The sequence below is a fragment of the Thalassotalea atypica genome, assembly GCF_030295975.1.
GTDB classification, from domain to species: Bacteria; Pseudomonadota; Gammaproteobacteria; order Enterobacterales; family Alteromonadaceae; genus Thalassotalea_F; species Thalassotalea_F atypica.
This window is the reverse complement of record NZ_AP027364.1, coordinates 3,979,329-4,036,999: the sequence shown is the minus strand read 5'-3', so window position 1 is coordinate 4,036,999 and position 57,671 is coordinate 3,979,329. Positions and strand designations below refer to the sequence as shown.

Annotated in this window: 52 protein-coding genes and 1 pseudogene (2 of these 53 cut by a window edge); 26 read left to right on the top strand and 27 right to left on the bottom strand. The window is 39.1% G+C overall.

The genetic code is table 11. The annotated features are described in order from the left end of the window. From QUE03_RS18145 to QUE03_RS18120, 6 genes are all read left to right on the top strand, one after another. Nucleotides 1–477, top strand: partial view of a pilus assembly protein PilP gene (locus tag QUE03_RS18145; RefSeq protein ID WP_286263380.1) — the 3' portion only. The gene continues 45 nt to the left of window position 1, outside the view; only the last 477 of its 522 coding nucleotides appear in the window; its start codon lies beyond the left edge, outside the window; it ends in the stop codon at nt 475–477. Between the two features lie 16 nt (nt 478–493). Further along, nucleotides 494–2,551 (top strand): type IV pilus secretin PilQ, encoded by a 2,058-nt coding sequence (locus QUE03_RS18140; RefSeq protein WP_286263378.1) that lies wholly within the window; start codon nt 494–496, stop codon nt 2,549–2,551. Between the two features lie 153 nt (nt 2,552–2,704). Next, complete coding sequence (gene aroK, locus QUE03_RS18135) at nt 2,705–3,223, top strand: shikimate kinase AroK (RefSeq protein WP_286263377.1); 519 nt, start codon at nt 2,705–2,707, stop codon at nt 3,221–3,223. Next, a complete protein-coding gene (gene aroB / locus QUE03_RS18130; protein ID WP_286263376.1) occupies nt 3,223–4,287 on the top strand; it encodes a 3-dehydroquinate synthase in 1,065 nt (354 codons plus the stop codon). The genes aroK and aroB overlap by 1 nt, the downstream gene beginning before the upstream one ends. 20 nt (nt 4,288–4,307) lie before the next feature. Next, nucleotides 4,308–5,681 carry a hypothetical protein gene (locus QUE03_RS18125; protein ID WP_286263375.1) on the top strand — a complete coding sequence of 458 codons (1,374 nt, stop codon included), beginning with the start codon at nt 4,308–4,310 and terminating at the stop codon, nt 5,679–5,681. 59 nt (nt 5,682–5,740) lie between these two features. Then, nucleotides 5,741–6,562, top strand: coding sequence for a Dam family site-specific DNA-(adenine-N6)-methyltransferase (locus QUE03_RS18120; RefSeq protein WP_286263374.1), 822 nt, complete (start codon nt 5,741–5,743; stop codon nt 6,560–6,562). A gap of 35 nt (nt 6,563–6,597) precedes the next feature. On the opposite strand, the gene QUE03_RS18115 is transcribed toward QUE03_RS18120, so the two are convergent. From QUE03_RS18115 to QUE03_RS18105, 3 genes are all read right to left on the bottom strand, one after another. Beyond that, nucleotides 6,598–6,789 (bottom strand): DUF2970 domain-containing protein, encoded by a 192-nt coding sequence (locus QUE03_RS18115; RefSeq protein WP_286263373.1) that lies wholly within the window; start codon nt 6,787–6,789, stop codon nt 6,598–6,600. A gap of 121 nt (nt 6,790–6,910) precedes the next feature. Further along, nucleotides 6,911–7,603, bottom strand: a complete 693-nt coding sequence (locus QUE03_RS18110) for a TorF family putative porin (RefSeq protein WP_286263372.1) — start codon at nt 7,601–7,603, stop codon at nt 6,911–6,913. Nucleotides 7,604–7,786: 183 nt separating this feature from the next. Next, nucleotides 7,787–9,769, bottom strand: a complete 1,983-nt coding sequence (locus QUE03_RS18105) for a methyl-accepting chemotaxis protein (protein WP_286263371.1) — start codon at nt 9,767–9,769, stop codon at nt 7,787–7,789. Nucleotides 9,770–10,034: 265 nt separating this feature from the next. Between QUE03_RS18105 and rpe the strand changes: the two genes are divergently transcribed. Further along, entirely contained in the window at nt 10,035–10,706 is a 672-nt protein-coding gene (gene rpe / locus QUE03_RS18100) for a ribulose-phosphate 3-epimerase (RefSeq protein ID WP_286263370.1), read from the top strand. Nucleotides 10,707–10,727: 21 nt separating this feature from the next. Continuing rightward, nucleotides 10,728–11,732: a tryptophan--tRNA ligase gene (gene trpS, locus QUE03_RS18095; protein ID WP_286263369.1), complete on the top strand. Its 1,005-nt coding sequence runs from the start codon at nt 10,728–10,730 to the stop codon at nt 11,730–11,732. An 85-nt stretch (nt 11,733–11,817) separates the two neighbouring features. Here the strand turns inward: trpS and QUE03_RS18090 are convergent, their stop codons facing one another. Together QUE03_RS18090 and QUE03_RS18085 are read right to left on the bottom strand one after the other, a co-directional pair. After that, nucleotides 11,818–12,792, bottom strand: a complete 975-nt coding sequence (locus QUE03_RS18090) for an FHA domain-containing protein (protein ID WP_286263368.1) — start codon at nt 12,790–12,792, stop codon at nt 11,818–11,820. Further along, nucleotides 12,783–14,036 (bottom strand): S1C family serine protease, encoded by a 1,254-nt coding sequence (locus tag QUE03_RS18085; protein ID WP_286263367.1) that lies wholly within the window; start codon nt 14,034–14,036, stop codon nt 12,783–12,785. The genes QUE03_RS18090 and QUE03_RS18085 overlap by 10 nt, the downstream gene beginning before the upstream one ends. Before the next feature lie 417 nt (nt 14,037–14,453). On the opposite strand from QUE03_RS18085, the gene hemE reads away from it, so the two are divergent. Further along, complete coding sequence (gene hemE / locus QUE03_RS18080; RefSeq protein WP_286263366.1) at nt 14,454–15,524, top strand: uroporphyrinogen decarboxylase; 1,071 nt, start codon at nt 14,454–14,456, stop codon at nt 15,522–15,524. 108 nt (nt 15,525–15,632) lie between these two features. Here hemE and pyrE read toward each other — a convergent pair whose 3' ends face one another. Together pyrE and rph are read right to left on the bottom strand one after the other, a co-directional pair. Then, complete coding sequence (gene pyrE, locus QUE03_RS18075; RefSeq protein WP_286263365.1) at nt 15,633–16,274, bottom strand: orotate phosphoribosyltransferase; 642 nt, start codon at nt 16,272–16,274, stop codon at nt 15,633–15,635. A 20-nt stretch (nt 16,275–16,294) separates the two neighbouring features. Next, nucleotides 16,295–17,011, bottom strand: coding sequence for a ribonuclease PH (gene rph / locus QUE03_RS18070; protein ID WP_286263364.1), 717 nt, complete (start codon nt 17,009–17,011; stop codon nt 16,295–16,297). Between the two features lie 150 nt (nt 17,012–17,161). On the opposite strand from rph, the gene QUE03_RS18065 reads away from it, so the two are divergent. The 6 genes from QUE03_RS18065 (at nt 17,162) to QUE03_RS18040 (ending at nt 22,821) form a co-directional block, all read left to right on the top strand. After that, a complete protein-coding gene (locus tag QUE03_RS18065; protein WP_286263363.1) occupies nt 17,162–17,692 on the top strand; it encodes a thioredoxin family protein in 531 nt (176 codons plus the stop codon). Between the two features lie 20 nt (nt 17,693–17,712). Beyond that, nucleotides 17,713–18,357, top strand: coding sequence for a gluconate 2-dehydrogenase subunit 3 family protein (locus QUE03_RS18060; protein ID WP_286263362.1), 645 nt, complete (start codon nt 17,713–17,715; stop codon nt 18,355–18,357). Then, nucleotides 18,354–20,057 carry a GMC family oxidoreductase gene (locus QUE03_RS18055; RefSeq protein ID WP_286263361.1) on the top strand — a complete coding sequence of 568 codons (1,704 nt, stop codon included), beginning with the start codon at nt 18,354–18,356 and terminating at the stop codon, nt 20,055–20,057. Before QUE03_RS18060 ends, QUE03_RS18055 begins: the two co-directional genes overlap by 4 nt. An 89-nt stretch (nt 20,058–20,146) precedes the next feature. Further along, nucleotides 20,147–21,076 carry a DM13 domain-containing protein gene (locus tag QUE03_RS18050; protein WP_286263360.1) on the top strand — a complete coding sequence of 310 codons (930 nt, stop codon included), beginning with the start codon at nt 20,147–20,149 and terminating at the stop codon, nt 21,074–21,076. Nucleotides 21,077–21,155: 79 nt separating this feature from the next. Then, nucleotides 21,156–22,019: a YicC/YloC family endoribonuclease gene (locus QUE03_RS18045; protein WP_286263359.1), complete on the top strand. Its 864-nt coding sequence runs from the start codon at nt 21,156–21,158 to the stop codon at nt 22,017–22,019. Nucleotides 22,020–22,155: 136 nt separating this feature from the next. Continuing rightward, nucleotides 22,156–22,821, top strand: coding sequence for a YceH family protein (locus tag QUE03_RS18040; protein ID WP_286263358.1), 666 nt, complete (start codon nt 22,156–22,158; stop codon nt 22,819–22,821). Between the two features lie 101 nt (nt 22,822–22,922). On the opposite strand, the gene QUE03_RS18035 is transcribed toward QUE03_RS18040, so the two are convergent. Next, nucleotides 22,923–24,179 carry a serine protease gene (locus tag QUE03_RS18035; RefSeq protein WP_286263357.1) on the bottom strand — a complete coding sequence of 419 codons (1,257 nt, stop codon included), beginning with the start codon at nt 24,177–24,179 and terminating at the stop codon, nt 22,923–22,925. A gap of 335 nt (nt 24,180–24,514) precedes the next feature. Here QUE03_RS18035 and QUE03_RS18030 point away from each other — a divergent pair, with 335 nt between their 5' ends. The 5 genes from QUE03_RS18030 to QUE03_RS18010 all read left to right on the top strand — a co-directional run bounded on the left by QUE03_RS18030 (nt 24,515) and on the right by QUE03_RS18010 (nt 29,196). Continuing rightward, a complete protein-coding gene (locus tag QUE03_RS18030; RefSeq protein ID WP_286263356.1) occupies nt 24,515–26,113 on the top strand; it encodes an ATP-binding protein in 1,599 nt (532 codons plus the stop codon). Beyond that, entirely contained in the window at nt 26,110–26,712 is a 603-nt protein-coding gene (locus QUE03_RS18025) for a hypothetical protein (protein WP_286263354.1), read from the top strand. The genes QUE03_RS18030 and QUE03_RS18025 overlap by 4 nt, the downstream gene beginning before the upstream one ends. Then, on the top strand, nt 26,705–28,036 hold the full coding sequence (locus QUE03_RS18020) for an outer membrane beta-barrel protein (protein WP_286263353.1): 1,332 nt from the start codon (nt 26,705–26,707) through the stop codon (nt 28,034–28,036). The genes QUE03_RS18025 and QUE03_RS18020 overlap by 8 nt, the downstream gene beginning before the upstream one ends. A 116-nt stretch (nt 28,037–28,152) precedes the next feature. Then, nucleotides 28,153–28,455: a hypothetical protein gene (locus QUE03_RS18015; protein WP_286263352.1), complete on the top strand. Its 303-nt coding sequence runs from the start codon at nt 28,153–28,155 to the stop codon at nt 28,453–28,455. 45 nt (nt 28,456–28,500) lie between these two features. Beyond that, the gene (locus QUE03_RS18010; RefSeq protein ID WP_286263351.1) at nt 28,501–29,196 is read left to right on the top strand and encodes a response regulator; all 696 of its coding nucleotides are present in this window, start codon (nt 28,501–28,503) and stop codon (nt 29,194–29,196) included. Between the two features lie 78 nt (nt 29,197–29,274). Here the strand turns inward: QUE03_RS18010 and QUE03_RS18005 are convergent, their stop codons facing one another. The 6 genes from QUE03_RS18005 to QUE03_RS17980 all read right to left on the bottom strand — a co-directional run bounded on the left by QUE03_RS18005 (nt 29,275) and on the right by QUE03_RS17980 (nt 37,101). After that, nucleotides 29,275–31,194: an alpha/beta hydrolase family protein gene (locus tag QUE03_RS18005; protein ID WP_286263350.1), complete on the bottom strand. Its 1,920-nt coding sequence runs from the start codon at nt 31,192–31,194 to the stop codon at nt 29,275–29,277. Between the two features lie 272 nt (nt 31,195–31,466). Then, complete coding sequence (locus tag QUE03_RS18000; protein ID WP_286263349.1) at nt 31,467–32,207, bottom strand: VpsP family polysaccharide biosynthesis protein; 741 nt, start codon at nt 32,205–32,207, stop codon at nt 31,467–31,469. Between the two features lie 33 nt (nt 32,208–32,240). Next, nucleotides 32,241–32,966 carry a tyrosine-protein phosphatase gene (locus QUE03_RS17995; protein ID WP_286263348.1) on the bottom strand — a complete coding sequence of 242 codons (726 nt, stop codon included), beginning with the start codon at nt 32,964–32,966 and terminating at the stop codon, nt 32,241–32,243. Nucleotides 32,967–32,968: 2 nt separating this feature from the next. After that, a complete protein-coding gene (locus QUE03_RS17990) occupies nt 32,969–35,209 on the bottom strand; it encodes a GumC family protein (protein ID WP_286263347.1) in 2,241 nt (746 codons plus the stop codon). Between the two features lie 11 nt (nt 35,210–35,220). Continuing rightward, entirely contained in the window at nt 35,221–35,763 is a 543-nt protein-coding gene (locus tag QUE03_RS17985; protein WP_286263346.1) for a polysaccharide biosynthesis/export family protein, read from the bottom strand. Nucleotides 35,764–35,814: 51 nt separating this feature from the next. Further along, nucleotides 35,815–37,101 carry an outer membrane beta-barrel protein gene (locus tag QUE03_RS17980; RefSeq protein WP_286263345.1) on the bottom strand — a complete coding sequence of 429 codons (1,287 nt, stop codon included), beginning with the start codon at nt 37,099–37,101 and terminating at the stop codon, nt 35,815–35,817. Between the two features lie 375 nt (nt 37,102–37,476). Between QUE03_RS17980 and QUE03_RS17975 the strand changes: the two genes are divergently transcribed. Continuing rightward, nucleotides 37,477–38,880 carry an undecaprenyl-phosphate glucose phosphotransferase gene (locus QUE03_RS17975; RefSeq protein ID WP_286263344.1) on the top strand — a complete coding sequence of 468 codons (1,404 nt, stop codon included), beginning with the start codon at nt 37,477–37,479 and terminating at the stop codon, nt 38,878–38,880. Nucleotides 38,881–38,932: 52 nt separating this feature from the next. Here the strand turns inward: QUE03_RS17975 and fcl are convergent, their stop codons facing one another. From fcl to QUE03_RS17915, 12 genes and pseudogenes are all read right to left on the bottom strand, one after another. Next, nucleotides 38,933–39,895, bottom strand: coding sequence for a GDP-L-fucose synthase (fcl, locus tag QUE03_RS17970; RefSeq protein ID WP_286263343.1), 963 nt, complete (start codon nt 39,893–39,895; stop codon nt 38,933–38,935). A 1-nt stretch (nt 39,896) separates the two neighbouring features. Next, nucleotides 39,897–41,021: a GDP-mannose 4,6-dehydratase gene (gene gmd / locus QUE03_RS17965; protein ID WP_286263342.1), complete on the bottom strand. Its 1,125-nt coding sequence runs from the start codon at nt 41,019–41,021 to the stop codon at nt 39,897–39,899. A 315-nt stretch (nt 41,022–41,336) separates the two neighbouring features. Further along, nucleotides 41,337–42,092 (bottom strand): PEP-CTERM sorting domain-containing protein, encoded by a 756-nt coding sequence (locus tag QUE03_RS17960; RefSeq protein WP_286263341.1) that lies wholly within the window; start codon nt 42,090–42,092, stop codon nt 41,337–41,339. A 197-nt stretch (nt 42,093–42,289) separates the two neighbouring features. Then, nucleotides 42,290–43,501 (bottom strand): WcaI family glycosyltransferase, encoded by a 1,212-nt coding sequence (locus QUE03_RS17955; protein WP_286263340.1) that lies wholly within the window; start codon nt 43,499–43,501, stop codon nt 42,290–42,292. Beyond that, nucleotides 43,498–44,418, bottom strand: a complete 921-nt coding sequence (locus QUE03_RS17950; protein WP_286263339.1) for a glycosyltransferase family 2 protein — start codon at nt 44,416–44,418, stop codon at nt 43,498–43,500. Before QUE03_RS17950 ends, QUE03_RS17955 begins: the two co-directional genes overlap by 4 nt. A 51-nt stretch (nt 44,419–44,469) precedes the next feature. Further along, a complete protein-coding gene (locus tag QUE03_RS17945; RefSeq protein ID WP_286267911.1) occupies nt 44,470–45,018 on the bottom strand; it encodes an LbetaH domain-containing protein in 549 nt (182 codons plus the stop codon). Between the two features lie 36 nt (nt 45,019–45,054). Continuing rightward, a pseudogene (locus QUE03_RS19675) lies at nt 45,055–45,306 on the bottom strand (DapH/DapD/GlmU-related protein); the annotation flags it as partial. A gap of 277 nt (nt 45,307–45,583) precedes the next feature. Then, nucleotides 45,584–46,723 (bottom strand): glycosyltransferase, encoded by a 1,140-nt coding sequence (locus QUE03_RS17935; protein WP_286263337.1) that lies wholly within the window; start codon nt 46,721–46,723, stop codon nt 45,584–45,586. A 1-nt stretch (nt 46,724) separates the two neighbouring features. Then, nucleotides 46,725–47,939 (bottom strand): hypothetical protein, encoded by a 1,215-nt coding sequence (locus tag QUE03_RS17930; protein ID WP_286263336.1) that lies wholly within the window; start codon nt 47,937–47,939, stop codon nt 46,725–46,727. Continuing rightward, nucleotides 47,929–49,083: a glycosyltransferase family 4 protein gene (locus tag QUE03_RS17925; RefSeq protein WP_286263335.1), complete on the bottom strand. Its 1,155-nt coding sequence runs from the start codon at nt 49,081–49,083 to the stop codon at nt 47,929–47,931. Before QUE03_RS17925 ends, QUE03_RS17930 begins: the two co-directional genes overlap by 11 nt. A 29-nt stretch (nt 49,084–49,112) precedes the next feature. Next, the gene (locus QUE03_RS17920; RefSeq protein WP_286263334.1) at nt 49,113–49,892 is read right to left on the bottom strand and encodes a hypothetical protein; all 780 of its coding nucleotides are present in this window, start codon (nt 49,890–49,892) and stop codon (nt 49,113–49,115) included. After that, a complete protein-coding gene (locus tag QUE03_RS17915) occupies nt 49,882–51,183 on the bottom strand; it encodes an MATE family efflux transporter (RefSeq protein ID WP_286263333.1) in 1,302 nt (433 codons plus the stop codon). The genes QUE03_RS17920 and QUE03_RS17915 overlap by 11 nt, the downstream gene beginning before the upstream one ends. A gap of 344 nt (nt 51,184–51,527) precedes the next feature. Between QUE03_RS17915 and QUE03_RS17910 the strand changes: the two genes are divergently transcribed. From QUE03_RS17910 to QUE03_RS17890, 5 genes are all read left to right on the top strand, one after another. Beyond that, nucleotides 51,528–52,133 carry a transglutaminase-like cysteine peptidase gene (locus QUE03_RS17910; protein WP_286263332.1) on the top strand — a complete coding sequence of 202 codons (606 nt, stop codon included), beginning with the start codon at nt 51,528–51,530 and terminating at the stop codon, nt 52,131–52,133. Nucleotides 52,134–52,159: 26 nt separating this feature from the next. Then, nucleotides 52,160–54,121 (top strand): bifunctional diguanylate cyclase/phosphodiesterase, encoded by a 1,962-nt coding sequence (locus QUE03_RS17905; RefSeq protein ID WP_286263331.1) that lies wholly within the window; start codon nt 52,160–52,162, stop codon nt 54,119–54,121. A gap of 129 nt (nt 54,122–54,250) precedes the next feature. Further along, on the top strand, nt 54,251–54,730 hold the full coding sequence (locus QUE03_RS17900; protein ID WP_286263330.1) for a hypothetical protein: 480 nt from the start codon (nt 54,251–54,253) through the stop codon (nt 54,728–54,730). 119 nt (nt 54,731–54,849) lie between these two features. Then, on the top strand, nt 54,850–56,238 hold the full coding sequence (locus QUE03_RS17895) for an O-antigen ligase family protein (protein WP_286263329.1): 1,389 nt from the start codon (nt 54,850–54,852) through the stop codon (nt 56,236–56,238). A 159-nt stretch (nt 56,239–56,397) separates the two neighbouring features. Further along, nucleotides 56,398–57,468 carry an OmpA family protein gene (locus QUE03_RS17890; RefSeq protein WP_286263328.1) on the top strand — a complete coding sequence of 357 codons (1,071 nt, stop codon included), beginning with the start codon at nt 56,398–56,400 and terminating at the stop codon, nt 57,466–57,468. Between the two features lie 193 nt (nt 57,469–57,661). Here QUE03_RS17890 and QUE03_RS17885 read toward each other — a convergent pair whose 3' ends face one another. Then, on the bottom strand, nt 57,662–57,671 hold the 3' portion of the coding sequence (locus tag QUE03_RS17885) for an acyl-CoA thioesterase (RefSeq protein ID WP_286263326.1). Its footprint extends 470 nt past the window's final position; the window shows 10 of its 480 coding nt (coding positions 471–480); its start codon lies off the right edge, out of view; its stop codon occupies nt 57,662–57,664.

Below are 57,671 nucleotides of genomic sequence, written 5' to 3'. Positions count from 1 at the left end.
TGTTTTGATGACACCAGTGAAATAAAGGCACATATAGCAAAAGTTAAAGCCAATACGAAAAGCTATATTGAACCTATGCCAGAGGTTCCTAATTTTAATCATTTTGATTATTCTGCGTTCGAACTTAGGAGCCCATTTGTGGCGCCAAGACCAGAAGCAATACAAGAAAAATTACAACAAATGTCTGGATGTTTGAGTCCAGATCCTAGACGTCGTAAGCAGCCATTAGAAAAATTTGCGCTTGGTGACCTAATTATGCGTGGCACCTTAGGTGAAGGCGGCGTAACTTGGGCATTGATTGAAGCATCCGATAGTACGCTTCATCGTGTATCCATCGGTAATTATGTTGGTTTATATAACGGAAAAATTACAGAAGTGGGTAATGATAACGTGAAAATAGTTGAATTAACTCCAGACGGTGCAGGCTGTTGGGTAGAACGCGAAACTGTCGTAGAACTAGTTCAATTGAATGGTTAAGGTAAGGGAAGTAACGATGCTATTTAATAAATTTGAGAAAAATAAAATCTTTACCTTTGTGAAGAAGGTACAAGTGTTAGTGGCGATTTGCTTTTCAATGCTAATGTTCAACGTTCATGCGTCTGATTTAACAGGTATTGCATATAACACCATTCATAATGATCAAATTGAAGTTGTATTTTCAATGTCTTCAGATATAACTGGACAGCCAGCAGTGAAGACATCAATTGAGCCAGCAATGATAGAAGTTACGTTTAATAACGTTGCTTTTGATGATGAATATGCGTCAACTGTTGTTGAACATGCAGGTGTTAAAAATGTGCAGTTAAATAACAGCAATGGGGCCATGGTTGCGACTATCTTACTAGACAAGTTGACAGTATTTGATGTTTCCATTGAAGGTGATCAATACGCAATTACGTTGAGTTATGGCGATGCTGCTGAGGTTGTCGAAAATGTGGCACCGGCAGGTGAAGAGTTTATTAATTCACTAAATGCCATCGACTTTAGACGTGGTGAAGCTGAGCAAGAAGGGCAAGTGCTGATTTATCTTGATGACAGTGTTGTTGCGGCTGATGTCAATGATCAATTAGGGAAAGTTGTTGTTGAGTTCTACAACACAGAAATTCCTGAAAACATGCTTTACAAATTAGACGTAAAAGATTTTGCAACTGTTGTTAATGGCATTGAAACGTTCAGAGAAGGTAGAAATTCTAAGCTTGTCATCGATGTTGATGGGCCATTTAGCTTTGAACATAACCAACAAGATAATTTATTTATTATCAATATTGACAGGCGTATTGAAGAAGTGGGTTATTTAGGGACTGCTGACGATTTCAGCGGCCGTACAATATCTTTGAATTTCCAAGACATTTCCGTACGAACAGTATTGCAAATTATTGCTGACTATAACGAGTTTAACTTAATCACCAGTGATACGGTGTCGGGTAATATTACTTTAAGGTTAGACGGTGTTCCATGGGACCAAGCGTTAGATATTATCTTAAAAGTGAAAGGCTTAGATAAGCGCATGGAAGGTAATATTTTGATGGTGGCACCAAGTGATGAACTCGCTGCCCGTGAAGCAAAAAATCTACAAGCACAACAACAAGTTGAAGAGCTTGCGCCGCTTTACTCAGAATATGTTCAGATTAATTATGCCAAGGCGACAGAGTTTGCTAATCTTATCAAAAATGAAGATACCAGTATCCTGTCTCCTCGAGGTAGCGTTTCAGTAGACGAACGCACAAACACTTTACTAATCCGTGATACGGCGAAAAGTATTGAAGACATAAAACGCATGGTTGGTGTGCTAGATATTCCTATTCGCCAAGTGGTTATTGAAGCGCGAATGGTAACCGTTAAAGATAACATAAATGAAGAAATGGGCATTCGTTGGGGAGTTACAGATACTGACGGTGAAACTTCAACATCGGGATCGCTTGATGGCGCTGATTCTGCTGGTGGTGGTGTTGCTCCTTCAATTTCAGATCGGTTAAACGTTAATCTGCCTGTAGTAAACCCCGCAGGAAGTATCGCGTTTCAAGTTGCTCGCTTAGCTGATGGTACGATTTTGGATCTTGAATTAAGCGCACTTGAGAAAGAAAATAAAGGTGAAATCATCGCCAGTCCGCGTATTACTACGTCAAACCAAAAGGAAGCCTTTATAGAGCAAGGTGTGGAAATTCCATATCAAGAAGCAGCCTCAAGTGGTGCAACTACAACGCAGTTTAAAAAGGCAGTATTGAGCTTAACGGTTACGCCACATATCACTCCGGATAATAAAATTATTCTTGACCTAACAGTAACACAAGACACGGTTTCAGAAGTTACCAGTGGCTCTGCACCGGCAGTAGACACACAAAGAATAGGTACACAAGTGTTGGTTAATAATGGAGAAACCATTGTTTTAGGTGGTATTTATCAACAACAAATAATAAATAGTGTTTCTAAAGTGCCGGTTCTTGGCGATATTCCTTACATGGGATGGATGTTTAGAAGTACAAATAACTTCAGTGAAAAGAAAGAGTTACTTATATTTGTAACACCTAGAATAGTCACCGAACATTTCTAAGGCTCTTGTCAGATAAGCAAGTAAGTGTGTTAATTTTGCCTCACTTACTTGCAATCTATACATAAGAATTGCGATAATTACGCCCTTGAAAATTATAAGGGGGTTTCCTCTTACCTGTTTTAACAAATTTATTACGAGTATTAAGTAAGTCTAATGGCAGAAAAACGTAACATTTTCCTTGTTGGTCCTATGGGCGCGGGCAAAAGCACGATTGGTAGAGAATTAGCAGATAAGCTTCACCTAGAATTCTTCGATTCAGATCAGGAAATAGAACGTCGTACAGGTGCAGACATTTCGTGGGTATTCGACTTAGAAGGCGAAGAAGGCTTTCGCGTAAGAGAAGAAGGTGTCATCGATGATTTGACTGAAAAACAAGGCATTGTCTTGGCTACAGGCGGCGGCTCTGTAATTAGTGATCTGGTTAGAAATCGCTTATCAGCGCGCGGTATTGTTGTTTATCTCGAAACTACAATCGACAAACAAGTCGCTCGTACACAACGTGACCGTCGTCGTCCACTTCTACAAACGTCAGAAGAGCCTCGCACAGTCCTAGAAAACTTAGCAGTCGAACGTAATCCTCTTTACGAAGAAATTGCTGACATTATTGTTCAAACTGATGATCAAAGTGCAAAAGTAGTTGCGCATAAAATTGTTGATCGTTTAGATTTTTAATGTCTGAACTGAAAGTCGATCTTGGTGATCGAAGTTATCCAATCTATATCAACAAAGGGCTATTAAATTCTAATAGCCCTTTAGTTTCCCATATAAAATCCAAACGTGTTTGCATTGTATCTAACGATATTGTGTATCCTTTATATGGCGAAAAATTAGTAAATATACTCGCTGAATTTGATATTGATAGCATTATCCTACCTGACGGTGAAGCTGAAAAGTCATTAACAAATTTTGATCGTATCATGTCTCACTTATTAACCAATCATCACGGTCGTGACACGACATTGATTGCATTGGGTGGTGGTGTCATTGGTGATATCTGTGGCTTTGCTGCGGCGTGTTATCAACGAGGCGTCGATTTTATTCAAGTGCCAACGACCTTGCTATCGCAAGTTGACTCTTCAGTTGGTGGCAAGACGGCAATCAATCATCCGCTAGGCAAAAACATGGTGGGTGCTTTTTATCAGCCTAATGCTGTGTTAATTGATATTGATTCTCTTTCTTCTCTACCAGAACGCGAGTTTGCTGCGGGTATGGCTGAAGTTATTAAGTATGGTATCTTGGGTGACGGTGAGTTCTTTTCTTGGTTAGAAAATCATCGAGACGCTATTTTAGCTAAAGAAAGTCATATCTTAAGTGAAATGATTCGCACTTGTTGCCAATGTAAGGCTGATATTGTTGCACAAGACGAGAAAGAAGCAGGACTTAGAGCGCTGCTTAATCTTGGGCATACCTTTGGACATGCTATTGAAGCAGAGCAAGGTTATGGCGTATGGCTTCACGGAGAAGCTGTTGCTACTGGCATGGTGCTTGCTTCTAAACTAGCAGTGAACAAAGAACTGCTTAAAGCGTCAGATCTTCGTCGCATTGAATCACTTATCTCTGCTTTTTCGTTACCAACCGAAGCGCCAGCCGATATGGGCTTTGATAGCTTTGTTAAGCATATGAAAAGAGATAAGAAGAATATCGGTGGCTGTTTAAGGTTTATTGTACCGACAGCGATTGGTCAAAGTGAAATGCGTGATGATGTAACTGAAGAGGAACTAAAGCAGATTCTGTAAAACAGAAATATAGGTCGATTATGCCTGCTTTAGCGAACAAGCCAGAACAACAAACAAACGAATCAGTTACTTCTATCAATGCCAATGCGCGTATTGACTATATTCTCCGTTTTTCAAAGCAAGTCGTTTTAGTCATCGACGACTCTGATGAAGGTTATAGCGCGGTCGCGAGCCAATTTCTTACAGTACTTCCTGAAAACCATAATGCAGCTTATTTAGCACTCTCTCCCAAACTAAATGATATTCAAGTACGGTGTCGCATAACTGAGCAATTATTTACAAACACACCATTTGATCCCGAGCAGCCTCTCGCCACAAGTCTTATTAATTTAACTGCTGGCAATAAAGCTCCCATCAGTATTGTGATTGAGCATTGCCATCACCTGTCATTGCAGATTCTCCATGAATTATGTCAGTTGGCGGACATTGCTAAAAAAACAGAACGTGAAATTAATGTCGTGTTAACAGGACAAGTTGCCTCCGGAAAACTAATCGCTTCCAATCCAATTTTGTTCAATCAGAAGATCTCCATGGTGTCTGCTCAGTCAGGCCAGTTAATTTCCATCCGTGCGAATTTGTTTAAAGAGCCTAAACCTTTCTTTTCATTTGCTGGATATAAAAAATTCATTATATTCTTCAGTTTATTAATTTTGTTGAGTAGTGCAGTTATCTATGGCTTATACCAACGAGAAAATTTGTCTTTTAGTGGTCTAAATTCTAATACGGCACAAGTGATAGACGAAAACATTACTCAGGGCTTTGTAACAGCTTTGAGTGACGGTATAGTCGCCACTGATACTAAGATAAATGATACTAAGATAAATGATACTGAGCATGATGCTTCATCCTCTAGAGGTAGTGACCACGTTAATGTGCCAGCTAATAATGTTGATATTTTAAGCGCTATTGTTGATAAAACCGAACCTTTGGTGTTAAAAGAAGAATTAGCAACAACTACCGACATTATTGAAGCATTGGCCACTCTAGTGAGCGATGATGTTTTAGCATTAGAAGTTAATAATGAACCGTTAAATGACTTCGAATTTATTGAACAAGAGATAGATTACTCGTCGAATGAGGCTTATTATAAGGAATTGGACTTTGGTTATGTCATTCAATATATCACTATTGGATATCAGAGTGAGCAAGACATAAGTAAACTAGTTGAAGCATTTGCTGCACCCTATGAGAACTTTCGCTTTAAATCTTATCAACGTCTAATTAATGATAAAAAAATACTCGTGATTACCTCAGAGTTTTTTACCGAAAGAGAGCTAGCAACGGCAGAGTTAAAAACTTTACCTAGGCCATTGGCACAACACGGTCCGTGGATCAAAAGTGTTGACCAAGTTAAAACTGAAATAGCTGCGTTTAACGCTCCCAATAACGACTAAATCAGGCTACAATCCTCAGTCGATAAATTCAGTCGTTTAATGTAGGTTAATTTGGTGGCATGACCAATAAAAACAGAGCTTTTCTAAAATGGGCCGGTGGAAAATATACCCTGTGCGATGTTATTAATAAAATGCTTCCCCAAGGTGATTGTTTGATCGAACCTTTTGTTGGTGCTGGCTCTGTATTCTTAAATACTAATTACAAACGTTATATCCTGAACGACATCAACAAAGACTTAATTGAGCTCTATAAAATACTGCAGCACAAACCTGAGCAATTTATTCGTGATGCTAGGGCGATATTTAACGAACAGAATAATGTTGCTGAAGCTTATTATGAATATAGAAAAGCCTTCAATGAAACTGTTGACGTTTACCAGCGCTCACTATTGTTTTTATATATGAACCGTCATGGCTATAATGGTTTATGTCGATATAACAAATCTGGCGGCTATAACGTTCCTTTTGGCAAATACAAGCGCCCATATTTCCCTGAAAAAGAACTGAATTTCTTCGCTGAAAAAGCACAACGTGCGACCTTTGTCTGTGAAAACTATCGTGATACCTTTATGAGGGCAACTTCTGGTGATGTCATATATTGTGATCCTCCCTATGTGCCATTAAGTAAAACCGCTAGCTTCACCAGCTATGCGGGCAATGGTTTTGGCCTTGATGAGCAAGCAGACTTGGCAAATGCCGCCGAAGAAACCGTTGAAAATATAGAAAAAACCTCTGTCTTGATCAGCAATCATGACACCATTTGGACCCGTAAAATTTACGAGCATGCAAAGCGAATTAAAAAACTACAAGTGGCGCGAACTATCAGTCAGAAAGGGAATGGTCGTAAAAAAGTGGGTGAATTACTAGCGATGTACAAATAGCAGTTAAGCCGCTATTTCAGCTGAGTAAAACAGTGTTAACTCGGCATCACCGCTGAAACAATCAATATCAGTGTTAGTACAAAAATCACAACACCAATAATCCCACCAATAATAAAGTGGCTGCTCTTACCTTCACTAAAATCATGCGCTCTATTTTTATCGCTTTGAACACCAAGCGCTGCTGCGCCGATACTTTTTATGGTATTTACTATTGTGTATTTAGCCATTTCGTCACTTAATGATTTAAATAGATAAGGTTCAGTATGCAAACAAGTCAACAAAGATGCAATGGCATAAAAAAGCCTGAGTAGTTCAGGCTTTAGTATCTTGATTCTTGATTAAGGTGTATTACAGGTCAATATCAATACTATAAGAAACCACGACTTTCATATCATCATTGTCGATGTCAGTATCTGACAATGCTAAGGTAAAACCATTCTTGCTTAAGCTAACACCGTAATCGGTGTAATCACCATCATCATAATCATCATCGAAAGAATAATTACCAACATGGAAAGCAAGCTCTAAACCATCTGCTACTTCGAATGCCGCATCACCACTGATATATAGTGCACTATCATTCCATTTGGCACCGTCATCATTGTGAATACCGTAATTGGCTGAAATGCTAAAGTATGAATACGATAGACCGCCGTATATTTCACCAAAGTTGTATTCATTATCACTATCAGATTCTGCTGAATCAGGATAAGCGTAATAAATGTAACCAACATCATAACCGAAACCGGTATCGCCAATGTCGCCACCAAATCCAAAATATAGATCTAGTTCGTAACTTGCGTCATCACCAAAGTCGATGTTTGATGCCCAAGTACCTGCATAAAAACCAGACTCAGACGCATAATCAATACCGCCTGAAATTGCTGCACCATCATCGCTTTGAGAAACGTTACGCCATAAATAGTTGCTTGATAGACCGACGTTGGCAGAAAGGCCCTCGACAGCCAAAGCGTGCGTTGATATCAGCGACGTACTCAATAAAGTAGAAGCTAGTGTTAATTTTAAAAGTGCTTTGTTCATATTTTAATTCTCAGTTTTTTATTGTTGTAATCAAAAGTGCAAACACAATGCCTATATTAATAAATATTATAATAACAGTTACTTATGGTTGTTATTAAGAGCCACTGCCTCACTACAGTACTTTTTTTGTGCAACATTTCTCGCATTGTGTTCAATTTCGGTGCAAGAGGGGTCACAATATAATTAACTCGCTATTTTGAACTTGAGCGTTAGTTGATTTAATGATTCTGCAATGGCATTGATATGTTCGCTTGCCGTTGTGACTTGTTCTGCGCTGGCTGAGTTTTCATTGGCTGCGTCATTAATTTGTGTGACGTTTTGGCTAATTTCAGTTGAGACACAAGATTGCTCTTCGACGGAAGTTGCAATGAGTTCGGTCATTTCTGAAATATGATCAATTTCAACGCTCATTTGTTTGATGGCTTGAGAGGTTGTTTCAGCGTTAGTCTTTGTGTGCTCGCAGATTGAACGACTAGAAGACATAGCCGCAACTGCCTCATTGGAAGAGTTTTGTAGGTTTTCGATCATCGATTCTATATTAGAGGTAGACTCTTGTGTTTTAGATGCCAATGTTCTCACTTCGTCGGCTACCACTGCAAAGCCTCGACCTTGCTCGCCTGCTCGGGCCGCTTCTATAGCTGCATTTAGGGCAAGTAAATTTGTTTGCTCAGCGATGCCGCGTATCACCTCCAAGACACTGCCAATTTCGTTTGAACCAGCTTCCAACGACTCTATAACTAGACTTGTTTTAGTGATTTCATCGTCAAGTTGCTCTAAGTCGTCAACAGTTGATGTTAACATTTGGCTGGCATTGATTGATGCTGCTTTAGCTGATTGAGATGAGCTTGATACATTTGCTGCATTGTGAGCCACTTCGTTGATTGTCATCGACATTTCTTCGATGGCTGTTGCCGCTTGCTCAATGTTTGATTGTTGTTCCTTTAAGCTTGTTGATGATTGTAAACTTAACGCACTGGTTTGCTCAGAAACACTTGCTAGATGATGACTATTGCTAATAATTTCACCTACCATCACTTGCAATTGGCTAGTCATACGCTTCATTGCACCATAGACACTAGCATTAGCATGCTTATGATCAAAGGCAACGGTTAAATTTCCTTCGGCAATGGTTTCGGTGATTTCCTGCATATCGTTTGGCTCACCACCAAGGGGCTTTAATACAGATTTTGAACAAATCAATGCAGCAGCAACGATAATGAGCGCACAAATTAATAGCAGAGTAAAAATAGTCCATTGTAGAGTTGTTACTGGCTGAAAGGCCTCTGCCACATCTATTTCTGACAGTAGACCCCAGCGTGTGCCATCTATATCAACAGAAGTGTAAGCAGAAAGCACAGGGTTCCCATTGTAATCTATTATTATTTTGCTACCTGTCTTACCATTTAAAGCAAGCCTTGCTGCTTCAGTATCTACACCATTATTTTTAACATTCCCTGCAAAAGATGCGATCACAGAGTGACCTGTAGGATCTAAGAATGAATCAGAGCGCATTAGCAAATCAGGACCAATAAGGTAGCTCTCCCCTGTCTCACCCATGCCTGCGCGTTCCTTCATAAGGTCATTAATTTTATCCAATGACAATTGCAGTGCGATAGTAAAATTGGTGCCACTATCTATTTTAACCTGATGTGCGATAAAGCCAGCAGGCTCATTATTGCTTGGTGCATAGCGACTGAAATCTGAAATGCCAATGACTTTACTTTGTTGTACCCGTCTATATAGAGCGGCAAGACCTGAGCTTTGATAAGCACCATTAAGAAGGTTGGTTTGGTAGTCCGCCTCCTTGGTCACTGTATAAACTATTTGTCCGTGATTATCGATAACAAAGAAGTCGTAATAGCCATAAGTTTCAATATATTGCTTAAAGTAATCATGGTTGTCATGGGCACTTTCAGTGAGCGAAGCGATATTTTGTGATGTTAGTATTTTTTGTGTTGTGGCGGCAAGTAACGAAATATCGTGCTCACGTTGTTGATAGTAATCTTCTATTTGCGCTCGTTTATTTTCTCTTACAGAGATAAGCTGGTTAAATGCTTGAGTTTCGATTGCATTGCTGGCGAGCATGTTTGATATCAAACTTGTTAACAAAGTTGGTAATAACCCAATGACAACAAATGTGACAAGTAACGTATTCTTTAACTTCATAACTTCCCTTTAAAACCTTTAAAAACATAAGGTTATATTGTTTTTATTTTTTAATGAGAACGGAGTCTAGAATAGTTCTTATTGCGATTCAAGCTACAAAATTGTTACATGTGTTAGAAAAGGTTTATTGAGAAAGGTTTTAATTAGACTGATGAATATAACTTTTGTTTCTAAAGTAGAGTAAAATGTCACCTAAACTAGTTTACTGCTTCAATTATCTACGATGATTAGGTAAAGTAGCGCTGTTTTAACAAAGGGTGAAAATATGTCTTCGTTTTTAATTGCTCCATCGATATTGTCTGCTGATTTTGCTCGTTTAGGTGAAGATACGGCTAGGGTACTAGCTGCAGGTGCTGATGTTGTTCATTTTGATGTCATGGATAACCACTATGTTCCAAACTTAACGTTCGGCCCTATGGTGTGTAAATCACTTCGTGATTACGGTATTACCGCACCAATCGATGTGCATTTAATGGTTAAGCCAGTTGACAATTTAGTACCTGCATTTGCACAAGCGGGAGCTGACATTATTACGTTTCACCCTGAGGCGAGTGAACACGTAGACCGTACATTGCAACTAATCAAAGAAAGTGGCTGTAAAGCAGGTCTGGTATTAAACCCTGCAACATCGTTACATTATTTAGACCATGTAATGGATAAACTTGATGTTATCCTACTTATGTCGGTGAACCCTGGTTTTGGTGGTCAATCATTTATCCCTAGCACACTGGATAAGTTAAGAGCGGTTCGCCAACTTATTGATGACAGTGGCTTTGATATCCGTCTAGAAGTTGATGGTGGCGTTAAAGTTGATAACATCGCTGAAATTGCTGCGGCTGGCGCAGATATGTTTGTTGCTGGATCAGCAATATTTTCCCAACCTGATTATCAGGTCGTTATTGAAAAAATGCGTGCAGAGCTTGCAAGCGTTAAATAGATTAGAAATTAAAGGATCAACATGAGTAAACCTATTGTATTAAGTGGCTGTCAGCCATCAGGCGAGTTAACTATTGGCAACTATTTGGGTGCATTGAAACAATGGGTCAACATGCAAGACGATCATGATTGTTACTACATGCTAGTCGATCAACATGCTATTACCGTACGTCCAGATCCTGCTGCATTAAGAAAAGCAACTTTAGATGGACTAGCACTCTACCTTGCCTGTGGAGTTGACCCTGAAAAAAGCACAATATTCATTCAGTCTCATGTGCCAGAGCACGCACAGCTGAGCTGGGTACTAAATTGTTATACTCAGATGGGTGAGCTTAATCGTATGACTCAGTTTAAAGATAAGTCACAAAAATCAGAGCAAAACATGAACTCTGGTTTATTTACTTATCCTGTCTTAATGGCGGCAGATATTTTGTTGTACCGCGCAGATAGAGTGCCAGTAGGTGAAGATCAGAAGCAGCATTTAGAATTAGCGCGTGATATCGCTACGCGTTTCAACAACCTTTATGGCGACGTCTTCACTGTACCGGATCCTTATATCCCTGAGCATGGTGCGCGCGTGATGAGCTTACAAGATCCGCTTAAAAAGATGTCGAAATCTGATGATAATGCCAACAATTTTATTGGCTTATTAGAAGATACCAAGAAAATAACCAAGAAAATAAAACGTGCTGTTACTGATTCAGATGAGCAGGCTAATATCTATTATGATGTTGCAGAAAAGCCAGGCGTATCGAATTTACTTTCATTACTGTCTTGCGCAACTGGTAATAGCATTGAAAGCATAGTGCCACACTATGAAGACAAAATGTATGGTCATTTGAAAGGTGATGTTGCAGAAGCGGTCGTTGCTTTACTTGAGCCTATTCAACAGCGTTACCATCAATATCGAGAAGACCAAGCATTCTTAGAGCAAGTGATGAGACAAGGTGCTGAGAAAGCGTCAGCCCATGCGAGTGAAGTATTAGCTAAGGTATATGACTCAATCGGCTTTATTGCTAAACCGTAAAATTGATTGAGCGAATTAAAAAAAAGCGCCTATAGGCGCTTTTCTTGTCTGTATAGCCCTATCCTATAACGGGAGAAGGTTTTGGTTAATTATCGCTGGCAGTATCATTTTCAGCTGCTTTTCTGGTTGCGTCGAATAATCGTTCACTATCACGAATAAAGGTATCAACATCACTACTGCTAGAGAACAGAAAGCTCGGTGTCATGAGCGTTGAATCATAATGAGGTAAGGGCGAAAACTCGGGCTCTTTGCTGATCTGAACTAACATGCTACCACCAAAAAGTAATGTTGTGAGGCATACAGCGGCGATAGCTCTGCGTTGCGCGCTCATGTGAAAACCAACGTAGCAATTTAACCAAAACATGCAAAAAGCAATAGCGATCGGCAATATTGCGACAACGCCGGTAATACTCATGTTTGCCGAAGTGTTAAAATGAACTATTGATTCAAAACTATCACTTAACCACATCAGGTTAAAAAACATGAAACAAATGCCAAACTGGTGCAGTACGCGCGCGTCATTTTTAGTGAAGTGTGACACTAAAGCGACCATGGCTGGCCACATTGAAAACCCTAATGCCATACCAATGGCAGGAACAGCCAATTGTGTAAAATTCACTTCCATGGGTTTATTGATGTAGAAAATCCATGCTGCAACTAAGACAAACAGTGCAATATTTGTTATTAAAACGATGGGTTGACGCGCAAAGTCGACCAGTTGCTCAAACGGACTAAATTCAATAGTCTCTGCGATGGGGTGTTCAGGAAACACGATTCGCACCATGCTTTTACCGAAACAAATTACGTCCCCTGACTGCACTGCATATTGCTTAACAGGTGCTTTACTTTGTTCTAGGTAGCTGCCGTTGATACTTGACTGATCATCAATCAACCACTGCTCACCGTCAAAATGCAACTGTAAATGCTTTGGACAGACATGGGGGTCACTCACAATAAGGTCGCTACTATACGCTCGTCCAATGGTGATGTCAGGTTGAGAAAACTTATGGCAACCAATTAATTTATGGCCGCGTGTTAATTGTTCAATAATTACTTCCATGCGGTCGACTCCATGAACTTCTTGGTAAAGGCCATCGCCGATTGTTTTTCAACGCCTGCTAAGGTGAAGTGACTGATCAATGCTTGTTTATCTTTATCAACGGAGTTACTCAGATACATCACATCATACAGTTGTGGAAACTTTTTATAGTTGCGTGTACACAAGATACTTTTACTATTAATTGTACTGTTTGCAGGTCTTACAATATCGTGGTGACATTGAAATTCGGTGACATCTTCTTTACGAGCTTTATTGCCTGGACCTGCTCGTTTAATCTGTTGCTCATATAAATGATAAAACTTTAATGGATTGAGCTTTTTCGCATCCATGTAACGAAATTCCATTTCAATACTTCCTGTAAAAAAATGCCCACTGATGAAGGTACTTTCGTCTAATGAACAATTGGCCACCGCACTTAAAATAAGTGCATCGGGTTTTTCTGCATTTGAATTACCCCAACAACGAATAAATGGGACATCAATAGTTGGAATTATCGCTTGTGCTAGCCCTTTACCCTGCCATTTAGCAGACAGTAGCGCATCGATCAGTTTCTGCTGATTCGCTGATAGTTGCTCTGACATTTGTGCCTCAATGGATTCAGGAGCCTCTATTTTTAAAGCCTCAAATAGGCGAACCAATTTTTCGTGTGGAACCAAAAAACCAATTTGATTACCAGAAGTAGCAACATTAATACCAACCACCTCTGCATTGGCATTAACCACAGGACCACCGCTCATGCCTGAGTTTACCGAGCCAGTAAAATGAATCTTGTCATTAAATGACTCTTTCTTCAGGCCGTTATAGGTGCCTGGTACGACTATCATGCCTAAATCATGCGGGTTACCTAATGAAAATAACTCTTCACCTTTAATTGGCGTTGATTTAGCTAAAGAAAAATAGGGCATTTCGTCAGTGACCACTCGCTTGACGATGGCAAGGTCATTAATCACATCAACGCTTTTCAAAGACAATATGCCTTTTTCGCCTTTATGATTTAAATATTCAATTTTATATTTGTGGGGGAACAGCGCGTAACCTGAAATGACATGATAGTTAGTTGCAATTAGGCCATCGCTGGTAATTTGAAAGCCTGAGCCAATCGAAGACTTTTCGCCACTGGCATTGTCAATTAAACGAATTTGGTAAAGAGAAGGAGCAAGCTGCTTAAATATTTCTTCTGCTTGCTCGTTGGCCATTACTGGCTGACAACATAGCAGCAAAACTAAAGTGAACAGGCGTTTCATTAAATATCCTTGTGTATATCTCAACCTCTATTGTGCCAAAGAAAACAACTTTGTCATCAACATTTATTGTTAGAACTGATTTCAATAGACTTGTTTAGATTTATTTGTACGGAAAATACTATGTATTACTGATTTTCAGGCAATAAAAAAGCCTTACCGAAGTAAGGCTTGAAATGCTCGCTGTATGGTCTTGTTGTATTCAAGCTTCTTTTTAATTATTTCTTAACTAGCGCGTGACATTTTATAACAAAGGGTTTTCCTGAATGCAACAGATTTACTGAACTTTAATAGAGCAATAGCTTTAATCTTGACAGGATTTAGTTGCTATCCAATTATTAATATTCTTTGATTTCACTCATAGTCTTTCGAGCAAAGCCAAGGTAGAATAGCGCGCATATTAGAAATGGAACCAGTTAAATGACTACATTAAAGAACGACAATTACTTACGCGCCCTATTACGCCAACCAACTGATTACACGCCAATTTGGATGATGAGACAGGCCGGTCGTTACCTTCCTGAATATCGTGAAGTGCGTGGTCAAGCAGGTGACTTTATGTCGTTGTGCCGAAATGCTGAATTAGCGTGTGAAGTAACAATTCAACCCCTTCGCCGTTTTCCGCTAGATGCAGCTATTTTATTCAGTGATATTTTAACAATCCCTGATGCGATGGGATTAGGTCTTTACTTTGAAACAGGTGAAGGTCCGAAATTTGAACGTCCTATTACTTGTAAAGCTGATGTAGATAAGATTGGTCACCCAGATCCTGAAGGTGAACTTCAGTATGTAATGAATGCTGTGCGCACCATTCGTAAAGAATTGAAAGGTGAAGTGCCGCTTATTGGTTTCTCGGGTAGCCCATGGACACTAGCGACTTACATGGTTGAAGGTGGAAGTAGTAAAGCATTCACTAAAATCAAGAAGATGGCGTTTTCTGATCCACAAACCTTGCACTTGTTATTAGACAAGTTAGCTGATTCTGTAATTAGCTACTTAAATGCACAAATTGCTGCGGGTGCACAATCTGTTATGGTATTTGATACTTGGGGTGGCGTGTTATCTCCTCGTGACTATAAAGATTTTTCTTTGCAGTATATGGCAAAAATTGTTGATGGTTTAACTCGTCACAATGATGGCAGAAAAGTACCTGTTACATTATTCACTAAGAATGGCGGCATGTGGTTAGAAGATATCGCTGCAACAGGTTGTGATGCGGTAGGTCTTGATTGGACCATCGATATTGAAAACGCTAAAGCACGCGTAGGCGACAAAGTGGCCTTGCAAGGCAACATGGACCCTTCAATGTTATACGCACCTTTCGAGCGCATTGAGCAGGAAGTGAGTAAAATTCTTGCTGGCTTTGGTGAAGGTGGTACCGGTCACGTATTTAACTTAGGCCATGGTATCCACCCAGACGTGAACCCTGATCACGCTGGTCATTTCATTGAATCTGTGCACCGCTTAAGTAAGCCTTATCATCAAAAATAAGCATGACGGCAGATGTTAGCTTTTGAATAGGTACAAAAAAAGGCGCTTAATTTTAAGCGCCTTTTTTCATGAGTGTTAATGACAGTTAACGTCATGATTGCTCGCCATTTAGATACCGTAATCTTCTCGATATTGCTTAATGCTCTTAAGCGAGTCGTGCATGTCTGGCTTGTCTTCCAAGTAGGTAATTACATCACTTAAACTGACAATAGAGATAACGTTAGTACCGAAATCTCGTTCTACCTCTTGAATTGCCGACAGCTCGCCTTGACCTTTTTCTTGACGATCAAGTGCAATCAATACACCGGATAATTGTGCGCCATGCGCTTTGATGATTTCCATTGATTCGCGAATTGCAGTGCCCGCAGTGATCACATCATCGACTAGCATCACTTTACCCGCTAGTTCAGAGCCAACAAGACTACCGCCTTCGCCGTGTTTTTTGGCTTCTTTACGGTTAAAGCAATAAGGCATGTCCATATTGTGATGATCGGCCAGTGCGACAGCCGTTGTTGTTGCAATAGGGATACCCTTATAAGCTGGGCCAAACAACAAATCAAACTCAATGCCTGAGTCAGCAAGCGCGGCAGCATAGAAGCGGCCAAGACGCGCCAAATCACCACCAGTATTGAATAATCCTGCATTAAAAAAATAAGGGCTGGTGCGGCCTGATTTTAAAGTAAACTCGCCAAAGCGCAGCACTTGTTTACTTAAAGCAAACTCGATAAATTCACGTTGATAATCTTTCACTTGTCTACCTTTCAAATAAGTTATGAATTCAAAGCGGCTTTTTGAACATCAAATAGTTCGTTTATGCCGTGTTTAGCTAATTGCATCATTTCTTGCATTTCATCGAAACTAAAAGGCTCTTCTTCTGCAGTGCCTTGTACTTCGATTAACTTACCCGTTTCTGTCATAACAACATTCATGTCAGTTTCAGCGGCGGCATCTTCAACATATTCTAAATCAGCGATTGGTTGTCCCTGATAAATACCAACCGATACAGCAGCAATCATATGTTTAAGTGGGTTAGTTTTGATGATCTCTTTGGCGCGCATATAATTAATCGCGTCAACAAGAGCGACACATGCACCAGTAATTGACGCCGTACGCGTTCCGCCATCGGCTTGAATCACATCACAATCAACGGTAATGGTGTTTTCACCTAAAGCAACTAAATCAACCGCTGCACGTAATGAGCGAGCAATTAGGCGTGAAATTTCTAAGGTGCGGCCACTTTGCTTACCTTGTGCGGCTTCGCGGCGCATACGGGTATGAGTTGAACGCGGCAACATGCCATATTCAGCGGTTATCCAACCTTTACCTTGTCCCTTTAAAAAACGTGGCACACCTTCTTCAACGGTTGCGGTACAAATGACTTTTGTGTCGCCAAATTCAATCAGAATTGAGCCTTCAGCGTGAGCTGTAAATTGGCGAGTGATGGTTACTGGGCGTATTTGCCCTAGCGTTCTACCGCTTGGTCGCATAATTTGTCCTAAACTGGGTTAATTGTGGAGCATTATAATAGCTCAGCACGTTTTTTGACATAATCACTCGGCAAACTTTTTGAAATATTTGTTGAAAGTTAGTTAAGCTAGGTCAGGTCAATTTCAATATCGTTTATGTTAGGGCTTGTTATGTATAAAACTTATTGCTTCTTATTGGTCTTTTTAAGCGGGCAACTTTTTGCTTCAACACCAGAGAGTCATGCTCAGAAAGTGGCTGAATCATTACCGCTTTTCAGCAAAATTTATGATGATAAGCGCGATCCTTTTAAAGATGCGGTAGCAGCAATTGAACTCGCTAAAAAAACCAACCGCAATGTGCTAATTGAAATTGGCGGAAACTGGTGCACATGGTGTCATAAAATGGACGCCTTCCTCGACAAAAATCCTGATGTATATTACGCGCTACACACTGAATTTGTCGTCTTAAAAGTAAATGTTAGTGACAGCAATGAAAACGAAGCCTTCATGAAAGGCTTACCGCCTGTACTGGGGTATCCTCATATGTATGTGTCGACTAATGCTGGCAAGATGGTATTGTCAAAAGACACCGCAGAGCTGCAAGAAAATGGTCAATACTCAAAATCAAACTGGTTGTCTTTTATAGATAAATGGAAGCCTGAGAAAGAAGATAACATTGTTTCAAGCACTACCGCCTTATAATTTATATACAGGATTTATTGATGTCATTTTTTGATAAAAAATATCAAACCCCTCGATGGATGAGTAAAAAACTGTCTCGACGTAAGTTACTTAAATCAGCAGCAGGCGCTGGTACTATTGCAGCCATGCCAAGCCTTGTTATTGCTCAATCAACGGTCAGTAAATTTCAGTCTGATTTAGCCAAAAACCCTTGGTTAACGCTTGATGCAGTGTTAGCACATTTACTGCCTAGTTCAGCTTCAGGGCCGGGCGCCAATGAATTAAACGCGACGTTATATCTTTACAATGTGGTCACCGAACAAACAATTGACCAAGAAGAGAAAACATTCATCTTAAAAGGTGTTGGCTGGTTAAACGGCTATAGTGAAAGCCAACTGAAAAAATCATTTATCGCACTAAACGATGCCGAAAGAGAAACCATGCTAAGGGGCATCAGTGGCTCTCGCGCAGGGAGTAATTGGTTAAACACGCTAATTAATTATCTGTTTGAAGCCATGTTATCGCCACCTTCTTATGGTGGAAACCCAGATGGCATTGGCTGGCAATGGCTTGAGCATCAGGCTGGCTTTCCCTTACCGCCAGTTGGTAAACGTTACTTTGAATTGCCGGGTAACCATCAAATCTCCATAAAAAACCTGACTGTAGAGGCCAAAAGAAAAGCATGAAGTATGATATTTGTATTGTGGGAAGCGGCGCAGGCGCGTCTCCTGTGGCCTATACCCTTGCCAAGGCCGGCGCAAAAGTACTGGTGCTTGAAAAAGGCCCATGGTTGACCGAAGAAGAATTTTATAAAGATGAACTCGCCATCAGTTTGCGCAATGCATACAACCCCAAACTTGAAGACGAACGTCACGTTATCGAAGAAGAGTACGAACGTGAAGACGGCAGCAGTTACTGGCAAGGTGAGTCAACCAGTGATTCTGGTTGGAGTTTTTGGAATGGCACTGTTGTTGGTGGCTCATCAAATTTCATGAGTGGGTACTTTCATCGTTTGAAGCCCGTCGATTTTCGCCTTAAGTCAGAATTTGGTGAAATCAAAGGGGCCAATGTGGAAGATTGGCCAATTAGCTACGATGAGTTAGAGCCTTTCTATACCATGGTCGACGAGCAAGTGGGCGTTTCAGGTCGAGTTGTTGAACACCCTCACCAAGAGCCAAGATCGAAAGGCTTTTTGCAGCCGCCAATTGCTGAGCACGCAGTGTCCTCATGGATAGACAAAGCTGCCACTGATCTAGGTTATCATCCTATCCCTGTACCTCGCGCAGTATTGTCTCGTCCTGCTATGGGAAGAAATAGCTGTGAATATTCTGGTTATTGCAGCAGCTATGGTTGTGCGTCTGGCGCAAAAGGAAGTGGCAGGGCGGCATTGTTAAATCATGCCGTGGCGACGGGTAACTTAACCATTAGGCCTGAATCGAAAGTATTTAATATTGCGACTGATGAAAAAGGTGAAATTACCGGTATTCACTATTACAACAAGCAGGGTAAAGAGCAGGTCGCTAAAGCATCTATCTACGTTGTTGCATGCCAAGCCGTTGAAACTTCACGTCTATTGCTGGCATCAAAAGGTGAAAAATTCCCGAACGGTCTTGCTAACAATAATGGTCAAGTGGGTAAAAACTTAGTATTTAGTGCCGGCGGTACAGGCAGTGGTGACTTTTATTTTGATGAGATGACCAAAGAGCAAGTCGCTCAGCTAAAACAAGTGGGTCCGTTTATTAATCGCGCTTTACAAGATTGGTATCAAATTGATGACAAAACTTTTGACGGAGCGAACCCATCGGGTAAAGCTAAAGGGGGCACTATTGACTTTCTTTTTCATCAAAACCCAATTGCACGGGCCATGGGTAGCCAATATGACGAAAATGATGACTTAGTTTGGGGCGAGCAATTAAAGCAAAACCTAAAAACAGAATTTACCACCTATAAAACATTACGCTTTGAAGTGTTTAATGATTGGTTACCCACTGATGATTGTTTTGTTGCGTTAGATGATGAAGTGAACGATAAGTGGGGCGACCCTGTAGCCAAAGTACGTATTGGCTACCATGATCATGACCTTAAAGTGGGTGAGTATTTGTCTGCTAAAGCCGAAACAGTGTTACGAAAACTCGGCGCCAAGAATGTTTACTCGTCAGTAAGTGGTTACCCACCGACAAACCTAATGGCAGGTGGTTGTCGGTTTGGTGACGACCCCAAAACGTCGGTATTAAATAAAAACTGTCAAGCGCATGAAGTAGACAACCTTTATGTGACTGACGGTTCTTTTATGCCTACAGGCGGTAGTGTGCCATACACCTATACGATATATGCCAATGCGTTTAGGGTTGCCGAGCATATCAAACAACGCTGGTTGAGTAGTTAATTTAGACTAATAGTCAATTGTTATACTTTTGTGAGGATTAAAGGCAGTTAAATGCTCATAGTAGTTAAAACTGTCTGTTAGGAACCGATATGATGAGATTTGCTAGTGTATTGTTATCTGCTGTATTTTTGTATGGCTGTGGTGGAGGGGGCTCGTCAGGCTCATCTACAATCGCTGAGCAACCAGCGCCGCCACCCACGCCTACCATCTACACCGGCAGCTTTGTCGACTCGGCAGTTCAGGGCTTGGCGTTTGAGACAGCTACCGAAAGTGGCTTAACTAACGAAGCAGGTGAATTTACTTATCAGCAAGGCGAAGTGATCACGTTTTCCATCGGGAGTATTAACTTTCCACAAGTAGCGGCGGCTGAACTAATGACACCGCTAGAGCTGTTTTTAGTCAAAAATATTGATGACATTCGTGTGATAAATGCGATTAGATTACTGCAGTCACTTGATGCCGACGGTGAGCCGTTAAATGGTATTGAAATAGCTGAGCAAGTACATGACTTAACTACAGATATATTTTTCGACTTTTCCAGTGATGATTTTGAGCAAAAAGCGAATGACTATATTGCAACGCTAGGCATAGTTCATACGAAACTCGTGTCGGCAGACCAAGCACGCTTTCATTTTAATCAAACATTAGCGAATATTGGTTACAACCTTGAGAACGAATGCGCTGCCGATCACCCAAAAGTAGGTTATTCTGGCACTTTTCAAACCCGAGCACATAACGTAGCAGGTACGGCGACATTCATCGATAACTGCACAATAGAAATCACCAACTTCACCTATGATGGACAAGGGCCAGAAGTGTTTTTCTATGCGTCATCGAGCCAAGAATTTGTTGGTGACGGCTCGTTTGCTTTAGGTGATAGGTTAGACGGCACAGTCTTTGATAATGCTAATTTACTGATCAAATTGCCGGAAGGAAAAACCTTAGACAACATTAACTCATTGAGTGTTTGGTGCGTAGAATTTAGTGCTGATTTTGGCAGCCTCACATTCACCCCCTAATTGTTACTGGTATAGGGGTACGGGCTCAGGCATAATCTATGGCGATTCATTCTTATAAAACTAGTTAATAGGAAAGACCATGATCCATAGTATGACCGCATTTGCTCGCCAAGAAATTAAAGGTGAGTGGGGCAACGCCGTTTGGGAAATTCGCTCGGTTAATCAACGATTTTTAGAAACTTATTTCAGATTACCCGAGCAATTTAGAGGTATTGAACCGGTACTACGTGAGCGTTTTAGAAAAGCGCTTAACCGAGGCAAAGTAGAATGCAACCTTCGCTTTAATGCAAACCCTGCCGCCAAAGGCAACTTATCCATCAACAAAAACTTAGCTGAGCAGTTAATTCAGCATGCCAATTGGGTTAATGAACAAACACTCAATAGCCAAATCAACCCGCTTGAAGTGATGCGCTGGCCTGGCGTGATGGAAACTGAAGAAACTGACATGAATGCTGTTCAAGCGGACTTATTAGCAGGTTTTGACCAAGCCTTAGCTGACTTTAAAGAAGCGAGAGGGCGCGAAGGCGATAACATGAAAGTGCTTATCGAACAGCGCTTAGACGGCATTGTCGCAGAGTCTGAAAAGGTTAAAGCCCACATGCCAGAAATTATTGAATGGCAACGTAACCGAATCATCGAAAAATTTAACGACGCAGGTTTAGAGCCGGACTCTGGTCGTGTTGAACAAGAGCTTGTTTTGCTGGCGCAAAAAATGGACGTTGATGAAGAGATCGACCGTTTATTTAGTCACGTTAAAGAAACCCGAGCTACATTGAAAAAGGGTGGACCACAAGGTCGCCGTTTAGATTTCATGATGCAAGAATTCAACCGTGAAGCTAATACCTTAGGGTCAAAGTCAATCAATGCTGATATCACCAACGCTGCCGTGGAATTGAAAGTATTGATTGAGCAAATGCGCGAGCAAATTCAAAATATTGAATAATAGCTTACAGAATTTTATGATTGAAAAAAGCCATAGTTTGCTATGGCTTTTTTTTCGATAATTATCTCTTTAGCGTAGTAAAAATAAGTGTCACTTGATATAACAGCGATAGATATTTTATAGAGAGCAATTGCAAATGATCACATTATCCGCTGACCAATGCCGCGTTATTGGCGTGATGTTGGAAAAAGAAATTACCACACCAGAACAATACCCACTCTCTTTAAATGGCCTTACTATTGGCTGCAATCAAAAAAGCAATCGAGAGCCAGTAACCAGTTTTTCTGAAAGTGATGTACAAAATCTAATTGATGAATTGGTGGACATGAATCAATTAATGATAGACCGCAAAGCGTCTGTTCGAGTAAATAAGTATTTCCATCGCTTTTGTAATACTGAATTTGGACACTTAAATTTTACCTCTCAGCAAAGAGCTATTATTTGCGTGTTACTGCTAAGAGGGCCACAAACTCCTGGTGAATTAAGAACGCGCACGAGCCGTCTAGCTGACTTTGCAGATGTAAATGAAGTTGAAGCTACCTTGCAGCAATTACAAGACTTAAAAGGCGATGTACTCGTTAAGAAACTGGCACGAGAACCAGGTAAACGCGATTCACGTTATGTACACTTATTTACCGATATCAATGAGCTCGATTTAGCTAGCACTAATGTAATACAAGCGGAAAATACCAGCGCTGAGCAACAACCTCAGTTAGTACAAAGAGTATCAGAGTTAGAAAAGCAAGTTGCAGCCTTAACTGAACAAGTCCAGTGCTTAACTGAGCTAATTGAAGATAAGTAACAGATGGGAAATGCGTGAGCAGATCCAGAATATCGAATAAACAAACAGCTAGGGCGTGAAGGGGATATTTCAACGCCCTAGTGTTTTAAATTTAAATGCGTTTAGTGAACAAACACGGTTAGCTCTACGTCGCTAAAGTCACTAAAGTTACTGAATGAAATTATCCATTCGCCTGACTCAGGCACTTCAATCATTAGCATTTCATCATTTCCTGGAGTTTCCGAGGCATAAAAGCTGACTGGCGTATCCCAGTAGTCACCCCAATCGTCCCAATTGTCATTATCATCCCAACCATCGCTTTCAACATCCTGGTTTTCTTCTGTTGGCACGCGTTCAGCAGTAATATCAACATCACCTTCGCCACCTGTTGTTGCAATGTAAATTACGTTGATGCCTTCAGGTACGTCTAACACAAATTGCAGTTGTTCTTCTCCTACGGTGTAGCTAATTTTTTCCTGAAAAGCGATAAAGGTTTCATCTGAGTAATCTCCATCTTCAGAGTCACCGCCTGAGCCATCACTTGGTAAACCAGATACTGGCTCATTGCCCGACATGGCGCTGTCTATCCAACCACGTAGTTTTGCTACATCACCGTATACGCCGTATTTATCGGCTGCAGCACAGCCTTCGCCCCAGCTAACAACACCAACTTGGTAATATTCATTATTCTTTTCAAATACCAATGGCCCACCGCTATCGCCTTGGCAAGAATCTTTACCGCCTTGTTTCAGTCCTGCACACATTTCAGTATCTTGAACTTGGCCACCATAAGCTTCATTGCTGTTACATACGTCATTGGTCACAAATGGCACGGTAACTTCCATCAGTTTATCTGGAGATTGACCACCAGAGCTAAGGGTTCCCCAGCCTGAAACGACTAATGACGTTCCAGCGCTGATATTGGCATCGACAAAGCTTTGATCGACAAGTTTCACGGGTTTGGCGTTTGCGTGGGTAATATTTTTTTCAAGTTTTAATATCGCAACGTCTTTTGAAAGGTTCGGGTACTCTTGGTTAGTGTATGTTTTGGCGACGTTAATTGTTTCACCTGAATTACCTGATAATGACGTTGTTCCAACACGCACCTGCATTTCTGGTGATTCACCATCAACACCTTCCATACAGTGTGCTGCAGTTAGTACTAAGTCTTGAGCAACAATAGAACCGCCACAAAAGTGATAACCGTCGGCGCTTTGCACTGACACTTGATACGGTCGAGCGTTTTCAGTGGACGCTTCGCCTCCGACTATACGTGCAGATTCAGATAAGTTAAGTGTTTTAATTTTTGGTGTTGGTTGTGCGGCCTGAGCAGATAGACTTAATAAGATTGCTGTGGCTAACATTGAGTGCTTTAACATAGTTGATACCTCTTTTGTTCTTGAATAAGTTTTCAGTGATGTCTGGTTTGCGTTTAAGCCATTGCATTATTCAATCGGGAGGGGCATTAAAGTAGTAGCAAAATTCGTCGTTATGTATCGCCATGTACGTTTGCGTTTAACGAATTCAGCTGACTAATTGTGTGATTTGATAGGAGTTAGGTGAGTTTGATGCAATCGTTTATTTGGTCAAAGCTTGCTACATTTGGATACAAAGGGATACTTAGCGCTTAATAATTATTCTGGTGTTGTTTGCCACTAAGTACGACAATAATGCTGGGTAATTAACGAATTAAATTGATGGCGAAGGTTATTTAATGCAGAGCATTTTTTTTAGAATTTATATGGGCATGTTATCGGCAGTTATGTTGATCGCATTGCTCGTGATGTTCTGTACTTATTACTTAAGCCAACACCGTATTACTGAGCATATTTATCATAATTATAGCGGTACGTTTCATTTAATAGGTGAAGGCGTGGCCAGACATAAAGGTGCCAATAGAGCGCAATGGTTGTCTGCGATTGAGCGTTTAAGTGATCTGCATTTTGAACAGCATTATTTTGATGAACAGCGACTGACGGAGCGACAAGTTGGTCGTTTATTAAATGATAAATTCCTGTATCAAGTAAATAGCAATTTATCTTCTAGTCAAGTGTACATCTTATTGCCTGAAGAGCAGGCTTACTTGTCGGTTGAGCTGAACGACTATGGCACATCGTTAATTCGAATCAGTGCATTTTTGATGCTCAATGAACTTGGGCGGCACAAAGGTGAGGATCGTCTCACCGCTTTAACGAAGCTGCGGGCAATGTTTGATTACCCAATCCAGTTAAAGAAGCTGGCAGAATTAACTATTTCTACTACTCACATTCGTACCGTAAAAAAAGGTGACATAGCAGTAGTGTTAAATGTGTCGGGTACAAGCACACCAACGGTTATGGCCTATGCGCCACTGGGTAATAGCCCTTATACCTTGGTGCTCGGCAGTATTCCATTTTTTGATTGGTTTCCGTTATCACTGATAATCGCAATCGTGTTAATTATTCTTGTTTTAATGGCGGCAGCAAGCTTCTACCTCGTCAGGCCATTAGAACATCGATTGGAAAATGTTGACGCCCAAATAGAGCAAATAGCTAAAGATAAAGACATTACGGTAACGCCACAAAGAGGTTTTGATGCAATAAGTAAGCTGTCTAATACAGTTAAACACATGGCAACTCGTATTCATAAACTGATTAACGCTCAAAATGACATGGTTAGAGCAATTTCACATGAGTTAAGGGCACCGATCACTCGAGTACGTTTTCAATTAGCGGTATTAGAACAGGGCGTAAATGAAGATGAAGTTGTTAACGGTGTCGAGCGAAATCTTGAAGAATTAGAAACTCTCATAGATGAAGTCCTTACTTTTTCTAAATTAAAGAGAGAACAGCCAGAATTACAATTGGAACAACTAACTGTTGACTCATTCATTAACGATATTGTTATCCACCATCAGCAAGCGGCAGATAAATTAGAGGTTTCCCTTTACTTGCCAATTTCTACTGACATTACCGTAGATGCTAAATACATGAATAGAGCGTTAAGTAATTTGTTGTTAAACGCTTATAAATATGCAAAAAAACGTGTGAAAGTTGGTTTTGAAATTCGAAACAGCGAATATTTACTTTGGGTAGAGGATGATGGGCCAGGCATTCCTGAAGTTAATCGACATGAAGTGTTATCGGCATTTACCCGTGTTGACGAAAGCCGAGATCGCCGCACGGGTGGCTACGGACTTGGTTTGGCGATCGTAGAACAAATTGCCCGCTGGCACCAAGGCAATGTCAATATAGAACAGGGCACATGGGGCGGCGCTAAAGTAAGCATCGCTTGGCCGAAAGACATTGAGCAAAGTTCGGTTCTAGCGTCATGAAAATTCTTACTTTACTCATTTTTTTAATCCATTCCGTGCCGGCGTTGGGCAATTGGAATACAACCGATGAAGAACTCCTTGAGCTACAAGCGGTTGATCAGGCGGCTTTATTCCTTAAGGAGCAAGAAAGGGAAGCGAAAATCCTACAATCTATCGAAGCGTTGGATAATAATTCTGACTTTCTTGAAATGGAGCGATTACAACAGCATGATAAAAAGCAGCTAAATAAAAGGGAGTTTAGTCAGGATCTACTTCAAGAAGAAGCCTTATTTGATGCTCACTCACTTCGTGGAGAACTCGATAAAGAGTTTGATGAAGCAGAGCTTATCGACGAAGACTTTGTCGATGAAGGATTTGATTTCTTAGATGCTGAAATTGATTTATTGAATGAAGAATTGCTAGATGAAGACAATACCAAAAACACTAAAGAAAAAGCTAAGCAACTAGAGAAAAAAAGTGTTGGCATTAAAGGCAAAGAAGAAGCATTAATAAACAAATTGGATAACAGTGATTTAATGGACTTTGAAAAAGATATTGAAATTTGGCGTGATGATTTAAAAGTGCTTGATGATGACGATGGTATAAATGGTCATGATTAAATATTTATGGACGGCGTGTTCATTAACGTTGTTGCTTTGTACTACTGCAAAGGCGGCAGAGCCGTCAAAAAGCAGGACTTGGTTGAATAGTGCAATTGACAAGCGCAAAGCAGGGGAACACTGGAAGGCTGTTGAACTCTTGTTTAAGTTAAGAGAGCGTCATATAGGGCATAAAAGAATAAACCTTGAACTCGTACTCAATTTTATTCAATTACGGCAATACGATCGTGCTGAGTCTATACTTTTGCATCTAGAGTCATTAACACTCAATGAATTAGAGCAACAAAAACTTGAGAAGCTAAAGAACATCTTAATACGTCGCATGAGAAAACCTATTTCCGCTCATCGTTGGATAGTTGATGCTGGTGCATCAGTCGGTTATGACGTTGTAAATAACACTTTTCCTGTATTAATTATTGAGGATTACCAAAGTGAAGACAGTGCCTTGTTAGGTGATGACTTACTTGATCAGCTATGGGAAGACGCAGACTTTGGTGACTTTGAATATGTAGATGGCTACGACATTGTTGCGCGAGAAGATGAAGTAGAAAGACAGGAATCTAGCTACTTAAGTGAGTTTATCAATGTGAATTACCGGTATCGACCATTTGAGCCGCTGGATGGATTCGTTAGTCCTACCTATTTCATATGGGACAATGATTTCTCGGCAGAGTTTAGGCAGATTGATGATGAAGCAAAAAACAAATATAGCCGATACAGCGTAAATACATCATTGTACTTATTGCGAGTCAATCAATGGTTAGTTGAGCTAAATGGTAAAGTAAGTGTTCACTACAATGACGGCAATAAATTACTGACTGATACCAGAGAGCGTATTTCATTCTCTATTCCCCATAAACAACACAAATTTAAATTTGCGCTCGATATTTCACAAAAACATTATCAATCAACATTGTCTGAAAGTAATTCCAAAACCAGCATGCCATGGCTTGAATACGGCTATTTACTGTCTGATAAATTTAGAACAACAGTTGGCGTAAAATATAAACAGCTGAGAGCCAATGATAGCTTCTTATCTTATGATCGGTTAAATGCTTATGCAGGGCTTTATTATTACCCGTTTACCGATGTGAGTGCCTACCTAACCTTTAATCATTACCAACTTAAGTACAGTGTTGACGACCCTGAATTAGTGTCTTGGGCGAAAGAAGATAAAAACTCTATAGCCTTTGGTGCTAAGTATCATGTAACCGATCACTTAAGTTTCAGCATAAATGGTCATTACTCAAAGAATACTATTGAGCTTGGCTTTGGTGAAGATGAATGGCAGCGACTGGAAGTGTCGTTAGTTTATCGTTTTTAATGTGCTGTTCTTAATTCCATTAGCTACATTTCGATACAATACGCTACATAGCGCCACTGTTAGCGATAGCCTTGATTCGATTAAATAGAGTGACGTTGAAGAGTAAGAGAAGCAACATGAAACAGTTAGTTGTATTTGTAATATCCCTAGTTATGATGACGTCATCATCTCTCGCCCAAACTGAAAAACAGGCAGTTATTCATGGCATTGAACTTGATGATAACAAGGTTAAAATTCAAGTAACGTCAACGGGGTGCACTAATAATGATGCGTTTGAACTTCGGTTTAAAAAGGGATCAATGCTAGTGTTAAGGACGAAACTGGATAAGTGTCGAAGAATGCCCCATAAGATTTGGCTTAGTTTCGAACTACCGTCTAAAACAACAGAGTTGACGTTAATGAATAAACTATCGCTTTAGACTAAAACGATTTCAGCAAATTAATTCACAGACAGAGAGCTATAGATGAGTAATAACACGGTGCTAATTATCGATGATGACGTTGAGCTAACACAACTCATTAGCCAATACCTGTCGACAAATGGCCTCACCGTATTTGCTTATCATGATGGGAGTAACATTAATCAGCAACTCGAATTGCATAAACCCGATGTTATTATCCTTGATCTTATGTTGCCCGCAATTGACGGGCTAACCATATGCAAGAATATTCGTTCTTCATTTAATGGTGCCATCATTATGTTAACCGCATTAGGCGATGACATTGATGAAGTCACAGGATTAGAAGTTGGTGCCGACGACTACCTAGCAAAACCGGTGAAACCAAGAGTGCTGCTGGCGCATATTCGCGCTCAAATTCGTCGTCAATCGACATTACAGCAAACTGTTGTTGAATCTTGTATTCAATGTTTTGAAGGTAGGATTAAGCTTGATGCGGGTAATCGCTCGGTGTTAATGGATGAGCAAGTTATTTCATTATCTAGTGCTGAATTTGATTTGTTGTGGCTCTTGGCTCAAAAGGTCGGTCATATTGTGAAAAGGGAGGCATTACATGAGGCTATTTTTAGATTGCCTTATGATGGTATAGACAGATCTATAGATTTACGCATATCACGTATTAGAAAAAAACTAAGCGATGACCCCAAAGTACCTAGCATTATCAAAACCGTACGAAATGTCGGTTATCAACTAGCGACTTAACATGCATACTCAAACGGCCTCAAAATCAATTGTTTTAAGGCCGTTTTCCCACATTTCTAAATATTGTAAATTGTCGTTCTAAGAAGTGTGCTTGCTTAGAAATGCCAATACATGTTTCATGTATTTTTTTTGATTATCCGGGTCAAAAAATCCATGTGACTCTTTTCCAAAGGTATGCCATTCATAGGGTTTTTTGGCGGCATCGAGCGATGATTTAAGTCGAACCGCATGTTCAAATGGCACTTGTTCATCTTCTTCACCGTGAGCTAACAATAATGGAATATTTATAGGCTCAACGTTATGTACAGGAGACATTTTCTTGCGAACGGCTGCGTCTGTGCCTAAGGTTTGATTGATATACGCTTTACCAAATCCTAAGTTTTGAATATTGCCTTTTTCATACATCAAATCCAGATCGTAAACCCCTGCATAAGCTATGGCGCATTGGTATGTGTCTGGGTACTTAATTGCGCTTTGAATCGCGGAGTATCCGCCAAAACTTGCGCCCATAATGCAGGCTTTGTCTTTGTCGGCTAAACCACTTTGTACAGCCCATTGAAATGCTTCGAAGATATCACGCTGAATCAGGCTACCCCAGTTTTTATATCCCGCGGCTTCAAAATTATAACCAAAACCGTCAGAGCCTCTAAAGTTAACTTGTAAAACTGAGTAGCCATTGAGTGCTAAAAATTGTACCTCTGAGGAATACTTCCAGTAATCCCGGCTGTGTGGCCCGCCGTGAACTAGAACAACAAGAGGGGCTATTGCATTTTCCTTCTGATGCTTTGCTTCTGTAAAATAGCCACTTATTCTTAGGCCGTCAGAAGAAGTGAATTCAATTGGATCGGTATAAGCAAGTTCATTGCTATTTATATCAGGGTAATATTTGAACAGTCCACGTAGTTTATTTTCTTGTTGATCATAGAGGTAGAATTTGCCAGCTTCTATATCGGAAGATACCTTCACAATGTATACATTTCCGTCATCGGTTTTACTGGTGATATCAACTGACTGACCTGGAAATGCGGAAATCAACACCTTAAACACTTGTGCTTCTTTAAGTGCTTTATTCAGCACATAATAGCTTGGAAAACCATCGTCAACGCCTAGAGCATAAATATTGTTGCCATCGCTGGTGTATTTTACTTGGCTGATATCAACTTTTTTATCTGTGATGATCTTCTTTAATTTACCAGTATTTAAATTCAGCTTGAATAATCCAGATTTGTCTTGGCCAAAATTATCGATAACAAATAAATTTTTACCCGTTTCGTCTATTGTTAGCGCTTGAAAATCTTGACCATAGTTATGGGGCGGCAATTGATGCCATTTCCTATTTTTTCTAATGTGTACTTCACGTTCATTGTTTTCGTTTATGCCAGTAACAACTTTAACGTTACCTGAACTGTCGGTAATAAAATCAGCGTAGGGCACTGGTGAACTAATTAGTTGTTTCTTCAGTTTTCCAGTGTAAACATTTAACTTGTATAGGCTAGGTAGCCGAGAGCCTTTCTCGTCCCAGAGAGTAGACATGATTAAAATATTTTCTTCATCATCATCTAATCTATTTACGAGTTCAGCCCAACCGTTAGTCTTCTTTTTTTTCTTAAGCCGAGAGCGCTTTCCGTTTCCACCGTTTCGATAGCCATAGATTAATTCAGTTTGACTACCATCTACGTTTACCGCAAATAGTTCACCATAATATAATGGCTCTTCTTGCCACGGTTTTCGTTGAATAATTTTCAAGACCACACGCTCATTATTGACCCAATGAAAATTGCCCACTTCATTGATGTCTGGAAGCTTTGTAGTACCTATCGTTTCCATGGTTTCACGGGACAGGAATGCCAATGCTCTTTGGCCGTGCGAGTCCACTATAATTGCTAGGTACTGACCATCAGGAGAAATTTTTACATCCTGATATTTAGCGCGCTGAAAAAGATGCTCCCAATCATTTGCATAAATATTGGTACTTCCAAGTGCCAATAATAAGCACATAACATAAATAGCTTTAATTGCTCTTCCCTGATTTGATTTTTTATTCCCTTTGAAACATTATGTTACATTCTGAAATATTTCAACTTTAAGTTCTTGTTTTGATTTTTTTGGAGAAATGAAACCTGTTAGGAGCTTGTTGAATACCATAGCCTTTTTTAATGAATCAATAGGGCGTTTTAAGCAACTAGTCGACAGATGGAACGAAGCAACTTTTACATTTAAGTATTATGATATGACTTTGAACTTAGCATAAGAAAAGTATAACGAACAGGTTAAGAGCGACTTGACGTAGTCTGACAAAACTTCTCTTTTTTAACTTCATCTTCAATATTGAAATTAGTTACCCAATTGCATGCTAGCTGTTCGACGTTGTGCCTTTTTACAATTGTTAGCGCTAAGGCATTAATTTTATTTCTTGGGTCTTCGACCATGAGTTGTAAGTGCTTTCTTAATCCTTTAATTATTTTTGCTGAAAAAACGCTTTTTGATTTGTATAAATAAAAGCCGACTTCAAGCCAGGCTTCATGTACTTGATCGCTATTTTCACCAAATTTGTCGGCCAGAAAGAGGTATTCAACTAGTTGTTGGTCGATTTCATTCAAACGCCATTTTAATGTAGCTAACGTCGCCCATGTGCCGGGCCAAGTTGGCCTTAATTCAGTTGCTCTACTGTAGTACTTTCTTGCTTCGTTAAAGTAGTGCATTTTATCGGCCTGCTCGGCGGCGTGGAGACCACCCCATTCATAAACAAGGCCGAGAGTAATTAAATATTGTGGGTTATTTGGATGGGTATTGTTGGCTCTATGTATGATGGTTAGTGTTTGGTTCAATTCTTCATCGTTTGTTATTTGTTGGTTATCTCGCCAATATTCTAACGTTTGATGAACGCGATAAAAGTCTAAGTTTGCCTTTCCCATTTTTGCCGCTTGTACAATGCCAAATAAACACAAAAGCGTGAGTACTACTAATATTATCGGTTGAACATTGGTAAAGCTGGCTAATTTGAATTTCACAACGTCAGTCCTGTGCAAGAAAGGAGTTTGTATTTAAAAGAACTTATTAGCACTTATTTTTAATGGCGTTTTATAGACTAATTCTTGTGCTCGAGCCTCTCCAACAATTTTTGCTGCAAGAGTTTTTCCTTCACGTAATTTAGGAGGTCTCCGCTTTATGTTGTGAGTATCGGTAGCGATTATATCTACGAAATTCTTTTTTAATAGGTATTCTGCTAACTTCTGGGGTTCAGCTCCAAAATCACCACAAAGTGACGATGCGGTTATTTGAAACAGACACCCCGCACGCTCTAACTGATTGAATTTTGTGTAATCTGCTAAAATGTCTCTGTTTCGTTCAGGGTGGGCGATCATGGGTAGAATATTTTCGTTTTTTAGCCACTTGATGAGTTGCTCTGTACCAGCTGGTATATGGCTATGAGGGAGCTCTAACAATAAAACCTGATATTCATTCCAATGACCAATAAAGGGCAAGGTATTTTGCTTTGCTAGCAGCATGATTTCTGGACAAATTCTGACTTCTGCCGCAAATGCTAATTGAATAGCCATTCCCCGTTCGTTTACTACGCTTTGCAAGTCGTCAAACGATGCCGAAATTTGCCTCATCGTGTTATCAAATCGCCCCAATTGAATATGAGGAGTGCAAACCATATGGGTGATACCGTTTGCTATAGCGGCGTCTATCAGTGCGATACTTTCAGTCAGGTCAACAGCACCATCGTCAATATTTGGAAGGATATGACAATGTAAGTCTATCATTGCTAGACAGGTGCCTTGTTTTGCTCTTCAGCGGATGAGGATACGGAAGCATTGTAACCGTACTGGTCATAATAACCTGTGTACTCGCCATACTTACCCGCCTGCTTCAAATCAACTTGATTGAGTACGATGCCGTCAATTCTGGCACCCGCTTCCATTAAACGGCTTAAACCAGACTTAATCACTTTCTCGCGTGTACTATCTGCTTTGACAATGTAGACTAATGAGTCGCTTTGCTGAGCGATTAGTATCGCGTCACTTACTGCTTGTGTCGGTGCGGTATCAATGATGATGCGATCATATTTCTCTTTCACCGATTCAATCAATTGTGTGAATTTTTTCGACGCAAGCAATTCTTGTGGGTTAGGAGGAAGTGTTCCTGCGGCAATGATATCGATACCTGATTGTTCATCTCGCACTAAGCACTCAGAAAGCGTATGGGTTCCAGAAATGATATTTGATAAACCCGGTTGAAATGCAGGTAAGTCAAACACCTTACCTACTGCAGGGCGGCGCATATCAGCATCGATCAACAATACTTTTTCAAGCTGAGCCAAGGCAAATGATAGGTTTGTAGAAACCGTAGTTTTACCTTCTTGTGGTATAGACGATGTGACTGAAATAACTTTCGCTTCATGTTCAATATTTAGCAATAATAAACTGGTGCGCAATGTTCTAATGGACTCACTAAACGCATGCTCTTTTGAATCAAAAAATATTTTTGATGGCAGTCTTTCACCACGTGCAACTTTTTGCAGTGGAACCAACCCTAACATGCGTTGCAGTAGTTTATTCTCAATATCATCAACGGAACGAATCCCGTCATTAAGTAACTCTGAAATAAACGCTAAAACCGCGCCAAAGACAAGGCTAATGATCATTGATAAGCCGATAATCAGTTTTTTCTTTGGGTTTGACGGAGCAAGTGGAGGCTGTGCACGATCAACCAAACGGGCGTTAGCAGATTCAAACTCTCCAACCTCTTTTGTTTCTTTTAAGCGTGTAAAAAAAGCGTTATAAAGGTATTGATTGCTCTCTACTTCTCTTTTTAACTCTTGTTGTTTTGAGTCTAAAACGGATAACTCTCGAAAGCGTTGACCTTTAGATTGAACTGCTTTTGCAAGGCCACTCTCTTGCGCTTTGGCCGATTTGTATTCGTTGTTAATGCCTGAAATAAGTACCTGAACCTGATTGTTCATATTTTCGTTAACTGATCTAAGTTCAGATATGGCCGCAATCATCGTTGGATGCTTTGGACCAAACACGCCTTGAAGCTCTGAAACTTTAGTTCTTACTGCCTGAAGGGATTCGTTGACACTTTGTATAGATGCATGATTTAACACTTCAGGAAGCGCAATTAATGCAGAGATATCGCCTTTTTTTTCTTCAATTAGCTGATAGAGTTGTTCATTTTGCTTAAGTTGTTGTCTTGCGGCTGATAGGCGTTGGTTGAGCTCTTGAAGCTCTTTTGCTTCTAAACTTTTTACGCCATCTATATCTATTAACTGCTCTTTATTTTGATAATCCCGTAGCACTCTTTCAGATTCGTCTAGCTTATTTTTTAACGTACTGAGTCTATCATTAAGCCAAGTAGATGCTTTTTCAGTCATTTCAAGTTTAGATTCTAAATGACTTTCTATGTAAACCTCGGCCAAAGTATTGACAATGCTAGCCGCAAGATCAGGTGATTCAGAAACAAACGAAATTTTTGCTAGTTGAGTTTTTCTGATGGGTGATATTGACAGCCGTCTAATAAATTCATTGGCAACTACTCTATTTTTTATGCTTAACCTTTGGCTTTCAGTATAAGTATATTTTTCTTGAGGTAAAAAAGGTAAAAATGATTTGATCATTCCGACAATATCAAAATTCTCTTTTTTTCTATCAGGATCAAACTCTGGATGTGAGACTAAATTAAGTTTATCAATAACCCGTTGAGCCAAATGTTTAGATTTTAAAATTTCAAACTGGGTAAAAAGATACTCATCTTGGCCTGAATCTATTCCATAGACTTGCTCAATGGATACAACGTTAGCTTGTTCGGCTTGGATAAGAAGTGTGGCCGTAGCGGTATATTTAGGAGTCGTTGAGAATACAATGACGGTGGCCAATATAGTTATTGCAAACGCTAGACTGAGAATGCTCCATTTCGCTCTGTAGATAACTTTAAAATAAGTTTGTAGATCGATGGTTTCATCACCAGTAGCTGGTTGTTTATTTGACTCTATTAGGGCAATGCTCATTCACTCAACTCTTAAAAGTAACTTTGTTTAACGGTGATGATGTCACCTGGTTGAAGCAATTCATTGCCATCAACATTGATAGATTTTTGTTCAGGATCACTGCTTCGAATAATAAAAATTTTTGACAGTGATGCTCGTTCAGTATAACCACCAGCTAGTGCTACGGCTTTATTGATCGTAAGCCCAGGCTGAAAAGGGTAGCCACCAGGTGTTTTCACTTCGCCATCAATAAAAAATGGACGGTATTGAATGACACTGACAGAGACATTCGGGTGAATCAAATAGTCTCCCTTTAGCCCATTTAGTATTTGCTGTTGAAACTCTTCTAGTGTTTTTCCAGATGCTTGTAGTTGCCCTAAAAATGGATAATCAATTTTACCATTATCATTTAGCATGGTTTCTATAGATAGATCATCTTGGCCAAAAACGGTAATTTTTATAACGTCTCCAGCCCCTAATCGATAATCTTTTTGATCTCGGGCATTGGCGTTCGCCTGTATAGCCAAAAGTACAATGGCTACCACTATGTAGATGAAATGACTATTTTTAAACATAATGACTTCTTTAAAGTTACCAATATATAGCGTACTAGCTTTCAATGTTAATTAATATAATGCAAGACGTACGCCTAGGGTTACTAATTCTCGATCATAATTGAGCAGCTCTCTCGTACTGTCTCGATCTATGTAATCATATGCTAACGAAAAGCTCACCCAATAAGACATGTCATAATACAGCGCGAGCTTCACTGAAGTATTATTATCTTCGCGTATTTTCCCCGTTAAGCCGGTATAAACATCTTTATTTTCGGCATAAACTACCTCGCTACTAATGCGATCTCTCCATTCATGACGCCAATCTGCTGAGTGCTGGGTGCTATTAATTACATAGCCATTCCCTATGGCAGACTCGATGAAGAAGCCTTCACCATTTGTTTCTTCTATTCGACGACCTGTCTTAAATGTAAAATGAGAATACGTTTTAGGCGCCCAATCAATTTCAGCTTCCCATTCAACATTATAGAAATTTTCAAAAAGTGGGTTATCAAACTCTTTTTCTTTATAACCGACCTTGGCAAAGCCTGTTGTTAGCGCCGTAGCCTCCCACTTTGCACCAACAAATACGCGGCTTTCATTACTCGACAGCTCTTCTGCAGGTGTTGGAGTATAGTCATAATCGTACTCTGTTGACCAAGCTTCAATTGTTAAATCAGTCGCAGCCCCAATTTTGTAATAGAAGGTTCCACCAAATTCTTCGGTTGTTCTATCTCGAGCTGCGGTGCTATCAAATGGCTCTCCTGTAACAATACTTTCAGTAAAAACACTACGATAGTCATTGTCAAAATAACCTACTTCCACTTCTAAGCGCATATCTGCTTCCAATGCGCCAAAAGTATATTGAACACCACCATATATTTGTTCGTATGTATCAGGCTCTTCAAGCAAACCACCGGTACCAATTGAGAATCGACTGCCGCGCTCTTCATGGCTGTCAATATAACCACCTTGAAACATCAGTCTATGACGCTGATTAATCTCGTAGTTTAACTTTCCTGAGATATCATGATCGTTGTAGCTATCATCTTGAGCTGCATGGTATGCACCATGGGTGAAGATCCAATCTATTTCAAAATTATGCTTACCGAACTCACCAAATTCCCGTGTCAATTTAACGTTAGGTTGGAAAATGGTTAGCCACGAATTAATATCTTCGATATTGGTGGATGCAACATTACTGTCGTAACGTTGTTGAATATTAAGAAAAGGAGTTAATAACATACCGCCAGCGATAGGTATACTCTGATCATCCCTTTCATCTTCGTTAAACGATGATGCATTTCCTGCATGTGCGACACATAAAGTTAATAGTACAGCACTAGTTGTAAAGCGCATGAAGCTTCCTTTCAAATAATTATATTTTTAGCTGCTTACGAAGTTAGAAAGGAGAGTTTCACCTAACAAGCCGACATAAACTACATTGGAGAGCATTAATCATCGTCTCTGCTCGTGAAATAGCATTTTTGTTATTTTTACAGTTAAAGAACAAGTACGTAATTAATGTTTACAAATAATGATTGAATACTAAACAATTGAGCTCTAAAAACCAATTAATTTAGTAGTTACCACCATATTAATTTTGAAGATTGTAACTAAATTTCGTAGGCATTTGAAACAATATGTAATTGCTTGTGGCATTGATTTCTTTTTTCTTAGTAAATATAAGGTTAGACTTAAAAGCGTCATATAATTGTGGAACATTAACAAACGATGTCTAGTGGTTTACTTAATACCATTCAAAGTAGTTTTTCATCGCTTTATCGAGTCATTGACTTAGTCGTTATTGGCTTCACGTTTTTTGCGTGTCTGTTTTGGTATCAAGTCCCTGTCACTATCCACTATCAATTAGTATTACTTATCAGCTTAACCTGCTTCTTATTTTTTGGGCAAACGGTAGATTTATATCGTTCATGGCGAACATCAACTACGTTAGCCATGGTGTCTTATGCAGTGTTAACTTGGGCCTTGAGCTGCGTCGTGTTAATCACTTTAGCTTATTTTACTAAATTGGGTGTTGTCTATTCTCGACTCGCAATTGGTACTTGGTTTGTAGTTACTTCCTTTGGCTTAGTAATTTGGCGAATATTTTTCAGGGAATTACTCTTTTATTTTCGAAAATCCGGAGCAAACACTAGGTCTGTAGTTATTATAGGCGCTACATCTTCAGGTTTGAAATTAGCCCAACAAATTCAGAATAATCCGCAGTTAGGGTTAACCATTGAAGGAGTATATGATGATCGGGAAGCCTCTCGCCTGCCCTTAGAATTGCAAAACTCTAAGAAAGGAAATATCAAAGATGCTCTGGCGTTAATTAAGTCAAAACATGAAGTGAATCAGGTTTTTGTTGCGATGCCGCTAAAAGCAGAAGAGCGAATTACTGAAATTTTAAGTGAGCTTCGAGACTCAACAGCTACCGTGCACATTGTTCCTGATTTTCTTATTTACAATCTACTTCATGCAAAATGGCAACAAATAGGAAACATGGAAACGTTGAGTGTTTATGACTCACCTTTTGAAGGGTTTAATGTCACGATTAAACGCGTGGAGGATATTGTGTTGAGCATCGTCATTTTATCTTTAATTCTTATTCCTATGTTTTTTATCGCAATACTAGTGAAGTTAACTTCAAAAGGGCCTGTCTTATTCAAGCAAAAACGCTATGGATTAGACGGTAGGGAAATTAAAATTTATAAATTTCGCTCAATGGCACTTGTGCAAAAGGAGGTTGATAAAGTCAAACAAGCAACTAAATTTGACGCCAGAATCACTCCCGTTGGAGCATTTTTAAGGCGTACTTCTCTAGATGAACTGCCTCAATTTTTTAATGTATTACAAGGTAGTATGTCTATTGTTGGGCCGAGACCTCATGCTATTGTCCATAATGAAGAATATAGACAACTTATTGATGGATACATGCTTAGGCATAAAGTAAAACCAGGTATTACGGGTTGGGCGCAAATAAATGGTTGGCGAGGCGAGACGGATACTCTGGAAAAAATGGAAAAAAGAATTGAATTTGATTTAGCTTATATTCATCGTTGGTCGCTACTTTTTGATTTAAAAATAATTGTGCTTACTATTTTTAAAGGCTTTGTTAATAAAAACGCATATTAATAAAGCCTACTTAAAACATAAGTACTTTGATGACAGCTAACTTATTTATCAGCTATTGCCGTACCTGTTCTTGTGATAGGTACCATTGATATGTTCTGTTGAGCCCTTCTGGTAAGTCTATGTGATACTGCCAGCCTAAATTACTTAGTTGGGTCACATCTAATAACTTTCTTGGTGCGCCGTCAGGCTTGGTACTATCGAATACGATAGCCCCTTTATAGCCGACAACTTTAGCAACAGTTTCAACTAACTCTTTAATAGTGCAGTCGACGCCAGTGCCGACATTAAGATGACTTAGCATCTCATGGGTATTCTCTTGGTATTTTTCTGACGCTAAATTCATTACAAAAATTGCTGCACTGGCCATGTCATCAACATGAAGAAATTCTCTTTTAGGCTTACCTGAGCCCCATGCGACTACCTTTGGCAAATTTTCTATTTTGGCCTGATGAAAACGCTGGATCAGTGCGGGAATTACATGTGAGTTTGTCGGATGAAAATTATCGTGTTCACCATATAAATTTGTTGGCATTATCGAACGATAATTTCTGCCGTATTGCCTATTATAAGACTCACATAATTTTATACCTGCAATTTTGGCGATGGCATAAGGTTCGTTTGTTGGTTCCAATGTACCAGTGAGTAATTCAGATTCTTTGATCGGTTGGTTCGCAAGTTTTGGATAGATACAAGATGAGCCAAGAAACAAAAGATTGTTAATATCTGCCATATGAGAGGCATGTATCAAGTTGCATTGCATCATCAGGTTTTGATAGATAAAGTCCGCCGGATACGTGTTATTTGCGACAATACCTCCTACCTTAGCAGCAGCGATATATACTTGGTCAATATCTTCCGTTTGAAAAAAATTAACAACCTCAGCTTGGTTAGTAAGATCAAGCTCACTTCTGTTTCTTAGGATTAACTCTATACCCGCCTGCTCCTCTAGTTGGCGAACAATTGAAGAGCCTACCATGCCATTATGACCTGCAATAAAAACACGTTGTGTTGTCATGTTAACTCTCGTTACTTACGGCTACGTCATAGCCATGAGATTGCAATAGAGCATTCTTTTTCGCAATGTTTAGGTCATGCTGAACCATTTCTGTTACCAACTGCTCAAAGCTGGTTTCTGGCTGCCAACCGAGTAATTTTTTTGCTTTACTTGGGTCGCCTAATAGCGTTTCAACTTCAGCAGGCCTAAAGTATTTTTCGTCAACAGAAACAATGATATCACCAACTTGAACTTCTGTTGCATGCTCACCACTTACTTCAGCAACAATACCTTTTTCCTCTACTCCTTCTCCTTGCCATTGTAGTTTAATACCCAGCTCATTAGCCGCATGCTCGACAAATTGTCTTACCGAGTACTGCTGACCCGTGGCAATGACAAAGTCGTCTGGATTGTCTTGTTGGAGCATCAACCATTGCATTTTAACGTAATCTCTTGCATGACCCCAATCTCGCAGCGCATCCATGTTGCCTAAATACAAACAGCTGTCTAGACCTTGTGATATATTTGCCAGTGCTCGTGTAATTTTTCGAGTCACGAAAGTTTCACCTCGACGAGGAGATTCATGATTAAACAATATGCCGTTACTAGCATGAAGGCCGTACGCCTCACGATAATTTACTACCATCCAGTAGGCATACATTTTCGCTACGCCATATGGTGAACGGGGGTAAAAAGGAGTCTGCTCTGTTTGTGGGCTTTCCCTGACATCACCATATAGCTCTGAGGTAGATGCTTGATAAAAACGAGTCTTTTTCTCTAAACCTAAAAAACGAATGGCTTCTAATAGGCGTAATGTGCCTATGCCGTCTACATCGGCAGTATACTCAGGGCATTCAAACGACACAGCAACATGGCTTTGTGCACCTAAATTATAAACTTCATCAGGCTGAATTTTTGCCAATAGTCGGGTTAGATTGGAGGTATCTGTAAGGTCACCATAATGAAGAAACAGGTTCGGGCTTTCACTGTGTAGATCTTGATAGATATGATCTATACGTTCGGTATTAAATGAAGACGCACGTCGTTTTATGCCATGTACTTCATAGCCTTTGGCTAATAAAAACTCAGCAAGGTATGAACCATCTTGACCAGTAATACCAGTCACTAGGGCTACTTTATTTGTCATAGTAATCTCAAATTAATTTCAATTAGGAATAATGAACTAGATTAAGCTAAGTTACCAAAAGGTATAGATAATATAAACTTTTACCAGTCTGTATCGTTCAGAAAAATTCATAGCACTAGGGATTAACATCTATATAATGAGTGCTTATCGAGTTAAGTTAATTCAAACACTTATTTGAAGCAACATATGAATGTATTTGATAACAAACAGCGAAGGTAAGTCATTATTGAAAACCAAGAATTTAGTGGTTTAAAGAGTGCATATAACAGAAAAAGACCAAATATATGGTCTTTTTTAGATGACTTTAAGTTAAATTTATTTTTGTTTGCGTAAACGACTCATTCCCATAATGGCCAAACCTAAAGCAAATATATAAGCAGGCTCAGGAATTTGCGTAAGATCAGCTGAATCAATGAAACCGCCTTGACCATTTACATTGCCGGCACCAGCAAACGCAATTGACATAGTATCGCTAGTTGCCGTAAATTTTACTGAGTATTGCTTCCAACCATTTGCATCTTTGCCTTCTACATTTTGCCAAGCTACTCTATCTGAACTCGCAGAAGTCACGATATTTTGTGTCGCATCAAATCCACTTAAATCGCCTTCAAACGCATGAATATTGACATCATTATCACCGGCCGTATCTGTTCTTGGTTGATAGTAAAATGATAATCTATATGAATTCCCAACAGTTAAACCCATAACTGTTTGGCCAATAGCACCATTGTATTGAAACCCATCATCATCTAAATCGAACTCTAAAAATAAATCACCAGAATGAGCTACTACACCTACATTTGCACCTGTATGTAAAACTTCAACCAAGCCGTCATGATCTGAAAGAGGCAGTGTTTGCCAGCTAGGGATCTCAGAAAAAAGTCCCCAATTAAAAAAACTATCAGCATTCAATTTATCAAGTGTTGGGTTCGGGTTTTGAGCAGCGTAAATAACTTCACCTGCATATTCACCTACATTACCAACTTCATCAAAATTACCATTAACCAATAAGTTAGCATTTGCATTTATCGAAAAAATAAAACCAGACAAAACCAAAAGTCGTTTAATCATTTTCATTTTTACTACTACCTTTTCATAACTTTGGACAACATATTATCTCGATGTAACTATATGCACAAATCAAGCCATGGCAAATAAGTTCTTTAGAATCAATCTATTAGAATCCTGCTATGGAATGTCAATGCTAAAAAATACGTGAATGTAAAAAAAGCTGACACAAAATAACAGTGGCCTGTAAAGCTTGTATCTTATTGTATTGTAGCAATAAAATTGTCAATTATATGCTGTTGCCCAAAATTAACTTCCGCATAATGACGGGCTATTTCATTGCACTTTTGTGTATCAACGTTTAGCAGTGCCTCTATAGTTTGTATCAACAGACAGGGCTCTTCAGGATCTATGCAGTGATAAATTCCTGGGTTAGCTTTGCTTATGTTTGCTAATTCAGTGTTTTCTTCTGCTGTAATTATTGCGTGTCCTCCAGCAGATAAAATGTTGATTAGCTTTGATGGTAATACTGAGTCGGCAGCGCCCTTTTTTTGAACAACCAAATGAATATCTGCCATCGTAAGCAAATAGGGCATATCTTCCCAAGGTTGAATTGGTAAAAATATAACGTTGCTTAATCCCATTTTATTGGCATTTTGCTTTAGCTCAAGTTCATATGCTCCGCTGCCAACAATAAGAAACTTAACGCTATTAGCACTAATTTCTTTTGCAGCTTCCAATATGATATCTAATCCTTGTTTCAAGCCTAAGTTACCTGAATATAAAATTATCTTATCCATAGGCTCAAAACCCAGTCGAGCTTTATAAGTTGTGCTCACTTTTTCAGGTGAGACAAAGTTTATGTCTGTCCAGTTAGGAAAGTAGACTAGCCGGTTTGACTCAACACCTTTATGTTTTGCTTTTTCCAACATGGCGTTCGATATCGATGATACTTTGGTGAACCGTTTCATCAACCAAGACTCTACTTTACATGCTATTCGATTCAAAAAACCGCCGGTGCCCATTTTAAGACCGAACATTGCGTCAATTTCATAATCTTGAATGTGTAATACACTCTTAGCCCCCACTAATTTTGAATATATAAGGGCGGCGGGGACACAAAATAAAGTTGGCTGGACAATGAAAATCACATCGGGTTTCAATCGAAATAAACTGAATAAACGCAGAGCAGAGCTAAATGCAAAGCTAAACAAATGAATGATGCGCTTAAATGTGGTCAACTTTTTGGGAATATATAGCGGACATCGAAATACACTGATATTGCCAACAACCTCTGTTGCCCAATTATTTTCATAATCGTCATGTAGCGACCATTCCGGGTAATAGGGCTGAGCGGTTAGTACGTTCACGTCGATATGCTTACTACTCAAATATTGTGCGAATTCGCCGTTGTATTTACCTATACCTGTCAGCTCTGGCGCATAATTAATGCTATAAATTAAATATTTCACTTTAGTTTTAGACCAGTTAAATTTTCTAATGTGGCAATTTTTTCACTTGTGGAATGGCAATGTTTTAATTTTTGTTCTGCTTCATAAACACGGAGATCTACAAGGGCTCGATACCAAAGTCCCTGAAAAAAATGAAATGCAAAACCTCTCCTCCCATCAAGGAAACCTAGCCTTAAAATGTATCGGTAGAAGAAGTAAAATACTGGCCTAATAAAAATAGGAAGACGGTTATAAATATGCTCTTTAACAATTCTCTTTATTTTTGCCTGTGAATGAGTATTTTCAGCTTTTAATTGTTCATCTTTTTCGAATAAATGATACTTTCTATCCAGAATATCTATCATTTCTCGGTCGGCGTATTTATTATGCTTGTCTATCCACCAGCGCGTATTATTTAAATTATCATCGACAACATGGCCTAGTAGCTGCTGAGTAGTTCCATCACCCTTTAGAACTATATGTTCATCCATCCATCTATTTTCTATATTTCCGTGACCATGCCGCCAAATTCTTAATAAATTTAAGGGATAAACCGCGCCTTTTTTAATCCACTTACCTAAAAAGTGATATTTGCGACGAAGATAGAAACCATCGACATTTTGTTCTTGAGATAACACTCGAGGTAGTTCTTCGATAAGATCTGGCTCTATATATTCATCTGCATCCATTCGCATGACCCAAGTGGTTTGGATGGGGCAATTATCAAGTCCCCACTGAAACTGGTCCGCGTAATTTTTCCATGGGCGCTGATATACTTGCACACCTAATGATGCGCAAATTTCTAACGTTTTGTCAGTAGAGAAACTGTCAACAACAAATATTTGATTTGTCACGTTAAGAAGTGAGCTTAAACAGCGTTTGATATGTAACTCTTCGTTAAACGTCAGAATAACTACACTTAAAGAATTATCTTTCAATATTCATCCTTAAACAGCCAACCTATAGTAGAGGTAACAACTAATAATAAATTAAACGGGGGCATCACTTATTTGTCTTGGTTTTATTTTTACCGCGGGATTCCCTGCATAAACAAACCATGCATCAGTATTTTTAGTAACTACAGCTCTAGCACCAATCACACAGCCAGAGTTAATCGTAACCCCCGGCCCTATAAAAGCGCCTGCTGCAATCCAACACTGATCTTCTATATGAATATTTTTGTAAATAAGTGGATGAATTGAATTCGTATAATCGTGGCTAGCGGAGCATAAATAGCTATATTGTGAAACACATGAATGACTTCCAATGGTAACTTTTGCAAAATTATAAACCTCAACATTAACACCTAATGACGCATAATCGCCCATTTTCAAATGCCAAGGCATCCATATTTTTACGCCTTTACTAATGAGGCAACCTTTACCTATTTCAGCGCCAAACAGACGGGCAACAAAAATACGAACAGGGCTAAACATTTTCGGAAAAATGGGCCAATAAATGAATTGGCAAGCCAACCATAGTACACGAGCTATTTTAATTCTTGTGCTCCAGTTCTTTTGCTTTACACCTAAATTCACTTTGGTCAATTTTCAATACCTTTACTGTGTAATTCGCTACTTTCTATTTTTAGACGGCGGTAAACCTGCTAGCGAGTATTCTTTCATGGCCTTAACGTGATTTTGAATGCTCTCGTTGTCTTCAAAACGGTATTTAATTAGTTTGGCCGGAACCCCACCAACAATTGCACAAGAAGGAACATCTTTAGTGACCACACTGCCTGTTGCAATAATGGCACCTACGCCAATATTAATACCAGCCATAATAGTCGCATTATGACCAATCCAAACATCATGTCCTATATTGGTCGATTCTATTGTTGGGCGTCCAGAAAAAACAATAGGACATCCAACCTGTTCAAATAAATGATCAGTACCAACAATTGAAACATTTGTCGCCAACATCACATAGTTACCGATCGAAACTTTTGGACAAATGGATGCACCTCTGCCAATGTATCCATACGTACCCATGGTTAAATCTGAAGCTATATCACTGCCAAACTTCACATCACTGGTCGCATCTATTTTAAACAGCTTGCGTGGCATTAATTGCAACAGGTTACGACATCTCCTTAAAAACAATTTAACTTTCATAAGTCGCCTTTATTGCTTTCTTAATAAAATATAATTGCTTATCGGGTGTATACCGGCTCTCTATTTCTTCAATGCAGTTTTGTCGCACTTGTGGGATCGGCTCGCTTATAAATTTACGCATTGTCTCAACTAAAGAGCAAAAAGAACCATGCTCAAATAGCCAACCTGTTTTCCCGTGAATTACTGCTTCAAACTCTGGCATCTGACATCTTTCATCATCATGAGTTATAACAGGGACACCGTACGCTAAGCTGTGCATCGCAGTTAAGCCAATCTCACCTGGTGATATACATACATCACTGCTACAAATCAAACATGCTAGTTCGTTTTCATCATGACAAGCACCATAGAACGTAACATGTTTTTCCAAAGCATGCTTATGTACTAGTTGTTCTAAGTTAAGTCTCTCTGCTCCGTCACCAACAAAAAGTAGATTGGCGCTTAAATTCTCATCACGTAATTTAGCTAGCATTAAAATCAGTTCATGAAGCTTCTTATGGGCTGTCAGTCGGCCAATAAATAGCACCTGAATACAGTTCGGCTTTATAAATAACGAAGATTTAGTGGCGGAAAGTTGAGAAGGTGTGATTTGTTCTCTTAATACTTTTTGAGCATCGTAATCAAGAGAATTATAAATGGCGTGTAACTTTCTGGGCTCAATACCGTTGTGGATTAGGTTTTTCTTCGCCTTATCTCCATAAAGCAAAATGCAGTCAGCTAATTTTAAAAAACGTAACTTTAGCCGTTCCTTGAAAGAGTTGTCTCTTACAAAACCATGGGTCCAGAATAAAACCTTACCGCCTCTAATTTTTACCAGTAATACGGCCACCCATGTAGATATAAAGTACGGGCTTGCTAGAAAAATAACATTCTGATATTGCTCCTTTAATACAAGAGAAAGCAATTTTCGTTGCCACAACAACCCTTTAAACAGCCAAATGTTAGTTAATGAGTGAGTGAATTGGCTCTTCTCATCAAACACTTCCACTTTAATGTCATTGTTCGTGGTCTCGCCAGCTGCAACATAAAAGCTACCTTCGTTTATCATCGCCTCAAAGACTGCCTTTCTATAGTGGGGAACATAGTGATATACAACGAGGCTTTTGTTGTTAATTGTTCTATGTTTCATTCTAAACCTTTACCCTTAGAAAAGTATGGTAACTTTTTATAATTCCCATTAGTAAACCAGTAAGAATGGCGGTAGAAAGTTCACCAAAAGTTGCAGCTGTTATGTTTACAAAAAAGAGAAAAGATACAAATATTACTAATAGTCTAAGCTTTTCAATTAAGACTAATTTTTGTGAAGCATTGAAGAACAACTTGCATATGAATGAAAGAATAAATAGTGTTCCTACACTACCAATGGTTATCACCAAGTAAAATAACGAGTTGTCTCTTATACTTCCATCTATACATTCGATGAAAGCATGGCAAAACTCAATATCTGCCAATTTATAGTAACCAAAGCCACTTGGAGAGAAAAGAATCAAATAGTTGTTTAGTATATAGCTATAGTAGCTAAGCCTAACGGATTCGACATCTGTCATTTCCCTATGTCGAATAAAGTTAGCCAGATCCAACCATTTTGATAAGCCATGAATCATGTGACTTTCGCTACTATTGTAATAGTCTAAAATACTCGGCAATAGAATAATTCCCGCCATTATTATTACAACAATAGATACTAAACCGGTTGCTAGCCGTTTAATTGTTATTGAATCAAATATGAATGATATGAACCACAAAAATGCGAACACTATAATTAAAATATTAGAGCGATAGAGTGAATACGCAGCAGCCAGAGATACAATACAAAGGAATCCAATTAGAATATTATTGTAGCCAAACTTTTTGGCGGCGAGTAAAGCAACCCAAATCCCAATCATAGGAAAATATTTTTTAACGCTTGGCGTATCTAATAAAAAAATGTAATTAATGATATAAAAGGCAAAAATGAACAAAGTGAAATACAAGCTAAATTCAAGCTTTTCGATATATTCACTCTCATTTTTCGCATTCGATATATAAAGATAAGATAGCACTAATGCAAGAATACACCTTCCTTCAGAATATATATGCAGTATGTTATTACCGAAAAGTAGACCAATAACTCCCAAAACTATAATCAGCATCAAGCACAACAGCGCACGGCTTTCAGTAAAGTCATTCATGGTCTTTTTCTTGATAGAAAAGAAAAAGACCATAAACACCAAGCCAATCTCAGGAAAATAACTTCCGCCAAAATTGAGTAACTTAAACACGGCTATTGGAGAGAAGATCAGAGCAAGAACAAATGGAGCAACTAGCTTATTGAAATAATAATTAAAGTGCATTTCAATTTTCACTATTAACTAAGCAAGCGTTGTAAACTTTTACTGTTTTCATGCTAAAAGAGTGAACACTGCTTTCAGTCAAAAAGGTATTGTCCCTATATTTGAGCTTAATATCTAAAGAATTCAATGCAGTCATCATTTCATGAGCACGAAAATGACTCACACAAACCCCTAAGTGATACTTGTCAATTGTTTCTCTTAAAACACCTACGTCACTCGACAGTAAAGGCACCCCTATAGAAGCGGCAATGGTTAAAGGGCCACTTTGTCCGGCAAAATTTTCTTTGTAAGGTAGCAATACAATATCTGCCGCTGAAAATATATTTGCCACTTCTTCATCGGGAATAAATTCTTTTACAAAATGAAGCTGTTGTTCTTTTTGGCCGAGGCAAGCAATATTATTTAAATAATCATAACTATAGTCTTGCTCTTGGCCTGCGATTAATAAATGGTATTCATCGGGCAATTGATTTAACGCTTCAACAGCAACATCAGCCCCTTTATCTGCACGCGTACCACCAAAACACAACAACAACTTATCGTTTTTATTAATATTAAGTGCTTGTCGCACTTTCTGCCGACCTTGCTCTGTGTATGTGTAATGATGTGCAATGGGGTAATTTAGCGCATAAGCACTATATGCCTTTAACTGATTAAACGCTTTAGCCACTTTGGGTGAATGCGTAATAAGTTTTAGCCCTTTTTTAAACAGCCGGTTAAGCAAAAAGCGTTCGACTTTCCCCGATAATTTTCGACCAATCGAAGTGTTGAATTCAGATAACATGTATGCCCAATGAAGCGTGGCAACAACCGGAACATTACAGTTGTGTTTCATGCAATATAATGCGCGTATTAAACGGTCGATATAGACAAAATGTACAAGATCACTTTTTTGTTGCTTAGCCAATGAGAATACTTCTTTGATAAACTTAACTTTATTATATTCACGCTGAATAAAGTGACCTTGGCTATCAAGTGTTACAGGGGAGGCCGAGGCTACTTTGCCTTTAAGTAAGTGACATAACTGTGGGCAGCCAACAAAATGAATCGACACATTGCTGCCTTTAAACTCACTAATAACGTGGAGCAGGTATTCAGTATGATGGCCTGTAGAGTATTGCTCTACTAATGTCACATTCATATGCTGAGAAGCCATCTACAAACAATTTCCTATTGTTAATTTTATTATTTTAGTTTTTGTATAAACAATAAAGCGGATAAATAAAGGCGATAAAAAAACGACTTTTTAGCTCTAAAATGTAATTCTATCATTGATATAGATTTATTTACCATTACTGTTTCATCTGCATTATTAGGGACTGCTGCATGGTGCTTAACAGCCAATAATGTCAGTAAAGACTGGTCATGGCGGTGCTCTATAAACTCATCATAATTAGTAATAGCGTCGTCAGCACTGTCATCAATTAACTGTTTTTGGCGACAAAGTGATAACCACTCAGTTAAAAAAGCAATCGACTTATCGTCGTGTTTCCAAAAAGAGAGAGTTGCTTGAACCTGTGGTGTGTTCCAATACAATTCACTGTCGCAATTTAAGGCGGTTAAAACGCTTCTTTTCGTCCAACGCTTATTTATTCCTCTTTCGGGGATATAAATGCCGGGTATGAAACTATGTTTTTTTGCAAACGCGATGAGCCAAGTAGGCGTTATAAAATTTTTATAACGGTAACCAACGCCACAATCTTGATAAATAAGTATGTCTTCACGAGGTATTTTCTGTAGCTGTTGCAATATAAAGTATGGTTTCCATGCCCAGTAACCAGCACCTCTTGGTTCGTCTAGAAGTACTTTGTTTTTGTGATAAAACTCACTTTTTTTTAAGTCGTCATCAGTAAAGACATGGCTTGATTTTGGTTTAATAAAGGTATTTACAAACCATAGGTTTTTTTCAATATTCTGCCTAAACTGACCTGCGGCATAGCTAACAAAATGAATATCACCCAACATATTTAGCTTCTCTTTTGTTAACACCTAGCCACAAAATAATGGAAGAGGTAAAAAATCTTGCCAATAACAGCGCGGTCAGCACATCTGCAAAGGTACTTTCAAACAGAGGCGATATTAAAAGCATCACTAAAACCAACGACTCGACAATAAGTGCTTTGCCAATAAAAGCGAATGCACTATACCCCATCAGTAAAACAATACTCGCCTGATTAATTGCAATGGTTATAAAATAGGCACCGATTAATTGCAGTTCAAATAGTGAGAACGCTAAATTGTTGTTAGACCATATATTAAAAATTTGAACACCAAAGAACTGAAGAATAATCATTAGTGCAATGCTATAAGCAACATAGAATGCAAAAATTTTCTTTTTTACTTTTTGCATCCAGCTAATTTCCCTGTTTTTAATTGCTTGAATAATTAACGGCCACAAAGGTTGCTGAATCGTCGCAAAAAAGGTACCTGCAATCAGAAAATAGCGAAAAGCAATTTCAAGTTTCGCGGCTTCATTCAAGTCTGTGTTGGCCAAGAAAACCATTACAGCGCTTTTGTTAATTGTGACTGACAATTGAATTATTAAATTGGCTGTTGCTACAGCAATTAGAGCTTTGAAAAGGCGTTGGTTCGACCTACTTTTAGGCATTAATGTAAACAAAGACAACTTACTGTCTCGGTGACTAAGTTGCCATGTATTAGCAAGCTTAGTTAGCACTAATGGTGAATACATAATTAAAATAACACACGCTATTGCTTGGTGTTGTTCAAGTTCCCAAAAGGGTAAAAATGCAATAAAAACAACGCTAATGAAGGTGGCAGCGGTAGCCCAAAGGTTATTGTAGTGTTGCTCATTCATGCCTTGTCTAATGGAATCTGTCAGAGACAAGTAAATAATGGGTGCTGATAAGCAAAACAGAAGAAGAACGTGTTGTGCGTCAAATAAATAAATATTATTAGATGACGAGGTTAGTTTTGCAATAAGAACGCAAACTAAAATCAAGAAGATAAAAAGTAGACTAATACGCTTTGCAATGTCTATGGTTTTAAGGGCATTTGGAGTAATCCCTTTTCTAGCAACTACCCTTGTTACGCCAGGGTTTATACCGCCAGAAATCAAAAATACCCAGCCGAAAATGGTTATCAAGGTAGAGTACAAACCAAACCCAGCAGTACCGAGAAAGGTAATTAAGATAGGCACCGAAAATATTTGAAAGGAAAAGCTCACCACTTTCGAGACTAACGAACTCACGAAAGCTTTTTTAAGTATACTCGATTTATTTTGGACTAATGTCATTTACTTAGTTCTGTTGAGCAATACATGTTTACTTAAACCTGTCATAACATTAATAAGCAAAATTTCATGTCCCTGAATTCGTTTGTTGTACAACGACTAATTTAAATAGTTATTTGTTTTGGCGCAATTAGTTGATAATCTACCAGATGATTACACGTGAAACAATTAACTAAAAAGCCTATATATTCATGAAGTTATATTTTAACATTGTATCTTACCAAATACGTTGTAATTAAAAGGTATTTGTCTTGTATAAGCTTTATAGGGATCAGGATTAACAATTTGTGATTTATCACCCATTCAAATGGCTAAAACAGTGTATTGTACTGCTGAGTATAATACCGTTGTTAATCATACATGCCGATATCCCTATCGACTTGTTTCCAGTTGAGTTATTAAAGCGTGTAGAAACCGATTATGGAGAAGATGCCAAAGAACGCATTGAAGATTGGCAAGCACTAGTTAAAGATGCTGGCGGTGATTCTGAAAAAGAGCAATTAACCCGCGTAAATCGTTTTTTTAACAGAGTACGCTTTGTTGATGACATGCGTGTATGGCAACAAGAAGATTATTGGGCGACCCCTGTTGAATTTTTAGGTCGCAATGCTGGTGATTGTGAAGATTTCACTATTGCAAAGTATTTTACATTAAGAGCACTGGGGGTGCCTGCCGAGAAGCTCCGCCTAATGTATGTTCGAGCACTGCGTATTAACCAATCTCATATGGTATTAGCTTATTTTGAAAGTCCTGATGCGATGCCGCTTGTATTGGATAATATCAACAAAAAAATCCTCCCCGCAAATTACCGTAAAGATCTAAAACCAATATACAGTTTTAATGCTGATGGCTTGTGGGCGGCAAAAGCCCAAGGGCGTGGTAGAAAAATTAAAGAAAAGGGAAGCCATAGTTCATGGCAAGATATTATTACTCGAATTGAACATGGCCAATAACTTATGTCAGATAAAAGAAGAAAAATATGAGTTTATCTAAACGACTTTATTTGGGGTTAATGCTAATCCTTACACTCGTCTTCATTGGCACGGTGTGGATCAATGTTGTTAACACCAGCAACTTTATTGAAAAGCAGCTGAAGTCTCATGCTCAGGACACTGCAACCTCTTTAGGCTTGTCGATTACGCCGTTTATTAGTAGTAGTGAAGATTTGCCTACGGTTGATGCAATGGTCAATGCGATTTTTGATAATGGCTATTATCAACATGTCATTTTAACCAGCAATAGTGGAGAAGTACTGCTGGAAAAGCATAACCCTAAAAAAATTGACGGTGTGCCGTTATGGTTTGTGCGCCTGTTTCCACTTAGCCCACCTAAAGCGTCAACCGAAGTGTTCGATGGTTGGGTTAAGCCAAAAACATTAGCGATAACCAGTCATCCTGGCTTTGGTTATTTAAAGCTTTGGCATAGCGCTACTAACAGTTTTTGGATGATATTCGGGCTTTTTATCGTTGCCGGCACGTTAGTTTATTTGGTTCTCAAAACGATTACCCAGCCCATCAAAAGAGCGGCACTTCAAGCGGATCAGATTTGCCAGGGAAATTTTGTACAAGTTAATGATATTCCTAAGCCGGTAGAGCTCAATTTGTTTGTTAATGCGATGAATCGTATGTCGCGTATCTTACAAAACATGTTCAAAGAACTGACTCAGCAAACAGAAAAATATCAGCAGTTTGCGTTTATGGATGAGTTGACTCAATTCCCAAATCGACGTTCTTTTATTAATCAGTTTGACTCAATATTAAATAACCAAGAGCACGAAAGTTCGGGATACTTGCTTATTATCAGGCTTTCTAGTTTAGATCATATCAATAAATCCAGTGGTTATTTGGCAGGGGATAACTATGTCCTCAAAGCGGCCAGTATAATCAATTCTGTAGTCAATAACATTGAGCAAAGCCATTCGCACAAAGCATATAGAATTGCAGGCGCTGATTTTGCCGTGACCATACAAGAAGAAACCAAACAACGATGTGAAGACATTGTTAATAAATTGATGGCAAAATTTAATGAATCACTTTCTTTAATAAATGAAGATATTGATAAGGTTTTACAACCCAAAAGTTTTGCCCATATTGGGATAACACCTTTTGCTGCTAAAGAGTCATTAAGTGATATTTTGGCTTTCGCAGATAATGCGTTAGTCAACGCTCGGCATGATTCAAATAGCTGGAGCGTGACCGATCAAATCCCTTTACCCAAAGGCAATACACTTTGGAAAGAGCAACTTGATAAGTTACTCGCTAAAAAAGAAGTCGACTTTGCTGTTCAATCGGTAATGGATAAAGATAACACTCCTTTATACAAAGAGCTCTATGCCCGCTTTAAACATGCTGAAGACAATACACCAATACCTATGGGGCAATTAATGTCTGTTGCACAACGTCTCAATATGACCGCTAAATTTGATGAGCTAGTCATCAGCAAAGCATTAGAATGCCTAACTAAAGCGCCCGAAAATATTGCTATCAATTTAAGCTCTGGTTCTATACGAACGAAAAGTTTTTGTGTATGGCTTATTGATGAGTTAAATAGGTACCCTCATTTAACCCGATTTATCACTTTCGAAATAAGTGAGCAAAGCCTGAATTTGTACGCTGAAAATGTATTCAATTTATGCCAAAAACTAAAATCATTAGGATGTAGAATTACGTTAGAGCACTTTGGCTTAAGTACGGCTTCATTCGCCCAACTGATGCGAGTCAAACCTGATTTTGTCAAAATTGATGGTAGCTATAGCCAACAAATTGAAACATCATCTGAAAACCAGTTGTTTGTTCAATCGTTAGTTAATATAGCTCACAGCTTACATATTAGCGTTATCGGTGAGTTAATTGAGACAGAGAGTCAAAAAGATCACCTTAAATCGCTTTTTGTTGATAATTTCCAGGGTTTTGGCATTTCCAAACCTACTCCATGGTTTTGAACTGAATAATACGTCATGTGAATAGTGTAAAGGAAGTTGACACTAAAATGTCGTTGATATTTTAAGCGTTTTTGCCTAGAATTTAGGCTATATGTTCTTTGAAAAAAGAGCCAAACTGGAGAGTTAAAAATGGATATAAAGAAAGTAGTATTAACTACATTGATTTTAGGTAGTACCAGTATGGCGGCGTTTGCGGAGCAAGCGACAACGTCAAGTACAGCGAGCGCCAATTGTAATGATTTCGCAGCTGTTTTAGCAAATGAAGTTAATTCACAATCACCTGATATAGCTACAACATTATCAAATCTACTCATTAGTTGCCCAACGTTTGGTGATCAAATTATTGAGACGATGATTTCATTAACGCCATCGGATCAACATCAAAATTTAATGCAATTTGCCTCTGAAACCGGGGTAATGCAGCCAGCTGATATTTTAATTGCGGCCATTGCTGGCGGAGGCGATCCTGCTACACTATCAGAGCCTACAGCAGCAGGTAATTTGTCAATTGTTCCCCCGTCAGGAGCGACAGCTCCGCCAATTATTGGTGGTCGAAACGGTGGCACAGGTGCCTCTGAAACAGATGGCAATACCGCATCAAATAACTAGAATGACATATTCAGACTTTTGAAAAGGCCCTTTTTAGGGTCTTTTTAATGTCTGCATTAATTAACATGTAATGAAATTTAAATAATACCAATAGTCATGAACTTACTACGCTAATACTAATGATAGAGAAACTGGACAGAGCACAATTTTATTGTTTTTTATTGCTGATTTTCTGGGTGCCTATTCCACTTGGCTCCAATCGTCCATGGGCATGGGCGATTATTGAAATTGTTGCTTTTTCATTACTAGCATTGCATATGTTTTTAGCAATCAAACAGAGAAAAAATATTACTAAGAAAATAAGAGAGTACCTTCCTTTACTCATCATGTACGTCTCTGTTTTGTTATGGCTCTTATTTCAAATACTGCCATTACCGCAAAGTGTGCTCGCTTTTCTTAGCCCCAATTTAAAGGATGTTTTTAGTTATTCTCCTGATCACCTGCAAACATTGTCTGTTGATGCTAGCGAAACTTACGTTGAATTACTTAAAAGTGCCTCTTATTTTTGCCTGATGCTCTTATGCCTTTTTTTGGTGACATCAGAAAAAAGAATGAAAACACTCCTCGTTGTCATGGTGCTTTCAGGCATGTTTCAAGCGGTATACGGTACATTGCAAGCTCAATCTGGTAATGCTGTTTCATGGGTGGTTCAAGCCTCCAATAGCGCTATTGCAACCGGGAGTTTTATTTATAAAAATCACTTCGCCAATTTTCTCTTATTGTCTTTATCTATCGGAATTGGCTTACTAGTCGCCAACCTTGCGAAACACCGTGTGGAAAATAATAAGGCCAAACTTCGACAAGCTGTTGCCGCGTTATTGCAAGGCAAAGCCGTATTGCGAATCGCACTAGCGCTTATGGTAATTGGTTTGGTTATGTCGAAATCTAGAATGGGAAATGCCGCTTTTTTTATCTCTATGACATTTACAGGCTCTATCGCATTTTTTTATTTTAAAAACCGGAGTAAAGGTTTAACTTATTTATTGGTTAGCCTACTTGTTATTGATACTTTTATTCTTGGTGCGTGGTTTGGTATCGACAAAGTTAAAGATAGGATAGAGCAGACCAATTTGAGCCAAGAAACCAGAGACGAAGTAAATATTGAAGGGTTAGCACTCATCGAAAAGTTCCCAGTCACTGGTAGCGGGGCGGGAAGTTTTTACACCATATTTCCTTCGGTGCAAAGCAAAGAGATCTCATATTTCTATGATCATGCTCATAATGACTATCTACAGTTCACCATTGAATACGGTATTCCTGCCGTTGTCGTATTGGCGGTTATGGTGCTGAGCAGTTTATGGCATTGCTTTTACGCGATTAGACACCGCAGGCACACATTAATGAAAGGGACAGCTTTTGGTTGCATGATGGCAATCATCGGTATGTTAATTCACATGACGGTGGACTTTAATTTACAAGCACCGGCCAATGCCGTCTATTTTGTTTTAATCTTAACGCTTGGTTGGCAAAGCCGTTATGCATTTACAAGCAAACAAGGCAATCATTAGAGATATAGATATGAAACACTTTCGTATTATATAAAGAATTGGTTTTTATTAGAAAACAGTTAAGAGAGAACAAAAATTCAAAATGGCTGATTGAAAAAGGACCTATTTTCAATCAGCCAGTTACCGATAAAATTATTAAGGATAAAGGACCATTTATTCATGGGAATAACAAAAAAAAATAGACTAACGGCGTTACTTTCATCATCTTTGCTTGTAACTAGCCTAAGCATAAGTGCAGCAGAGCAACCGTTAGGGGCCGACCTTGTCGGCCAATACTTTGGTGGTATTCATTTGATGAATATCCAAACGGATAATGAGCGCACGTTGACTGAAGACCCCCGCTCATATATGGATCAAGGTAATGGCGTTGGCGGCGAAATCGGCTATCGTTGGCTCCCTTCAACAGAGCTAAGGCTTTCCTACGGTCAATTTGACTTAGACAGTGCCCATAAAGGATTTAATGAACCCGATGGCGCGACACTAGCAATGGATGTTTTATTCTTTCCTACAGAGAAAAATTTCTATGTGATCGGTGGTGTCAATAATTTAGATATTGGTCAATCACAAATTTCCGGTAATCTCGGTGCGGGGTATCGACACTATTTTTCGCAAAATAATGCGTTTTATATCGAGTCGAAAGCAAATTATCAATTTTCTGAACGTTATGATGAATTAACCACTCAAGTTGGCTTTATTCACTTTTTTGGAAGCAATGAGCAAACAGCCCGTGTAAAACAGAATAAGAAAGTTGTCGCTGCGAGCGACTCAGACAAGGATGGTGTTGTTGACAACCGAGACCGATGTCCCGGTACGCCGATGGTGGATAAAGTTGATGCCGCAGGTTGTACAATATTTGTGGATGATAAAACAAGTATTGAATTATTGGTCAAATTTGATCATGACAAAGATATTATTAAACCTGAGTTTTATGCAGAAGTCGCAGCAATGGCTGACTTCTTAAATGCCAACAAAAATATTGCTTTAGTCATTGAGGGGCATACGTCTAGCCTTGGTAGCGCTGAGTATAATAAGGCGCTATCTTTAAAACGTGCTAATGCTATTGTTAAGCGCTTAATTTCAACTCATAGCGTAAAAGCAGGGCAATTATCAGTTTTAGGGTATGGGGAGGAGCAATTGATCAATCCTGAAAATACTCAAGCAGCGCATGCACAAAATCGAAGAGTGATGGCTAATATTAGTGTGAGTAAGAGAGTTCCTGTTAAACGTTAACAGGTAACATAAGAGACCACCACCAGCTAATTTTACATTAGGTTAGCTGGTGATAGCACGTCCAAACGATGTGTTTTTTGATAGAAAACCTATGAGTGACTTACGGTTAAATAGCCGTTCTACTTCTGTACTCAAATGCCGCTCTTTCTATCAGAACTAACCGAGCGGCCAATAAATTTTATATCCCCAGCGCCTATTTCCAC

Coding starts and splice junctions, on each gene's coding strand:
- aroB (WP_286263376.1), top strand. CDS start 3,223: ATGTCTGAACTGAAAGTCGATCTTGGTGATCGAAGTTATCCAATCTAT.
- QUE03_RS18105 (WP_286263371.1), bottom strand. CDS start 9,769: ATGAAGTTAAAGAATACGTTACTTGTCACATTTGTTGTCATTGGGTTA.
- QUE03_RS17920 (WP_286263334.1), bottom strand. CDS start 49,892: ATGTTGGGTGATATTCATTTTGTTAGCTATGCCGCAGGTCAGTTTAGG.
- QUE03_RS17995 (WP_286263348.1), bottom strand. CDS start 32,966: ATGATAGACTTACATTGTCATATCCTTCCAAATATTGACGATGGTGCT.
- rph (WP_286263364.1), bottom strand. CDS start 17,011: ATGCGACCAAGCGGTAGAACGCTAGGGCAAATACGCCCAGTAACCATC.
- QUE03_RS18005 (WP_286263350.1), bottom strand. CDS start 31,194: ATGTGCTTATTATTGGCACTTGGAAGTACCAATATTTATGCAAATGAT.
- QUE03_RS18045 (WP_286263359.1), top strand. CDS start 21,156: ATGATCCATAGTATGACCGCATTTGCTCGCCAAGAAATTAAAGGTGAG.
- QUE03_RS17990 (WP_286263347.1), bottom strand. CDS start 35,209: ATGAGCATTGCCCTAATAGAGTCAAATAAACAACCAGCTACTGGTGAT.
- QUE03_RS18085 (WP_286263367.1), bottom strand. CDS start 14,036: ATGAAACGCCTGTTCACTTTAGTTTTGCTGCTATGTTGTCAGCCAGTA.
- QUE03_RS17975 (WP_286263344.1), top strand. CDS start 37,477: ATGTCTAGTGGTTTACTTAATACCATTCAAAGTAGTTTTTCATCGCTT.
- QUE03_RS18020 (WP_286263353.1), top strand. CDS start 26,705: ATGATTAAATATTTATGGACGGCGTGTTCATTAACGTTGTTGCTTTGT.
- trpS (WP_286263369.1), top strand. CDS start 10,728: ATGAGTAAACCTATTGTATTAAGTGGCTGTCAGCCATCAGGCGAGTTA.
- QUE03_RS18120 (WP_286263374.1), top strand. CDS start 5,741: ATGACCAATAAAAACAGAGCTTTTCTAAAATGGGCCGGTGGAAAATAT.
- QUE03_RS17895 (WP_286263329.1), top strand. CDS start 54,850: ATGATAGAGAAACTGGACAGAGCACAATTTTATTGTTTTTTATTGCTG.
- hemE (WP_286263366.1), top strand. CDS start 14,454: ATGACTACATTAAAGAACGACAATTACTTACGCGCCCTATTACGCCAA.
- QUE03_RS17980 (WP_286263345.1), bottom strand. CDS start 37,101: ATGCGCTTTACAACTAGTGCTGTACTATTAACTTTATGTGTCGCACAT.
- QUE03_RS17985 (WP_286263346.1), bottom strand. CDS start 35,763: ATGTTTAAAAATAGTCATTTCATCTACATAGTGGTAGCCATTGTACTT.
- QUE03_RS18030 (WP_286263356.1), top strand. CDS start 24,515: ATGCAGAGCATTTTTTTTAGAATTTATATGGGCATGTTATCGGCAGTT.
- QUE03_RS17890 (WP_286263328.1), top strand. CDS start 56,398: ATGGGAATAACAAAAAAAAATAGACTAACGGCGTTACTTTCATCATCT.
- QUE03_RS18035 (WP_286263357.1), bottom strand. CDS start 24,179: ATGTTAAAGCACTCAATGTTAGCCACAGCAATCTTATTAAGTCTATCT.
- QUE03_RS17935 (WP_286263337.1), bottom strand. CDS start 46,723: ATGAAACATAGAACAATTAACAACAAAAGCCTCGTTGTATATCACTAT.
- QUE03_RS18140 (WP_286263378.1), top strand. CDS start 494: ATGCTATTTAATAAATTTGAGAAAAATAAAATCTTTACCTTTGTGAAG.
- QUE03_RS17905 (WP_286263331.1), top strand. CDS start 52,160: ATGAGTTTATCTAAACGACTTTATTTGGGGTTAATGCTAATCCTTACA.
- fcl (WP_286263343.1), bottom strand. CDS start 39,895: ATGACAACACAACGTGTTTTTATTGCAGGTCATAATGGCATGGTAGGC.
- QUE03_RS17900 (WP_286263330.1), top strand. CDS start 54,251: ATGGATATAAAGAAAGTAGTATTAACTACATTGATTTTAGGTAGTACC.
- QUE03_RS18015 (WP_286263352.1), top strand. CDS start 28,153: ATGAAACAGTTAGTTGTATTTGTAATATCCCTAGTTATGATGACGTCA.
- QUE03_RS18055 (WP_286263361.1), top strand. CDS start 18,354: ATGAAGTATGATATTTGTATTGTGGGAAGCGGCGCAGGCGCGTCTCCT.
- rpe (WP_286263370.1), top strand. CDS start 10,035: ATGTCTTCGTTTTTAATTGCTCCATCGATATTGTCTGCTGATTTTGCT.
- QUE03_RS18040 (WP_286263358.1), top strand. CDS start 22,156: ATGATCACATTATCCGCTGACCAATGCCGCGTTATTGGCGTGATGTTG.
- QUE03_RS17915 (WP_286263333.1), bottom strand. CDS start 51,183: ATGACATTAGTCCAAAATAAATCGAGTATACTTAAAAAAGCTTTCGTG.
- QUE03_RS18115 (WP_286263373.1), bottom strand. CDS start 6,789: ATGGCTAAATACACAATAGTAAATACCATAAAAAGTATCGGCGCAGCA.
- QUE03_RS18050 (WP_286263360.1), top strand. CDS start 20,147: ATGATGAGATTTGCTAGTGTATTGTTATCTGCTGTATTTTTGTATGGC.
- QUE03_RS18125 (WP_286263375.1), top strand. CDS start 4,308: ATGCCTGCTTTAGCGAACAAGCCAGAACAACAAACAAACGAATCAGTT.
- QUE03_RS18010 (WP_286263351.1), top strand. CDS start 28,501: ATGAGTAATAACACGGTGCTAATTATCGATGATGACGTTGAGCTAACA.
- QUE03_RS18110 (WP_286263372.1), bottom strand. CDS start 7,603: ATGAACAAAGCACTTTTAAAATTAACACTAGCTTCTACTTTATTGAGT.
- QUE03_RS18065 (WP_286263363.1), top strand. CDS start 17,162: ATGTATAAAACTTATTGCTTCTTATTGGTCTTTTTAAGCGGGCAACTT.
- QUE03_RS18060 (WP_286263362.1), top strand. CDS start 17,713: ATGTCATTTTTTGATAAAAAATATCAAACCCCTCGATGGATGAGTAAA.
- QUE03_RS17960 (WP_286263341.1), bottom strand. CDS start 42,092: ATGATTAAACGACTTTTGGTTTTGTCTGGTTTTATTTTTTCGATAAAT.
- gmd (WP_286263342.1), bottom strand. CDS start 41,021: ATGACAAATAAAGTAGCCCTAGTGACTGGTATTACTGGTCAAGATGGT.
- aroK (WP_286263377.1), top strand. CDS start 2,705: ATGGCAGAAAAACGTAACATTTTCCTTGTTGGTCCTATGGGCGCGGGC.
- QUE03_RS17925 (WP_286263335.1), bottom strand. CDS start 49,083: ATGGCTTCTCAGCATATGAATGTGACATTAGTAGAGCAATACTCTACA.
- QUE03_RS18025 (WP_286263354.1), top strand. CDS start 26,110: ATGAAAATTCTTACTTTACTCATTTTTTTAATCCATTCCGTGCCGGCG.
- QUE03_RS18090 (WP_286263368.1), bottom strand. CDS start 12,792: ATGGAAGTAATTATTGAACAATTAACACGCGGCCATAAATTAATTGGT.